Source organism: Citrobacter sp. XT1-2-2 (genome assembly GCF_023516235.1).
Classification (GTDB): domain Bacteria; phylum Pseudomonadota; class Gammaproteobacteria; order Enterobacterales; family Enterobacteriaceae; genus Citrobacter; species Citrobacter werkmanii.
The window spans coordinates 743,771-801,441 of sequence record NZ_CP097324.1 but is presented as its reverse complement, the minus strand read 5'-3'; the positions used below and the strand labels follow the sequence as shown (position 1 = coordinate 801,441).

Sequence of the window (57,671 nt, the reverse complement as noted above, 5' to 3'; positions counted from 1 at the left end):
AACATGGGTATCGCGGAAGTGTTACAGGCGACAGGCAATATGCTGCTGCCGGGGCTGTGGATGGCGCTATGAGTGCCGTTACACCCTGCGACGACGGTCTGGTTTTACGGCTCTACATTCAGCCTAAAGCCAGCCGTGACAGTATTGTGGGTTTGCATGGCGACGAAGTAAAAGTCGCCATTACCGCCCCGCCGGTGGATGGGCAAGCGAACAGCCATCTGGTGAAATTTCTCGGCAAACAGTTCCGTGTGGCAAAAAGCCAGGTCGTTATTGAGAAGGGCGAGCTTGGCCGTCACAAACAGGTTAAAATCATTCATCCGCAACAGATCCCGCCCGAAATTGCGGCGCTAACTGATTAGGTATCCCATGCAAAAAGTTGTCCTCGCGACCGGCAATGCCGGTAAAGTGCGTGAACTCGCCTCTCTTCTGAGTGATTTCGGACTTGATGTCGTTGCCCAAACGGATCTGGGTGTTGATTCTGCAGAAGAGACCGGGCTGACGTTTATTGAGAATGCCATTCTGAAGGCGCGTCATGCCGCGCAAATTACCGGACTGCCGGCCATTGCTGATGACTCTGGTCTGGCGGTGAACGCCCTTGGCGGCGCGCCGGGCATCTATTCGGCCCGTTATTCCGGCGAAGATGCGACCGACAGGCAGAACCTGGAAAAACTGCTTCACACCCTGCAGGATGTTCCTGATGACAAGCGCCAGGCACATTTCCACTGCGTGCTGGTCTATATGCGCCACGCAGACGATCCAACGCCGGTAGTGTGCCACGGAAGCTGGCCGGGTATTATTACCCGTGAACCTGCCGGAAACGGTGGCTTTGGCTACGACCCGATCTTCTTTGTGCCGACTGAAGGGAAAACGGCGGCTGAACTGACCCGGGAAGAGAAAAGTGCAATTTCTCACCGCGGACAGGCGTTGAAGCTGCTGCTGGATGCCCTGCGTAATGGTTAAGCTTCCGCCGCTAAGTCTTTATATTCACATCCCGTGGTGCGTGCAAAAATGTCCCTACTGCGACTTTAACTCGCATGCGCTGAAGGGCGACGTTCCTCATGACGACTATGTGCAGCATCTGCTGAGCGATCTGGATACTGAGGCGGCCCACGCCCAGGGACGTGAAGTAAAGACAATTTTTATCGGTGGCGGTACGCCGAGCCTGCTTTCTGGCCCGGCAATGCAAACACTGCTCGACGGCGTGCGCGCACGCCTGAAGCTGGCTGCGGATGCAGAAATCACGATGGAGGCGAATCCCGGTACGGTGGAAGCCGATCGCTTTGTTGATTATCAACGCGCTGGCGTAAACCGAATCTCCATTGGCGTACAGAGCTTTAGCGCCGCCAAACTTGAGCGCCTGGGGCGTATTCACGGACCGGAAGAAGCCAAACGTGCCGCGAATCTGGCGAGCGGTCTGGGGCTACGTAGCTTTAATCTCGATCTGATGCACGGCCTGCCGGATCAGACTCTGGAAGAGGCGTTGGGCGATTTGCAACAGGCCATCGCGCTCAACCCGCCGCATCTCTCCTGGTATCAGCTGACTATCGAACCCAACACGCTATTTGGTTCACGTCCGCCGGTATTACCGGACGATGACGCGCTGTGGGATATTTTTGAGCAAGGCCACCAGTTGCTGACTGCAGCGGGGTATCAACAGTACGAAACCTCAGCCTATGCGAAACCGGGCTATCAGTGTCAGCACAATCTCAATTACTGGCGTTTTGGCGACTATCTTGGCATTGGCTGCGGCGCGCACGGCAAAATCACTTTCCCGGACGGACGCATCCTGCGCACCACCAAAACGCGGCATCCACGCGGATACATGCAAGGACGTTACCTGGAAAGCCAGCGTGATGTTGCCGAAGCCGACAAGCCGTTCGAGTTCTTTATGAACCGTTTCCGGTTACTGGAGGCCGCGCCGCGTGCAGAATTCACGCAATACACCGGGCTTGCCGAAGACGTTATTCGTCGACAGATTGATGCAGCTATCGCCCAGGGTTACCTGAGTGAATGCGATGAATACTGGCAGATTACCCAACACGGTAAGCTGTTTTTGAATTCGCTGCTGGAATTGTTCCTGGCGGAGTAATACGGTAACGATGTAAGCCGGATAAGGCCTTGAGCCACCATCCGGCAAATTGCCTGATGGCGCTGCGCTTATCAGGCCTACAGGGTTAGGGCGATAAGCGCAGCCACCTGCATCGATTAATACTGATTAAACATTTCCTGGATCTGCTTAGGATCCTTGGTTTGCGTCAGCGCAAGCTGCAGCAGAACACGCGCTTTTTGCGGGTTCAGAGAACCTGAAGCCACAAAGCCGTATTTCGCATCATCAACTTCAGCATCCTGCGTGGTGGAGCCGGTTGGTACACGGGAGGAACGCACCACGACGGTACCTTTATGCGCAGCAGTGGCCAGCGTATCGAATACCGTTTTATACAAGTTGCCGTTACCTACACCCGCACTGACGATACCCGCATAACCCGCGTCGACCAGCGCTTTGGCTGGCAGATCCGAGGCGTTAGCGTAGTTGTAAACAATCCCCACTTTCGGCAGTTCGGTCAGCTTAGACACATCGAACGGAGTAGACGTGGTGTGCTTACGCGCAGGCGTACGCTGGTAGTCAATCTTGCCGTTATGGATGTAGCCCAGCGGGCCATAGTTAACGGATTTGAAGGTGGCTACATCGGTAGTGTTGGTTTTGGTCACGTCGCGACCATCCATCACGGTGTCGTTCATCACCACCAGCACGCCACGGTTGGCAGAGGCTTTGTCTGCAGCCGTCACCACTGCGTTATACAGGTTGAACGGGCCATCGGCGCTCATCCCTGTAGACGGACGCATTGCACCCACCAGCACTACCGGCTTGTTGCACTTGACGGTCAGGTCGAGGAAATAGGCGGTTTCTTCCATGGTATCCGTACCATGCGTCACGACAAAACCGTCGGTTTTATCACACTCGGTGTTAATCTTTTTCGCCAGCGTTAACCAGACGTCGTCATTCATATCCTGAGAGCCGATGTTCACCACCTGCTCGCCTTTAACAACCGCGATGTCTTTCAACTGAGGTACGGCTTCAACCAGATTCTCTACGCCTACCTTGCCTGCCGTGTAGTTAGATTTTGTCGCGGAATCACCACCGCCGGCAATGGTCCCGCCGGTTGCTAAAATAGTGATGTTTGGCAGTGCAAGCGCCGCGCCGCTGAAACCCATAACCAGTGCGGCAAGTGCCGTTTTCTTGAAAAACTCCATGTTATTTCTCCAGTTACTTGAATTTGCAGCATTATGTCTATCTTACAGATGAATAATGTGACGGCATCCAATTAACCAGATTTATATCTCCATCAAATTGCCATTCTTAGAGATGGATATCAAAAAAACAGAAAGATACAAAATAAAACGGCACAGAATGTTTCTGTGCCGTTAAAAAGAGGTGAAAATTATTTCAACGTGCTAACCAGCGTTTTACGATCGTTTTCCAGCGTCACGACGCGGGCGCAAACATCTTTGCCAAACTGCTGGAAGTCTTGTTCCTGATTCTTCCATTCGTTCTGAATTGACGTTTGCAAACCACCGAGGCTCCCGAGCACGCCCTGCAACGGGTTACCGCCGCCTTTGAGCACAGCTTTGGCACCCATCTCGTTGATGCTGTCCTGCAAAATGCCGCCCATCGCCTGATTCACTAATTGCTGCCCGTCGGCGCGGACCTGGTCAATCGCCTTATAGTGGAAGGTCAGCCCATCAGTACGATGTTCGATGATGCGGTTCATCTGCGCTTTCAATTGCGCATCCAGCTTGGTTAAGCGGCCACGCATGTTGCTGCTTTCACCGACCTCTTTGGCGATGATTTTGTCCAGCGCCACGCGACCTTTCTCTACGCGCGCTCTGGCACCTTCGTCAATCCACGGCAGGCTGCTACGCAACGCGGCCTGATAATCTTTAGCCTGCTCACGCTGTGCGGCGTTCAGGTTGTACTGCTTACCGTTAAAGGTGACATCGCCGGCCTGGGTAATAACCAGATCGCCGTTTTCGCCTTTCACCTGCACCGTTTGTGGGTTCAAAATCACATCGTCACGTGGGGTGACGCTGCACTGATAATCGGCATGTGCGGCCATCGCCGTGAACGTTAGGACTGCCGCCAGCAGCGTTTTGCGCATCATATCTTTCCCTCAATACAAATCGGGCCGGCATTTGCCGACCCTGTGCTACTTAGTCCCACCAAATATCGAAAAGTTCGCTGGTGCGCACTTCTTCAAGTTTATGCTCTTCCAGCCACTTACGGACGATTGCCTGATGTTCTTCGGTGCATTTGCCGATTTCCTGCAGACAGATCAGACCTTCCCAGGCCAGATAGCCGCTGCCGTCAAAGGCCAGTTTGTTCGGTTCGATAACCTCATCGATAAAGTCATCAACGATTTTATCGACCTGCTCTCCAGATGTACCTTCCGGGAAACGCCATGCAACCGAAAATCCTATTTCCTGGAATTCGTCGATGTGCATTTTTTTACGCAAACGACGGCTACGGTTCTTTGCCATTATTTCACCCTCTCGAACATTAAGTCCCATACGCCGTGGCCAAGACGATGACCACGTTGTTCAAATTTGGTTACCGGGCGCGATTGTGGGCGCGGTACATAATCGTTACTCTCTGACTGGTTTTTATACCCGTCGATAGAGGACATCACTTCCAGCATGTGCTCCGCATACGCTTCCCAGTCGGTTGCCATATGGAACACGCCGCCCAGCTTCAGCTTACTTAAGATATGCTCAGCAAACGGTACCTGAACGATACGGCGTTTATTATGACGTGCTTTATGCCACGGGTCAGGGAAAAACAGCTGAACCATAGATAAAGAATTGTCAGGAATCATTTTATGCAGGACTTCAACGGCATCATGGCACATGACACGCAAGTTCTCGACGCCCTCTTCATGGGCTGAAGCCAGACACGCGCCAACGCCCGGCGAGTGAACCTCGATGCCGAGGAAATTCTGTTCCGGACGCGCTTTCGCCATCGCCACCAGCGAAGCCCCCATCCCAAAACCAATTTCAAGCGTGACTGGCGCATCGCGACCAAACAGCGCAGCGAAATCTACAGGCTCTTCGCTGAACTCAACGCCCATCACCGGCCAGTAGTTTTCCAGCGCGTGTTCCTGCCCTTTCGTCAGTCGCCCCTGGCGACGAACAAAACTACGAATCCGGCGCAGAGGGCGGCCGTTTTCATCAAATTCCGGTGAAATGACGTCGTTCTTCATAAAAGTTTAGTCTGCTGTGTTTGAGTTCTGAAAACGGGCATTATCCAAAGTTAGTTGCCGGATGCAAGTAAAGGAAGAAAGTGAGCAGCGGAAAGTTCCGGTTTACACCCCGTTGCCGCTGTGCTGCAATCTTGCCCCCGGCAATAATGAAACGGTAATCATGCAAGCCTCTCAATTTTCAGCTCAGGTTTTGAGCTGGTACGACAAATACGGGCGCAAGACGCTGCCCTGGCAAATTGACAAGACGCCTTACAAAGTATGGCTCTCTGAGGTGATGCTGCAACAAACTCAGGTTGCCACCGTTATCCCCTATTTTGAGCGCTTTATGGCGCGCTTTCCGACGGTAACGGATTTGGCCCATGCGCCGCTGGATGAAGTTCTGCATTTATGGACCGGACTGGGCTATTACGCCCGTGCGCGCAATTTACATAAAGCCGCGCAGCAGGTTGTGGCGCTGCATGGCGGTACTTTTCCGCAAACCTTTGATGAAGTCGCCGCCCTGCCGGGCGTTGGACGCTCGACCGCAGGCGCGATCCTTTCACTCTCTCTGGGTCAGCATTTTCCGATTCTTGACGGTAACGTCAAACGCGTGCTGGCTCGCTGTTATGCTGTAAGCGGCTGGCCGGGGAAAAAAGAGGTCGAAAAGAAACTGTGGGAACTGAGCGAGCAGGTTACGCCTGCCCACGGCGTTGAGCGTTTTAACCAGGCGATGATGGATTTAGGCGCTATGGTTTGTACACGTTCAAAGCCTAAATGTTCGCTGTGTCCGCTAGAGAATGGCTGTGTAGCGGCCGCCAATGCAAGCTGGGCGCTGTATCCTGGTAAAAAACCCAAACAGACGTTACCGGAACGTACGGGCTATTTTTTACTGCTGCAGCATGATGACGAGGTGTTGCTATCGCAGCGTCCGCCCAGCGGCTTATGGGGTGGTTTATACTGTTTTCCTCAGTTTGACGACGAAGATGGGCTGCGTAAGTGGCTGGCGCAACGGCAAATTAACACAGATAATCTGATCCAACTTAATGCGTTTCGCCATACCTTTAGCCATTTCCACTTAGATATTGTGCCTATGTGGCTTCCCGTGTCTTCATGCACCTCATGCATGGATGAAGGCAACGCGCTCTGGTATAACTTAGCGCAACCGCCATCTGTTGGGCTGGCGGCTCCCGTGGAGCGTTTGTTACAGCAATTACGTGCCGGTACACAGGTTTAACGTAGCGGTCGAAAGAGAGGATTTTTTATGAGCAGAACGATTTTTTGCACTTTCCTGCAACGCGAAGCAGAAGGTCAGGATTTTCAGCTGTACCCAGGCGATCTGGGAAAACGCATTTATAACGAGATTTCTAAAGAAGCCTGGGCGCAATGGCAGCACAAGCAAACCATGCTGATTAACGAGAAGAAACTCAATATGATGAACGTCGAGCACCGTAAACTGCTGGAGCAGGAGATGATCAACTTCCTGTTCGAGGGTAAGGACGTGCATATTGAAGGCTATACACCAGAGTCATAAGAACCGTTGCCGGATGGCGCTGCGCTTATCCGGCCGACGATTTAATCTGGTCCTTGCATATAACAAACACAACACGCACTCCCGGAATGATGAAAAAATATCTCGCGCTTGCCGTTATTGCGCCGTTGCTCATCTCCTGTTCCAGTTCGACCAAAAAAGGCGATTCCTATAACGAAGCCTGGGTCAAGGATACCAACGGTTTTGATATTCTGATGGGGCAATTTGCCCATAACATTGAGAATCTGTGGGGATTTAAGGAAGTGCTGATTGCGGGTCCGAAGGACTACGTAAAGTATACCGATCAGTACCAAACCCGCAGCCACATCAACTTTGATGACGGTACGATAACTGTCGAGACCATTGCCGGAACAGACCCTGCCGGACACCTGCGTCGGGCGATTATCAAGACGTTGCTGATGGGCGATGATCCGGGTTCTATCGATCTCTATTCCGATGTCGACGACATTAAGATTTCCAAAGAGCCGTTCCTGTACGGACAGGTGGTCGATAATACCGGCCAGCCAATTCGTTGGGAGGGACGTGCCACCAACTTTGCCAACTACCTGCTGCAAACGCGACTTAAAAGCCGCAGCAATGGCCTGCGTATCATTTATAGCGTAACGATCAATCTGGTACCAAACCACCTTGATAAGCGCGCGCATAAATACATCGGCATGGTGCGTCAGGCATCGCGTAAGTATGGCGTTGACGAGTCGCTGATTCTGGCCATCATGCAAACCGAATCCTCGTTTAACCCGTATGCGGTCAGCCATGCCGATGCGCTGGGACTGATGCAGGTGGTACAACACAGCGCCGGGAAAGATGTTTTCCGCTCGCAAGGGCGCTCAGGCACGCCTAGCCGCAGCTTCCTGTTTGACCCGGCCAGCAACATTGATACCGGCACGGCTTATCTGGCCATGCTCAACAATGTCTATTTGGGCGGCATTGATAATCCAACCTCGCGTCGCTATGCGGTGATCACCGCGTATAACGGCGGTGCCGGCAGCGTGCTGCGCGTGTTCTCGAATGATAAAATTCAGGCCGCGAATATCATTAACAGCATGTCCCCTGGGGACGTTTATCAAATCCTGACCACCCGACACCCATCAGCTGAATCACGCCGATACCTTTACAAGGTCAATTCCGCACAAAAATCATATCGACGCCGCTAATGTATCCCTCTTCTGGCCGCTTAAACGAGGTTCAGAAGAGGGAAAAGTGTTAACTCCATCACCCTTTTGCCTTGCAATTAGAAATTGTTTGCAAATATTTGTCACAGGTAACAAAAAAAGAGTGCTGCTCGTTGATAGAATCACATCATATAGCCACGGCAAATGTGCCTTTTAAAACATTCATCCGCATTACGGTGTGAGGAAATTAACATGAATCTTAAGCTGCAGCTGAAAGTTCTCTCGTTTCTGCAGTTCTGCTTATGGGGTAGTTGGCTGACTACTCTCGGCTCCTATATGTTTGTCACCCTTAAATTCGATGGTGCATCCATTGGCGCGGTGTATAGCTCGTTGGGGATCGCCGCCGTGTTTATGCCGACGCTGTTAGGGATCGTGGCCGACAAATGGGTCAGTGCGAAATGGGTATACACCATTTGTCACCTGGTCGGTGCCGCAACGCTGTTCGCCGCAGCCGAAGTCACCACGCCAGGCGCCATGTTCTTTGTGATTTTGCTTAACTCACTGGCCTATATGCCAACGCTGGGGCTCATCAACACCATCTCCTACTATCGTCTGCAATCAGCCGGGATGGATATCGTTACCGATTTCCCACCAATTCGTATCTGGGGCACCATCGGCTTTATCATGGCGATGTGGGGCGTAAGCTTCTCCGGCTTTGAACTGAGCCATATGCAGCTGTATATCGGTGCGACGTTGTCTGTGGTACTGGCGCTGTTCACTCTGACGCTGCCGCATATTCCGGTCGCCAATCAGCAGAAAAACCAGAGCTGGTCGTCTATGCTGGGTCTGGATGCCTTTGCGCTGTTTAAAAACAAGCGCATGGCGATTTTCTTCATCTTCTCAATGATGCTGGGCGCGGAGCTGCAGATTACCAATATGTTTGGTAATACCTTCCTGCACAGCTTCGACAACAACCCGCTGTTCTCTGGTAGCTTTATCGTTGAACACGCATCGGTGATGATGTCGATTTCACAGATTTCTGAGACCCTGTTTATCCTGACCATCCCGTTCTTCTTAAGCCGTTACGGTATTAAGAACGTGATGCTGATCAGTATCGTCGCGTGGATGCTGCGCTTCGGCCTGTTTGCCTACGGCGATCCGACGCCGTTCGGTACCGTACTGCTGGTTCTGTCGATGATTGTTTACGGCTGCGCCTTCGACTTCTTCAACATCTCTGGCTCCGTGTTCGTGGAGAAAGAAGTTCGCCCTGAAATTCGTGCCAGCGCACAGGGTATGTTCCTGATGATGACCAACGGCTTCGGTTGTATTCTGGGCGGTCTGGTGAGCGGCAAAGTGGTTGAACACTACACGCTGAACGGTATTACCGACTGGCAGACCGTGTGGCTAATCTTCGCAGGTTACTCGCTGGTTCTGGCATTTGCCTTCGTTGCGCTGTTTAAATACAAACACGTGCGCGTTCCGGCAGGCACGCAGACCATCGCACACTAATCTTTATAATGAAAGAAGGTCACCATCAGGTGACCTTCTTTTTGGCCAGATGGCGCTTATTTCACAACATATCCATACAGACGCTTAATGCCGTCTGCATCCGTCTCACTGTAAACGCCTTGCAGCTCCGGCGAGAAGCCAGGCAGCAGGTTTACACCCTCTTCCAGCGCCAGGAAGTATTGTTGCACCGCCCCGCCCCAGACTTCGCCAGGCACCACGCACAGCACGCCCGGAGGATAAGGCAGCGCACCTTCCGCCGCAATGCGGCCAGCAGCATCACAAATACGCACCAGTTCAACATCACCACGAATAAAAGCGCTGTTGGCATCCTGCGGATTCATCGCCACGGCAGGTAGACTCTCCTGACGGAACATCGCTTTTTGCAGATCTTTCACATCAAAGCTGACGTACAGTGAGTGCATCTCCTGACACAGTTCACGCAGCGTGTAATCCCGGTAGCGCACCGGATACTTGTTGAAGATAGTGGGCAGCACTTCAGCCAGCGGCGTGTCGTTCTCAATGTGCTGTTCAAACTGCGCCAGCATCGCCACCAGTTGCGCCATTTTCTCTGCGCTTTCAGCCGGGGTCAGCAGGAACAGAATCGAGTTGAGGTCGCATTTCTCCGGCACAATGCCGTTTTCACGCAGGTAATGCGCCAGAATCGTCGCCGGAATACCAAACTCAGTATATTGCCCGGTTTGCGCATCAATGCCCGGGGTAGTTAACAACACCTTGCAGGGATCGACAAAATACTGGTCGCGCGCGTAACCGGAAAAACCATGCCACTTCGCGCCAGGCTCAAAGCTAAAGAAGCGACGCTCGCTGGCAATCACCGCCGTCGGATAGGTTTCCCACGGTTTGCCATCAACCACCGGGGGAATAAACGGCTGAATCATCTTACAGCGAGCAATAATCGCTTTACGGGCCTCGATTCCCAGCGCCACGCACTCTGCCCATAGCCGACGACCGCTCTCGCCTTCATGAATTTTGGCGTTAACGTCCAACGCCGCAAACAGCGGATAAAACGGACTGGTGGAAGCATGCAGCATAAACGCGTTGTTCAGCCGCTTATGCGGGCAGAACCGCGCCTGGCCGCGAATGTGGTTATCCTTTTTGTGGATCTGCGAGGTTTGCGAGAACCCAGCCTGTTGTTTGTGTACTGACTGCGTCACAAAGATCCCCGGATCGTTAGCATTAAGCTCCAACAGCAACGGTGAGCTATCGGCCATCATCGGGATAAATTGCTCGTAACCGACCCATGCGGAATCAAACAGGATGTAATCACACAGGCTACCGATCTTGTCGATCACCTGCCGGGCGTTGTAGATCGTGCCGTCATAAGTGCCGAGTTGAATGATCGCCAGACGGAACGGACGCGGCTGGTCAGCCTTTTGTGGCGCAACTTCACGGATCTGCTGACGCAGGTACTGCTCATCAAAGCAGTGCTCATCAATGCCGCCGATAAAGCCAAACGGATTACGCGCCGCTTCCAGATAAACCGGCGTGGCGCCCGCCTGGATCAGCGCGCCGTGGTGGTTCGACTTATGGTTGTTACGGTCAAAAAGCACCAGATCCCCACGCGTCAGCAGCGCATTGGTTACCACTTTATTGGCCGCAGAGGTTCCGTTCAGCACAAAGTAGGTTTTATCCGCGTGGAAAACTTTCGCGGCAAATTTCTGCGCATGTTTCGCTGACCCTTCATGAATCAGCAGATCGCCAAGCTTAACGTCAGCGTTGCACATGTCCGCACGAAACAGATTCTCACCAAAGAATTCGTAGAAATGCCGCCCCGCAGGATGCTTCTTAAAAAACTCACCGTGTTGGTGTCCCGGGCAGGCAAACGTGCTGTTCCCCATTTCGACATACTGGGTCAGCGTGTCGTAGAACGGTGGCAGTAGATCGTCTTCATACTGACAGGCAGCAGTCTCCAGCTCCAGCCACTCCTGAGCCTGACCACGAATGACCGCATTGACTCCCGCTGGCACCTCCACATCGGATTCCGCGAACAGAAACACGGGTAAATGAAAACCTGTGCGTTTAAGCAAAGCAAGGATCCCGCTGCGGCTGTCCGCAACGGTAATGACGACTGCCGCAACGTCAGTAAAATCGGTACTGTCCAACGAGACCACCTGACGATGGCTGGACAGACGAGAGACCAGTTCACCACTGGCGGCAATTTTCATTGATTTCATAAGCGCAATAACCCGTTTCGGGAAAATCAAAAGTCCCGGCAAAGCCGCACTGCTTTGCCCACGAAATGACAGGTCAAACTGGTTACCAGCCCCGACCGCCAGACATCAGTAAAAGCAGATAGCCTCTGATCTTACTGTTATCCTGCAGTGAGCGTGCGCTTACCTCACCGCATGGTGGAAGCGTGAAGATATGTTGCAGGAAGGGGCAAGCGTCGCGCAAAAAGGCGATATGGAAGGCGATGTAGGGGGAATAATTTCATCCCAGGCAGCCCCATTCAGACAGGAGAAAATTCGCGCAATCATGGCACCTTTCACTGACAGGCGCAAGATAAAATCCGGAGCTAAAACCTCACAGATAAACAAACATTTTGTCTGAAATTAGCGGCATAATAATGCAATCTGAAACATATTTTCACCCAGTCAATTGCCTTCAGGATCAAGACGATAATGGGTATGCAGGAGCAAACGTGGTAATCGGACCCTTTATTAATGGCGGCGCCATTTTATTTGGCGGCGTTTTCGGCGCACTACTTAGCCAGCATTTACCGGAGCGCATTCGGGTCTCGATGACCTCCATATTCGGCCTGTGCTCTTTGGGAATTGGTATCTTGCTGGTTATCAAATGCGCCAACCTGCCGGTAATGGTTCTGGCAACGCTGGTTGGCGCGTTAATTGGCGAATTCTGTCATCTGGAGAAAGGGATTAACGCCGCCGTAGCCAAAGCACAGCAGCTTTTCACCCGTTCGGACGCCAACGCAACGCATGAATCATTTATCCAAAGTTACGTGGCCATCATCGTGCTGTTTTGCGCCAGCGGAACCGGGATCTTCGGGGCGATACATGAAGGCATGACCGGCGATCCAAATATATTAATCGCGAAATCGTTTCTTGATTTCTTCACGGCCATCATTTTTGCCTGTTCGCTGGGGATCGCGGTCTCTGCCATTTGTGTGCCGATGCTGGCAATCCAGTTGACGCTGGCCGCCTGCGCGGCGCTGATTTTACCCCTGACCACGCCTGCAATGATGGCTGATTTCAGCGCTGTAGGCGGACTATTGCTGCTGGCAACCGGTTTACGTATTTGCGGCATCAAAATGTTTGCCGTCGTAAATATGCTTCCGGCCCTGCTGCTGGCAATGCCGCTTTCCGCCGCGTGGACGGCATTTTTTGCCTGAGAATGCGTGCAATAGCAGCAATGTGGTGATAGATTGTGCAGTCTGCATTGATTTGAAGAAATTTCGTTGACGAAGCGAAGCGAATCGGGTTTAATGCGCCTCGTTGCCCGGATAGCTCAGTCGGTAGAGCAGGGGATTGAAAATCCCCGTGTCCTTGGTTCGATTCCGAGTCCGGGCACCACTATTTAAAGAACCCGCCCAAAAGGCGGGTTTTTGCTTTTGGAGAAGCGGACTCTCCATCGAACTCCGTTCGATTATTCGCCGCCAGCGGCTCACCCCTTCGGGGCCAGCGCGACAAGCACGCTGTTCAACGCCTACGGCGTTAGTCCGAGTCCGGGCACCACTATTTAAAGAACCCGCCCAAAAGGCGGGTTTTTGCTTTTTGGGGAATAGAATCTAATCCCTTCCCGTAGCGCTTTCTTTCAATAGCATATAGCGATTAAGAAGCTGATTAATCCGCATATCGAGCTGCTGATACAAAGCGGGTGATACACTCCCCTGCTTTTTTAATTCGTCATCTATTTGACGCAATAACTCTTCTGTCGGCGGCGTTTGGTCAAGCTGGCGGCGGATAGTGAAAATGGCTGATTTCAGCTCCGACCCCGTCAGATATTTACCTTTGCGTTCATCAAGCATATTTAGCCGGGCGGTTAACGCGTCCAGACCCTGCTGGGCATCATGCCAGTTTTGCAGAGCGCTTTCCGGCAACGCTTCCGTGGTTAACGCTTTCTGTAACCCACTAACGAATGTCGTTGTCTGCGATTCCTCCGGCCACAGGGTGACTAACTGCTGCGCTAATGATGCGGCATATTCTCTCGACCACAAAGGTGACAGGTCATGTAAAACGTCCAATTGCCCTTGCGTTGCGGCAATTATTTCCTGCTTCTGTTCCTTCAAATCTGAAGATTGCCTCAACGTGGACAATTGCTCTGGCGTCAGCATCTGCGGCAATGGCTTCACCAGTTCATATCCGTCGGCGCGCATATGAGTGATACCAAGAAAAGCGCCTGTACTTACGACCGCAGTCACCATGACACCGATAGCAAACCCCAACCACATCCGTCGGGTTCCATGTGCGGTTTGAGTAGCAAAAACCGTTGCGCTCGATTGCTCTGATGACACAGGTTCATTAACCACAAAGACCAACTGTGGGACTGACGTTTCAACGTTAATGGTCGCACCTGAAGCCGGTATCATCACAGCGCCCGCTCCCGAATCCGCTTCAGCCTTCTCCAGACGCAAAGCAGCATTGTGCATCCAGGTAACCACTGCCTCCAGTTTACTCAGCGCTTTCAACTCAAGTCGCTGCAGCACTTCGCAGGCATGTTTTAAACTCTGTTCAACCCGATATACCATTGATAAATCAGCATATGACAGCGTCAGCGTACGCAATTCTTGCTGTAAACGGGCAGACAGCCATGCAAGAACCTCAACGCGGGCATGCGTCTGCTGCGGCCATATAGCACTCCAGTGATGCGTCAATAAGGCTTCCATAAGTTCCGCGCCTTCGGCAAGCCCTACCAGGCCCGCATTACGTATTCTGCCGACGGTATACCAGGCCAGGGTTTGCAGTTCGACGCCGTTATGACGAAACAATGTCAGGCTTAACTGTTCAACCTTGTGCCAGTCAACATCCGGGCGCGCGGGGTGAGTCAGTTTGCTGATTTCATCGCGTAACTGCCCGAACTCCGTAAAAGCACGCGGGTCGCCACCGGTGATGATGCGATTCTTTTCCATGTCAGTACACTCTCGTCTCAAGCCAGCCCTGCTTCTTAAGATGACGAATAAGCACCCGCCCCTCAGGGGTAAAGTCAGTGCCATAGCGAACAATGCCCAGGTCCTGCAGTTCAGCATCGATTGCATAACGCAAATGCCCCGGCGCTTCCTGCTCCTGCATCGTTACCTGAATACCTTTTAGTCGCGGTTCATATTTCAATAAAACCTGAGAAAGTATGCTGATAAGCTGATGCGCCGTTCCTGGCATCCCCTGGAGGATTTTGGTCATATCCGGCAGACCGTAGTCGGGCAAATGTTTGAGGCTACCGGCACGAGTATTCAAAATCCGCTGCATATTATCGAGGACGGACAAAATGACCTGCGTGTTTTCACTCACTGCGTGCAAAGGAAAACCACCGGAAAAATTACCCAGCAAGATGTCATAAAGAGAAGGCCGTTTAGTCATTACTCGTCCTCCTGCGTCAGGAGAATCAGAGCCTGAGAATTTAATTCAATCACTCGCGCCTTATCAGGATCGAGATCTTCACGACCTAACACAACACGCCATGAATCCTCAGACTGATCGGGAGAAATGAACATTCCCGCCACGCCAACATATTGCGCTTCCTTTTCGAGTGGAATATCGACTGTTACACTTTCACCAGGACGTACCCGAATATCTTTCTGAGCCAATAAATCTGCTTTCACCGCCGTGCTGTCTTGCGCAAATAAAGACTGATAGTTTGCCGAATCAAATGCTTTACGATCTCTGAGTTGGTAAATACGGACGACAGTTGAAAGCGCGATACCCTGCGCATTTTTATTAGCGGCTTCTCTGGCGGAAAGATCCAAATGCAATGTTTTAATTTCCTTATAAAAAATTGACTTCGTTAATGACACTGCGCCTTCAGATACTTTTTGTGTCAGACCACATCCGGTTACCAGACTGCTCATTGCGGTTATTACGGCAAAATTAATAGCGATAATCGCCAGTCTCATCGGCTTCCCTCCGCTGATCGTGTTGACTAAGGCTCTGCCAAAGCCCAAGTGTAATCGTTATGAGTTGATTCTTCGTTTCGGGATTATCCAGACGCATTACAGCCGTTCGGCCGAGCTGTACTGCGCGTTCGCTTTTATTACTGGTAAGTTGAGCATCCGGAAGCGCCGAGCGAGGAATCCGTAATTGCAGCCTCGCACTCACTCTGGCACCTAAATAAACGTGCATCAGCGCGAGAAAATCATGGTAAAGCTGACCACCGGGTAACCAGCCACGAACCTCATCGGGAGCATCCGTTGTCAGAGTAATTAGCACCTGGCTGTTAATATCTACGGCGCTATGCCCCATCACCGGACGAGAATGAAGGCTAACGGGTTGCCGTGTACTCATTTTTAACGCCTTATCCAGCAGGATTAAGCGTTTATCATGAGGGGTCACGGTGATATTTGTTGTTGGCGATAATAAAGAAACCAGCGCGGATATTCCTTCCGCCGTGCGAGTTGGCATTCTCATTATTCCTAACAGCGCCAAAAAACGCGATAACGGGGTCTCGGTTTGTTTACCACATCCCGGAATCCCCAACCCGGTTAGCCCCAGTAAATATTGCGATGTTTCATCTGTACCGCCCGGGCGAAAGGTCGCTGGATAGCTATATTTACGCCAGATTCGATAAAACTGCGTAATTAAGCGGTGATTAAAAATATCCAGAAACTCAGCGGCAACGTCTGAGCCTTCCTGACGCTGGGCGATATCATCCTGATAGGTTGTCGGCAGCGGCGATTCCACACCATACAACCCCATAAAAGTGACCCGAACCGTTGGCGGCAGTGTGGGTTGTTGCGGATCATATGCTGCACTTTTTAGCTCCCCCGCCGGGAAGCCCATTCCCGGATGAGGGCGAAAACGAATGGCATCGAAGCGCGGGCTTTGTTGGCTTCCGGGACAGGGTGCTTGTGGACCCCACTGTTCCAGCAACTGGCAGAAACGATAAAAATTGGTACGGGGCAGGTTTTCACCAAGGCTATTTAGCAGCCGGGTAGCCGCTGATTGTGATTCTCTTTCCATCGCAAGCTTTTCCCTGCCGGCTGTATGATTAAAGTAAGCTGATTAAACAAATGAATATCCGCATACAATGCAAAAAAGCGGTTAAGCATTTCTCCAAACAGATGGATATCGCCCTCACCGGTAAATCCGTTCTCATCAAGCGTTATTTCGATGTCCACCCCTCGTAGTAGAAATCCTTTTTCAAAGCGCTGTATTTCATGTTGTTGAACATCCATGATCGCATCCAGACGACGATAATTAAGCTCATCATCCTGCCAGTTATAGAGAGACAACGTTCCTTTCAGCACTTCAGCGCTGGCCATCATATTCAGAAAGCTGGATCCCAAGTGACTCAACACTCGCCAGTGAAAACGATCCTCAGCGGGAGGGTAAGCGGGGAGAGTCGGTTTACACAGATTACGCACGGCAAGCGGCGTCTGGAGGATCTGCTCGCAACGATTAAGCAATGAACTCTGCAACGCTCGTCTGGGTAGCTGACCGTTTGTGCCGGTCACTTTCAAAGACACGGTTTCATACTCAGCCAGACGATCCCGCTCCCAGGCATCTCCTCCGAGTATAAGCCAGGTATCATACAATCCGGATACGCCGCGTCTGACGCGAGTATGGTAGTAACGTTCAGGCGCATTACGGCGCATCATGCCTCCCTTGTGGCGAAAGCTGGTAAAGGGGACATAGACGGCATTACGCGTTCGCTGCGAACCTGAAACCGCATCCACCGAATAAATTTCCGTGTGGCCATCCTGCAATCTGCGCGGACGCAGCAAATATTCGCTTTCAAGCCCATTAACCACCAGCGGATCGGCTTCCAGAGTGAAGAGATTAATAACCGGAACGCAATGAAGACGGATGTTATCACTCCCCAGAGGAAGCTCAGAACTCCACTGTTGAGTCAGTACAGCTTCTATTTCAAAACACGTTATACCGGCAGGAAACGTTACCTTTTCCAGGCCGTTAAGATGGACAAACATAAATTTTTCGCGGAACGTAAAATACTCAAGCAATAATTGCCAACCGCCAAACGCCGTATCGCCTTTTGCCCATAAACTGTCTTCACTGGCAAATCCGCCCGGGGAAAAATACCCCTCCAGTCGAATACGTTCTACGCTATTGGGAAGTCTCAAATAAAGAGAGGCCAGACGCTTTGTCAAAGCAAGGTGCAGCGCGTGGGTCACCGGTGCGTCGCCGCTCAGATAAAGACTGAGGCGCGTCAGATCGGTTTGCGACCAGTCCATCTGTGGATTGCACTTTATTCGCATACGGATGGCCGAGCGTCCGTCAGGTTCGGCATCAATATTCACCACCGTGACAGACAGTGGATTGAGCGTGACGGGCTGAGTAGTACGATACTGACATACCGTTTTTTTAGGGCCAACTGGCTGGGACAATACACCAAACCCCGCATTGATCCGTTCGCTCATTTTCAGTACATCAATATCAGGTAAAAGCTCGACAATACTTAAGGAGGGAATGGTACGTAAATAATGTGGCCACAGCAGGCTCATTAAGCCTTCGGTAAATTCAGGGAGATGATCATCGATTTTGGCGCGCAAGCGTCCCATCGAAAATGCAAAACCTTCAAATAATCGCTCCACATACGGATCGGGAATGCCGACTTTATCCAGATCCAGCATCGCTGCACGATCCGGATGCGCCTGCGCAAACTCTTTTGCCGCTTCCCTTAAATAACGCATTTCCGCGTCATAATAACGCAGAGTTAAATCTTCCATTTTACAGTTCGCTTTTTTAGTTTTAGCCACACAAGACGGCGGCTCTGGCGGGATCAATGGCGACCAAACCGGACAACAGAGAGTCCATCTCTGGCGCCAGACGCGCTTTGTCACTTTCACTGCGGTTGGCTTTTAAACGCAGAAGTTTCAGCCGTCGCGCTTTGATTTCAAACAGCAGTTCAGGCTCCCATTGTTTGAGGGTGAGAGCGTGTGCTGTCGTATTCAATTCGCCAAGCAAATGCAGCGCGAGATCGTTGCGCCCACATTGTTCGGTCAGACGGGCCATCAACAACTGGCGTAACCAACGCTGTCGAGGTGAAATAATGCCGGGGCGAGTCTGAAGCCAGGCAAGCGCTGCTTCAATGCCTTCGCTATCCGCCAGCGCCAGCGCCTCGCTTTCAAGGAGCAGAATATCGTCATCCACCCCAGCGGTAGTCGCAGCGACTTTTTCCGTCCGCCAGTCGCTTTCCTGCAGCACGTCACGGGCTATCCACTCGCGGGTGACATCGTCAGCAAACGGAGTTCCATCGTTAAAAGCCAGTGTTTCCAGACCCGGCATCCGATGTAGTAGCATTTTCAGATCGCTGATGATAATCGTGGCATTTTTATCCCATGGCGAACCCGCCCTGGTTAGCGCCTGATGAAGGTACCACTGCACGTCCAGCCAGAAATGATTCACTCCCTCGACAAATAAGCTGTCAGTTAACTCAATCAGTTCAGTCCAGTTTTGCTGCAAATACAGACGTTTGAGCTGCGCGCGGTAATCACTCTTGGGCGGTACCAAGCGTGTACGTCCGGCGCCATCTGGCGGAGGAAGCTGGCTGACCGTATCGAGGCGCACGCTTTTCATCAAATGATGCGCCGCCAGCCAGCCTTCTGGCTGATCGCTTAAGTATTTTGCCAACACCCGTGCCTGTTCCAGCAGCTCACGGCCAGAAGCAATACTTTTGAGGACGGGGGTTTCTGCGCTGTGTCGGCTGGGTTGAGCGCTGATATTTTGCGGTACCAATGCCTGAGCGCCGCCAGACTGCGCCAGCCGATTTTCCAGCGCGCTATACAACGCCCCAAGCCCTGGACGAATACTCTCTTCTCGCTGACTAAACTGCTGCTCCAGCAGCATCAGCGCACCGGCGATCCGTTGCGTGTCAGGTCGTGAAACCTCGGGAAAACGCGCCAGACTATCCAGCATCCGCCCGCCTGCCAGCCATTCAAGGGCGGCCTTATGGCTGTTGGCTCTTAAGGGATGGAGAGAATCGCCATATTGCTGCATCAGGCCAGCCAGCAAAATCAGACCATCCGCCAGGCCGGACTCACCATCCTGATGCAAACGCGCCCATGTGTAGTAGGTGACAACACGGACATCTTTACTGGTATGGGTCAGAATTTTTTCCGCAAGCTCAATGATGAGATCCGTTTGCGCGCCAGACAGTTTATTCACCTCCTCTCGCATACGCTGAAAATCATCGTCATAGCCAGGATCTTCACCACCAGGGTTGGCTGCCGAAATGGGCAATAGCCAGTTTTGCCATAGCGCAGTCTGCGTTTGCGCCTGTTCCATGAGTTGCTGTTGTTCATCTGGCGAAGCCGTACTGGCAGCCAGTAGACGTTTCAGAGCGCTCATTCTTCTTCCTCTGAGGAAATCTTGCTGTTAACAACAAAAATTGCTTCTGGTAGTTCAAAGTCGCGGAGTTTGAGTAATGCGAGCGGACCTTCACCTGCTTCCGTTCGTAGGGTGTAGTTCAGCGGCAAACCATCCTGCGCTGTCCAGCGCAGGTTAAAACCGCTGTTCACGCCAGCGTTATCGGTTATCTCCGCTTTCTCAAGCAGTCGTATCCACCCCCAGGTACCGGGGTTATCTGAGTAGATTCGGGTTCCCGTATTGGTGCTCACCCAGCTTAGGGTTGCCCCTGACGCTTGCGTATCGGCAGGCCAGACAACGTTTTTCCACGCTGGCATCTGATTAACGTAGGTGAGTTTCTGCCCATCCAGTACGAGGTCGGTCTGCATTACATCCCGCGCCGTTCCAGGACGCAGCTCAAAACGCATCCCGGCTTCTCCACGAATAAATGCGACATCCGCAATTTGACTGAGCTGGTCCATCGCCTCGAGGAACGCCGGATTAAACACCAGTCCCTGAGCATTCACCGTGTCGGCAACCCAGTGACGTCCCTGTTTATGCAGCACACCGCTTAAATGGCTTTCGAGAAAATGCGGGATCCGACCATTATCGCTTCGCAGATATTGCGCCAGCAGCGGCAGAGAAGCCTCGCTGCCAACATCGCGAAACGGATATCGTCCGCCGAATGCGCTGTTCCAGTCATTCACAATCAGCGCCTTCCATTGCGCATTCAGGCCCGCCGCGGTCGGTTGCAATACCTGCTGCCATGACTGCTCCAGCGGCTGAACAAACATAGTTTGACCAAATCCACTCCATGCTTGCCCCAGACTGGCCGCCACCAGATTGCCATAGTCACGCGTGGTGGTGAGATCGATGGTTTTGCCCTGAAACACCGTTTGCGCCAGGGCCTGACTCATTCCCTGCGGATCGGCAGCGTTAGTAATCTGCTGGAGTTTCAGCCTGACCTGCGTTACCCGGGTCAGGTAGGTTTGCAGACTCAGGTGGCTGATATCCTGCCCGGCAGATTGTTCATCCATCAAGGCCAGGATTGGCGAGAAGGTACTCGCCATAGGGCCTTCTTCCCGTGCATGCTGGTCAATGGTTTGATTTTCTTTAGTGTTAAATAGCTCCTTTGCCGACTTCACCAATGAGTCCGACAGCGCTTCACCGGTTAACCCTGTGCGTCCCTGAACGACGAGCGTATTCATTAACGCAATCAGAGGAGACTGACGGATATCGGCAATCAGCGTGAGTTGATCGATAGCATCGCTTAGCGTCTGGGTGCGCTTCCAGCGAATACTGTTGAGAAAATCGAGCCAGTTGTCGGCAAAATCCGTGAAGTAACGCTCGCTAAGACGCGTCTTTAATGCCTGGGGAGAAAGAGGATCGCTTGCAGAATGCGTATCATCCCCCAGCACCTGATCCATTTCTTCCCGGCGGTTGTTTACAATTTTCTCTATGGCGGGCAAAACCTCCTCTTCCCAGGCTTTGCGGGTATACACGCCAGCAACCGAACTGCGGGTATAAAATACGTGCTCTGCCCGGGTATCGCCGGTCATGTCTTCCAGACGAAGATCGGTGTAATGCGGAGTTACCTGTTCAATGATTTTCTGATACAAGGCAGCTTCGCCATTGCGGATCCCCATCTGACGAATTAACAGCGTTCGCACCTGGCTAATAAGATTTTTATCGGCTGCTATTTTCCATTCAGGATGCGCCTGAAGGTGTTCTCCCCAGAATTGCCAGAGGCCAGGCCCAACGCCCTGCCATGATGCACGCGAAATACCCGCTCGCTCCGGCCAGTCTTGCATCAACGCCTGACTAAAAAATGACGCCTCCATCTGTTCAGGCCGGGAGAGCATCAGATACATTTTCAACTGGTTGTAGGCGATCTTTGCCTGGGCAGCAAACTGCGGGCTGTCTGGAGCCAGCCGGGTTAAAGCCGTTAATTCCTGAGTAAGATGTTGAGCGGCTTCATCACGCAGGAGCGGAATAGCGATACGCGTATAACGCGGCCATAGCGCATCCAGCAGAGCATCATTTTGACTTAAACCGAAGCGGTAGTACCACGGCACTCCATTCTGCTGACGCCAGCGAAGCATGCCTGGCGTTTGCTGAAGAGCGGAAAGCGCCGTAAGACGCTCGGCGAGCGGTTTATCCGGGCCGCCTGCCAGTCTCGCCTGATCCAGACTTTCGCCGATCAGATTGCGATTCGCCAGGAAAGACACCACCATTCCCGCCCCCCATAGCAGTATCAAACCGGCTGTACAGACTGCCAACACCCCCAAAGGGGTCGCAAGCCAGGTGGTATAACCGCTATCCTGCCGATTGCGGTTCAACACGCTTTCATCCAGTAACGCACATTGCGTGTAGAGCATGTGCTCAACGCTGTGTTCGCTGTACCCCATCTCACGCAATGCCTCACGCGCAGAATCAACCCATTGACAGGCCTGGCGATAAAAAGCTGCCCCATCATCGACTTCCGCCCCGCCACGTAACTGGCTGACAGCAAGCCAGGTTGGCCAAAACACCTGATCAATATCCTTATTCATTTATTTCAATCCCTTAAGACTGCGAAAAGCTCAAGTTGAATCTCTCCCAGCGTTCCCGGCACATAGAAAGCGCAATTACCGGCATCCAGCATGGCCTGGGCTGCTGGATGATTAATCTCAAGAGCAAAGTATTGATTTTCCAGTCGTAACGGGATGGCTGCGGGTACATGCGTTAGCGGTTTTAACGGAATACCGCTCAGTGCCACATTGACGACATCAGAGACATCTGCCCGGCTCCCTGCTTTACAGAGCTGTGGGAATTGCGTAAGGAGGACATGCGCAGGAAGATCCGAGCGAACGGAAAGGTAAAAATCAGCGCCTTCACGCAGTCGGGCATCCGACAAAGCGCCATACCAGAACTGTCGCTCTTGCGTCAGTTCAATAGCGACAACGCGAGATGGCAGGCTGGCTTCCAGCAGTTCCACCAAAAGTGCAAACAGCGGAGGGAATACCTGCTGCGGATTTGCGTGCTGGTATGGAGGTACAACGCTGACATCATGGTCTAATGAAAAAGTCAGCAGGCTGCCTGCTAACCGCGCCAGCTCACGCCACAAAAGTTCGGGGTGACGGCCTGGGTTTTGCAGCATTTCTTTCAGAACAGGCTCTGAGCTATTAAGCGCATTCAGCAGCCAAAACAACGAAACATCAGCTACCGCAAAATCCGCCATTCGTTCATTACTTTCTCGGCGCAAGGCCATCAGGCGGCGACAACGAGCCTGGATACGATGCACCAAATCACTAAGCGAATTGATTAATGAGGGGCTGGCTGAGAGTGAAAGCGCTGGGGGTAAAAAATCACGTCCCAGCTCCCATTGCCCCTGAGCATTACGAATAAGGCAAGCTACCGGACAAGTCAGGTAAGCGCTGTTATCGTCATGGCTATACCGGAGGGTGATAGCATGCCGCAGCACTGCCATATCAGTTCTTTCCTGACCTGAGAGATCCTGTACTGGCAGCCATTCCTGCTGCCAGCGACACGGACGGCTAACGCCGTTGCCTGATGAAAGATTGCCGCCATTAGCCGAAAGCAGCGGCAACGCCAGCACGATCTCAACACTGCTGTAACCAGTAAGATGCGATAAATCACACGCCGGAGGCAGGTTATCTGAAATACCTGTATCCACTAACGTGCCGTCAGGAAAGCGCACAACCAGATTAACGGGATTCAAACGGGAAACCGTTAGCGCACTTTCATCAAACTCCGCGCTGATGACACCCCACGGTGATGAAAGTGACATGTGAGCAACAACGTCAGCGACATAGGCATCCCAACGTGTCTGTTGCTGAAACTGCTGGGGAGCCAGAAAGGCCCCCTCGCTCCATAACGGACGATAGATCTTCATCGCACCTCCTGTGCGCTGCGTCGTTAAGATTTCGACTTAGGCATTTGTGAAACTAACGACAAGCTGACGTCCATACCTTCAACCTGGAAATGCGGAATGGCATACAGGCGTACACGGAAGAAACCGGGATTATCCTCAATATCCTCCACCACGACACGCCCATCACGCAGCGGGTGTGATGCCTGCAAATCATCGCCAGGATCGGTCATTTCGGTTACCAGACTGCGCAACCAATTATTAAGCTCAAGCTCAAGCAGGCGGCGATCTTTGGTCGTACCAATATTTTCTCGCTGCAGTATTTTCAGGTAATGTGCAATACGAGAAAGCAGGAAGATATACGGCAAACGAGAGTTAATCCGACTGTTAGCCGTCGCTTCCGGCGTATCATACTGCGCAGGTTTCTGAGCCGAGTTAGCGGAGAAGAAGCAGGCGTAATCACGATTCTTGTAATAAGAAAGCGGAATAAAACCAAGGTTGGCGAATTCAAACTCCCGGGTTTCCGGAATCATCACCTCAGATGGAATCTTCACCTGATTACCCGTACCCAGATCGTACAAATGGATAGGCAAGTCTTTAACTGCGCCGCCCGCCTGCGGCCCACGGATCTGGACGCACCAGCCATTCTTGATAAAACTTTTCACCATGTTCACAGCGAAAGAGAAAGATGCGCTGGTCCACAGATATTTTTCGTGATCCGGCCCCTTCACCTCTTCAACATAGTTAAAGCTACGTACCGGCACGGTATCAGGACCATACGGCAGACGACCCAATACACGCGGCATAGTCAGCCCGATGTAGCGTGAATCGTCGCTATCACGAAATGCTTTCCACTTGATGTATTCAGCACGTTCGAAATAATCATTGATGTCTTTTATGGCCGCGACTTCTTCCATATTTTCTTTCAGGAAAAATTTCGGCCCAACGGAACCGATAAACGGCATATGACAGGCTGCCGACACGCCAGAAATATTGCGCAGCAGTGCAATATCCTGCGGGCTGTTATCAAATTCGTACGCTGAAATCATTGCCGCAATGGGTTCGCCGCCAGGCTGATCATATTCTTCAATATAAACATGGCGGTATAACCCACTCTGGATAAGCTCCGGCGCATCGTCAAAATCATCACGTAACGCATCCTTGCTGATATCCATCATTTCTACCCGGACATTGCGACGAAAATCGATGCCGGTGATCATCGAATGTAAACCGCGCCAGAGCGATTCTTGCTTCTGAAACTCAGCATGATGCATAACTTCATTAACCTGATCGCTAATCTGCTTATCAAGACGAGCAATTTGTTCATCAAGCAGCGTTTTATCCAGGCGCTCTACTGGCTGTGCAGCGTCCGCCAGACATGAGACCAGAACCTGAATAGCGGCGGTCACGCGTTCAGCCGGAGCGGCATCAGAAAGCGCTTCATCGCTCTGCCACGCATCTACATTTTTTAATGCCGAAACAGGGGAAAGATTAATTTTGTCAAAGAGGGATTGATAAACGCTGCGTTCACTGGTCGTAGTGGCCGCGACTGAAGAGGTATGTTCCTGAACAGACATCAACATATTCCTTTTATGGTCCTTTACTATTCCTGCCAATTAAGCGGAGGAAACCCTGTATAGCGTTAAATCTCTTCTGGCATCATGGTTGCCAGTTCATTACGCAGTTCCTGACTCAGGGCTGGATCCTTTAGGATGGTTTCCAGCTCGCGGCGAAAAGCAGCGTTATCAAGTAAGTTAGATTTCAGGTCACGAAGTAAGTTACGCATAGCCAACAGAACGCGTAATTGTGGGATATTTCTGGCTACCTGCTCAGGCTCAAAATCGCGGATATTTTTAAAGGTAAGATTAATATCGTCATTTCTATCATCGCCAGCTAACGTATTTTTAACACTCAGATTAACTACTGGTGAGAACTTAGCTAACACATCATTGAAATTATTTTTATTAATATCAACCTTTTCGCGTTCCGATAGTGGTCGTTGTTCTCTACCATTACTGAAATCACCCACGGTTAAAAGTTTTAACGGCAATTCAACTTTTTTCTGAACGCCTCCGGTATGTAAATCTAACTTGATATTAACGCGTGCCGTTGGCACTTCATTCTGAAAACTGTCACCCATACGTCCCTCTCAGACCGGCGATTCCTGCCGATGTTTTGCGTTTCCTAACAGAGCATTTTCCAATCGCTCAACGAGTCTCATACAACGTCATTTTTGTGGGCAGCCAACAACGACTGTTAATGACAATTAATGATTATAATTAGTATAGCGACGTAATCCGATATATTATCCAAGTGAAAACATGATCAATATCACCAATCAACCAAATAACACATTATAATTATTTATTTAAAAAAGAGATCAAGAAGCTCTTTATCTAATACAAACCACAGGAATTAATTAATGTTAAATGCATTCACTGAATAAATGTATTCTTATTAAGAAACATTACCAAAATAAATAATTATCATTATAAATATATGCCACGGTGTTTATTAAAATATAATCAAAATCAATTTAACTATAAATAAAAAAAGCCGAAGATATACTCCGGCTTTTCGCACCTCATTTCTGGACATGAAGAAAGATTACGCTTCCTTCACCACAATCAGCGGCTCTATATCGCTCTCTTTTTTAATTACCAGCGACTCGTCGCCGCGCAGACAGGTTCCGCCGTAGTTACCGCCTACGGTGAAGGTACAAACCTGAATATATTTATCGGCAACCTTCGGCAGACACCAAAGCTGCTGATAAATGTTCTTCTGTTCAGCAAACTTACCGCTGGTTTTATCCAGGAGCTCTTCCTGGTGGCTCACCAGATCGATGTTGCTGCCACAACGTCCTGCAATAGGTTTCACTGCATAACCGGTTCGCGCCAGCTCTTCATTAACAGTGAAATCAGTATCAAGCAGATAGCGATGGTGCGGGAACAATTGCCACAGGATCGGCAGAATCGCTTTGTTGCCAGGGATCACCGTCCACAGAGGCTCGAAGACCAGCACTTCCGGGCGTAGTAGCACGTCTATCAAACGCACTTCCTGATTGGTATGCCCGGTACGGATGGGCACTGCGGCATACTCCGTTTCGCTGACCTCTCGCACCTGCTCTATCGCGGTTTCCCACGCCCAGGTTTTCCAGACGCAGTTCACCAGGCGACCATCACCGTCAATCAACTGACCGGCGTCATCCCAACGTAGCTCATCGAGGCCACGCAGAATTTTGCTGTCAAACCCGGCCTGACGCAGCGCCTGCTGCATAAACTGCGCGTGATAGTTTTCCTCAATATCCTTATCCTGCATGATGTGGACAAAAGGACGCGCGCGGCTGTGTTTCCAGGCGCCAGCCAGTTCGTTGATCAATCCTTCAGCCGGATTATGTCCCTGTCCTGTGTAGCCCCGCTCGGCCCATCTTTCGAGGATCAAACCGGCTTCGGTATGACAGGATGCGGAATCGGCGTTGTACTCATACACCTTCAGTCCGCGTTCATCCATACAGAAATCCATACGCCCGGTGATCATGTGATGCCGACGACGCTGCCAGGAAAGACGCAGACGCGGCCAGAGGATTTTCGGGATGTCGAAAAGCGCGAGCAGGTTGTCGTCTTTGAGCACTTTGTCGGTCGCGTGTAGATACATCAGGTGCAGTTCGTTGGTGGCTTTAATCAGCTCCTGCTCCGCGCTCTCGGTAATGGTGAAGTACTGATGCGGATCCTGATTAATGACGTGACCGTTCGCCAGCACGTAGGCTTTTTGCAGCGGATCCTGCTCATCCAGCCATTTACCGTCAAACTGGCCACTATTTTCCAGTCGCGCGCCGCTAATTTTCAGTGAGTCATTGGCGATCTCCGGCTGCGGCAGGCTGTCACGGGTATCATCGGTCTGGATCATCCAACCAAGAATGGTGGTGTCGTCAAAGGTATCACGCAGGGTATAACAACCGTTTTCAACCACCATTTCCAGTTCGCGGGTCCACTGCTGTCCGGGAGGCAGCGGCGTGTGGATCACGTTCTGTTCGGCAATGCGGATTTTGTTTTCCAGCAATTGGGTGACTACCGCCACATGGCCGGTGTCTTTAAATTCGCCGCCTTTCTGCCAGATAAGCAGAGCACCTGCAACCGGCGCACGGGGCGAACCATTCGGAAATGCCTGTAACGGCAGGATATTGTCATTCACCACTTCACGCAGGAAGCGTAAGGAGAAGATCTCCCATGCCATGCCCACATCGGTGAAAACCATGCCATAGTTCAGGAAGAGAAAACGGCGGGCAAACTCTACGCACTGCCATTTGTGGCCCATATATTCGTCGTCGATATAGCTGCGAAATGCCGCGTCATCGTCGTAGTCCCGTGGGTCGAGGGAGCTGTAATCTGAAGAGTAGATTGCTACGCCGCCTGGGGCGTAGCCCAATAATGTCCCGAATGGGGCATCCTGACTGGTCGTTCCTTTGCTCATGCACCTTACCTCAAAACAATACAGCCTGAGCAGGTTGGCGTGAATTTATCGCTCTGATTGCCTGCTCTGCGACACTAACCGGACAGAGGTCGACATCATCATACACCTCAACGCAGCGGCTGGCGCTCAGAGGCGAAAAATTCACAGCAGGAACTACGCTTTTTTCAGGGTGACCGGTACGCTTTTGTACGCCGGAGTCAAACTCTGTGTGTCTACCGCATCCAGCGAAAGCAGGACATTCGCTTCAGGCAGATAAGCGCCAACAGAGCCTGCCGCCATATTGTAAATCACCACCGTTAAACCGTGCATAACACGTTCCGCACAGGGCTGGCCGTTGTCGTCCAGCGCCTGAACGTTGACCACATCGCCCTGGCTCAAACCGCGAGCCGCCGCTTCTTCGGCGCTTAAAAACACCACATCACGCCGACCGGTAATGCCACGATAGCGATCGTTCATGCCATAGATAGTGGTGTTGTACTGATCGTGACTACGCAGCGTCGCCAGAACTAACGCATCGGCAGGTTGATTTTCCCGCTCCACCGCTTGCTGATGGCTGACGATAAAGTTGGCTTTGCCATTCGGCGTTCGCCATTCACGTCGCGAGGCGGGCGTATCCATGCGAAATCCGCCCGGCTCGGCAATACGTGCGTTATAATCACGGAACGCCGGGATCACGGCGGCAATGGCGTCACGGATCAACGCATAGTCTCCGATTAACGCTTCCCAGTTGATTGGTGAAAGAGGCAGCGTGGCGCGAGCGATACCAGCGACAATAGCAGGTTCCGATTTTAGCCAGCGGGAAGCCGGTTTCAGCGCGCCGCAGGAGGCGTGAACCATCGACATCGAGTCTTCGACGGTCACCGACTGGATCCCCGTCGCCTGAATGTCACGTTCCGTTCGCCCTAACGCGGGCAGCAGGTAGTTATGTTTTGCCAGCAGCAAATGCGATCTGTTCAGCTTGGTCGCAACATGGACCTGCAGATCCAGATTTTTCATCGCCGCAAAAGTACGCTGCGGCTGCGGCATCGCCACCGCCAGATTACCCCCCATGCAAATGAGCGCTTTTGCCTCTCCCCGTTCGATGGCCCGGATACTCTCCACGCTGGAGCGGCCATGCTTGCGCGGCACGCTGATAGCAAAATGCGCCTCAAGGCGTTGAAGGAACTCTTCGGACGCCGCTTCATTGATACCCACGGAACGATCGCCCTGCACGTTAGAATGGCCCCGCAACGGGCAGATCCCCGCGCCCGGTTTCCCCATATTGCCTTTCAGCAGCAGCAGGTTTACCAGTTGCTGAACGTTCCCAGTGCCGTTTTTATGCTGAGTAATCCCCAACCCGTAACAAATAATGGTGGCGCGGGATTTGTTATAGCTGTGTGCCAGATCCTCCATCTGACTGCGCGTCAGTCCGGAGTCCTGTTCCAGTTCTGCCCAGCTACACTGGCGTAAATCGTCATACAGCGCCGAATAACCCTCGGTATGCTGATGAATAAAAGCATGATCGAGGCAGGGCTGTCGATCCAGTAAGATCCTCGCTTCATCCATTTCGATCAGCGCTTTCATTATGCCTTTGAGCAGCGAGGCGTCACCGCCTATTTTAACCTGATAGTAATCGCTGCTTAGCTCCGTGGCCTGGCCGCCAAACATTTCTTTTGGGCTTTGCGGGAAGCTAAAGCGCTCAAGCCCCCTTTCGTTCAGCGGATTGATGGAGATAATTTTGGCTCCGCGTTTGGCAACCTCGCGTAAAGTGGTCAGCATGCGCGGATGGTTAGTGCCGGGGTTATGTCCGATACAAATGACCAGATCGCAGTGGTCAAAGTCGTCCAGTTCAACGGTCCCTTTCCCAAGGCCAATGGCCTGCGTTAATCCAGTGCTGGTAGGACCGTGGCACATGTTTGAGCAATCAGGGAAATTGTTGCTGCCATACTCGCGGGCAAACAGCTGATACAGAAATGCCGCCTCATTTGAGGTTCTGCCGGAGGTGTAAAACTCAACCTGTTCCGCTGAGTCATAGCTGCGCAGACGCTCACCGATCTCGTGGAAGGCGATATCCCAATCCACCGCCTGCCAGGTGTCTGACGCTGCATCGTATTTCATTGGATGCGTCAAACGACCAATGTTTTCCAGTTCATAATCGCTGTAGTGCCAGAGCGTGGAAACCGGATGACGGCTGAAAAATTCCGGGGACGCTTTCTTGCTGGTTGTCTCCCAGGAGACCGCCTTCACGCCATTTTCGCACAGCTCGATTGGCGCACGATGTCCAGGGTCCGGCCACGCACAACCCGGACAATCGAACCCTTTCACCTGGTTCATTTTGAACATTGCGATAATGTCGCGGGCGATAGCCTTTTGCGAAAATACCGAAGCAGTGACGGCTTTTACCGCGCCCCACCCACCCGCCGGGCCCTGATAATCGCTTACTCCTGGAACACCATTTTTCATTATTACTGCTTATTCACCGCCAATTTTTGATGGTGAATACGGTAGCAATTTCCGTCCAACATTGATTTCCTCTTCATGGAGTACGGCCCGGCTACAATGAACGGGTTAGATTTATCTTCCCCTTTCAGCACAAAGCGACATAAAGTCCCAATCTGTTAAATTGAGTTTTCCCTAACTGCTACACTGCATCAACACAACCACTCAGAAGGCAGGTCAACATGTCAGACAATACCTATCAGCCCGCGAAAGTCTGGACGTGGGAAAAATCGAACGGCGGCGCATTCGCCAATATCAACCGCCCGGTTTCCGGCGCCACCCATGAGAAAACGCTGCCGGTCGGCAAACATCCGCTGCAGCTCTATTCGCTGGGTACACCAAACGGGCAGAAAGTGACGATTATGCTGGAGGAACTGCTGGCGCAGGGCGTCAAGGGCGCGGAATACGATGCATGGATCATCCGTATTGGCGATGGCGATCAGTTTTCCAGCGGCTTTGTTGAGGTGAATCCGAACTCGAAGATCCCTGCGCTGCGCGATCACTCGCAAAATCCGCCGGTTCGCGTTTTCGAGTCTGGCGCAATCCTGCTCTATCTGGCGGAAAAATATGGTTACTTCCTGCCGCAGGATTTGGCTAAACGTACTGAAACGCTGAACTGGTTGTTCTGGCTACAGGGTGCGGCCCCCTTCCTCGGCGGTGGTTTTGGTCACTTCTATAACTATGCGCCGGTAAAAATTGAGTACGCTATTAATCGCTTCACAATGGAAGCCAAGCGCCTGCTCGACGTGCTGGATAAGCAATTAGCGCAGCATCAGTTTGTGGCCGGAGATGAATACACTATTGCCGATATGGCGGTCTGGCCGTGGTTTGGCAATGTGGTTCTGGGCAACGTGTACGACGCGGCAGAGTTCCTTGACGCAGGAAGCTACAAGCACGTGCAGCGCTGGGCAAAAGAGATTGCAGCGCGTCCGGCGGTTAAGCGTGGCCGTATTGTAAACCGTACCAACGGGCCGCTGAACGAACAGCTTCATGAACGCCATGACGCCAGCGACTTCGATACCAATACCGAAGATAAGCGCCAGGCTTAAAATGCCTGATGGCGACGCCGGGGCGTCGCCATCAGGCCTACAAAGATGTCATGCCGTAGGCCGGATAAGGCGTTTGCGCCGCCATCCGGCAAAAAATCACGCACTGGTGACGTCGTATTCCATACGGCGAAGTGCGTCTAACGTGGCTTTAGCTTCATCTTCATCAATGATGCTCATGGCGAACCCTACGTGCACCAGCACCCATTGCCCGACCAGCTCAGCTGTATCACCTTCACAAATCAGGGCAATATTGACATCACGTTTGATGCCGCACACTTCAACCTGCGCAAGCTGGTGAATATCTTCACCAACGGCCAGAACCTGACCAGGGACTCCAATACACATATCTGACTCCGCCCCATAGCAACCTATGGGTTATTCGACTTCAATACTTTTCACTTTCAGTGAATCGCCAGCATCAACCCGCAGACGATCGCCCTGACATAGTGGACACTGCGCATCATGCTGGGTGATTTCCACAACCTGACTGCAATCCCAGCACCACGCCTGGGCTGGTTTGTAATCAATATGCAGCTCACAACCCTGTGCCAGCGTCCCCTGACAGACGATGTCGAAACTGAAACGGACGGCACTCTCCTCAACGCAGGAGAGTGCGCCAATTTCCAGCCAAACGCCGGTTACGCGTTTGACACCGTGCTGCTCTGCCTGCTGTTGAACAATCTCAACCGCGCTCTGACAAAGGGACAGCTCATGCATTTTCGCAGTTCCGACGACCCAGCAGCAGCGCGCGGCGATTTAGCTGCGGTGCATTCGGATCGCTCACCGGCAGCGATAACAGCATGCGCGCGCAATCATCAGCCAGACGAACACCTTCTTGTGCCGACATGCTGTGCGAAAGCGGCGACATCAGCGAACAAGAGAGGTATTGCGATACGCCCTCCAGTTCACCCACGGTAAAGGTCATTTCGCCATACGGCAGACGCAACCCGATTTTTTCGCTGACTTTACGCACCGGCCAGATCTGGTCCGGTCCGGGGAAAATCAGTGCGCTGAGCATCCAGGGTGTGATAACACACCCCGTCCACTGACCTTCAAACAGCGTAAAATCAGAGACATACACCGGCATATTCGGATGCAGGAAGGAAAGATCGTGCATTGAACGCCGGGCAATCTCTTCAAACGCCGCCTGAATTTGCGTCTTCGGGGCCGTCTGAAAACCGACAAACTCCTCAGACATGAGCCGCCTCCCGAGGGATCGCTTCAACGCCTGATTCGCGAAGCGCGGCAAGAACCTGCTCAAGCGCAGGTTCAATCATGGCTTCAACCGTCGGCGTTAGCCCAATATGCGGTTCCAGCGATTCCGGAATAACACCGACTAACGTCAGCTTTTTCGGAAACTCGCCGGTGAAACGCAGGGCCGACAATACGTCGGCCAGGCCAAGCTGGTGCGGTGAGATTTTGTTCGTAAACAGCGCCGGAATCTCTTCATCCCGCAGGACCATCATCGTTCCCGGCGTGTTTTTCTTCGACACTATGGCGTCAGCAATGATCAGATGATCCCTGTTCGCCATATCGCCGAGAAGCTCCATCCCAGCCGTACCACCGTCCAGAACATCAACAAAGTCTGGCAGGATGTACCGTTGCTCTAACGCCTCAACGATACGCACCCCGATGGCTTCGTCGGTCAGCAAAATATTGCCGACCCCTAAGACTAATATCCGCATTACAGAACCTTAACTGAGACCACTTCGTTCCCGTCAACGTCCACCACATGCACCGCACATGACATACAAGGATCGAAGGAGTGAATGGTACGAACCACTTCCAGCGGTTTGTTTGGATCGGCGATTGGCGTGCCTACCAACGAGCGCTCATACGGTCCGACTTCATCGTTGAAGTTACGTGGGCCTGAGTTCCAGGTTGACGGAACAACCGCCTGGTAGTTGCTGATAATACCGTCTTTAATCACCATCCAGTGAGACAGCATACCGCGCGGCGCTTCGAGGAAACCAACGCCTTTAAATTCGCCCGTTGCCGGAATATCCGGTTTCACGAAGGTGGTGTGGTCGCCTTTACCAATGTTCACAATCAGCGCGTTGTACTGATCCTGCAGAACGTTCTGCAGTTCACAGCAGTGAACGGTACGGCCAATGATACGGCCCAGCGTTGAGTGCAGTTGCGACACTTCGATGGTTTTGCCGGTCAGCTTGGTGTAAATCGCGATGATTTCATTCAGCTTGGCATGGGTAGACTCGCGTTTGGCCGCCAGTTTACACAGCATGTTGGCCAGCGGACCCACTTCAACCGTTTTACCGTAGAAGGTCGGCGCTTTAACCCAGGAGTATTTGCCGTCATCAGACCAGCCGGTGTAATCCGGAACCGTTGTACCTTCCCACGGAGCTTGCGGCGCTTCGTCTTTGTACCACGCGTGTTTCGCACTCTCCTGAATCCCTTTGATCAGGTATTCATCGGAGTGAGAAGTGATCGGACGATAGGTCGACAGATCTTCATTGGTGATGTAACCACCCGGGAACAGGAAGCTGCCGTTTTTACCGTCAGTCGGGAATTCCGGCGCGCTCAGGTAGTTAACCGCACCCTGACCGCGTTCCAGCCACTCAGGGTAGAACGCAGCGATAACCGCGGTATCAACTTTGTAAACCTGCTCAACGAAGTCGCTCAGCTTATCGATGAAGGACTTGATGTACATCAGGCGCTCAAGGTTCAGCACGCCGAGGCCGTCGAGGTTAATTGGGTTAGCAACACCACCTACCGCCAGGTTCTGGATATGCGGCGTTTTACCGCCCAACAGCGCGACAACGCGGTTAGCATCACGCTGGCATTCCAGCGCCTGCAGATAGTGAGCAACCGCAATCAGGTTCACTTCCGGCGGCAACTGCATTGCCGGATGACCCCAGCAACCGTTGGCAAAAATGCCTAACTGACCGCTGGCGACAAGATCTTTGATCTTATTCTGAACCTTGGTGAACTCTTCCGTGCTGTTCAGGTGCCAGGAGGACACACCGTTCAGCATCGCGGACGCTTTCGCTGGATCGGCTTTCAGCGCCGAGGTGATGTCCACCCAGTCCAGCGCCGAGAGCTGATAGAAGTGAACAATGTGGTCATGCGTGGTGTGCGCGGCGAGAATGATGTTACGGATGTACTGTGCGTTCACCGGAACATCAATATTCAGCGCGCTTTCTGCTGCACGAACGGAAGAGATAGCGTGAGTGGTAGTACAAACGCCACAGATACGCTGAACAATCATCCAGGCATCGCGCGGATCGCGGTTTTTCACGATCTCTTCCATGCCGCGCCACATGGTACCGGAAGCCCATGCTTTAGATACCACGCCATTTTCAATTTCGCAGTCGATGCGTAAATGACCCTCAATACGGGTTACCGGATCAATAGTAATTCTCTGGCTCATGCTTTGCTCGCCTCATGACGATTTTGATCGTTTTGTTTTAAAGGAGGAAGTATCGGCAGTAGACGAATGAGTACGATGTATGCACAAATCTCAATAGCCACAAAACCAATAGAAATCAACAGTTCTTCCCAGGTTGGGAAGTAGTGGTAGCCACCACCAGGATTGAACGCCACCAGCGAATAGGACAGACGCCATGTTGCACAACCCAGCAATGCGCTCAGCGCGGACAGATACAGCATGCGTGAGTCATTACGCAGCTTAGTGACGCGCAGCACCACCAGCGGGAAGACCATCAGTACGACTTCAATCCAGAACATTACGGAGTAAAGATCGCCTGCAAACGCATAGGACAGTTTGTCGCGATAGATCAACTCGCCAAAGCGCAGAACCACGAAAATCGCCAGCAATATGCTGATGGTATTCGTCAGCTTGATGAACAAGCTTTTCTCGTCCGGACCGTTACCTTTCAGACCGGCTTGGACCAGTGAGCCTTCAAAGATGACGATCGAGAAACCCATAATAAAGGCGGTTAATACGGAGAAAAGCGGCAACATTTCATAAGCTTGCCATAGCGGATGCACCTTATAACCCGCAGAAATCATCAATGAACCCATTGAAGACTGGTGCATGGTTGGCAGCAGCGCGCCGAGAGCGATAATAAAGAACATCACTTTATTCAAACGCTTGAGAGAGACTTTCCACCCCAAACGTTCAAACAGAGCCGGAGCAAATTCCAGCGCCATGACGCCGATATAGATGGTCATACAGACCGCCGTTTCGAACAATACCGAGTTCACGTTGAAGTGACCTGGAATGTAGAAATACGGCAGGTTCCAGTAACGACCGACGTCAATGGTGATCGACAGACCACCCAGCGAGTAGCCAAACAGGCTTGCCAGCAGCGCCGGACGCACCAACGGATGGTATTGCCCTCTGTTGAAAACATACACCGCCCACGCCAGCGCCCAACCGCCACACGCGAAGCCAGTACCAATCAACAGGTCAAACGCGATCCATACACCCCATGGGAAACCGCCGTTCAGATCGGAGACTGAACCCAATCCGAAGACCAGACGTTTCACGATCAGGAGCATACACAGGACGATTAACGGCCCAAAAATAATGACCGGTTTGCTGATTATTTTTCCGCCCAGCGGTTTAGGATCATGACTCATGATCGTCTCCTCCGTCGTGATGGTCGTTTTTCGTGTTACGACGAACCAGCACGGTTAAGCCCGCCAGCGCAGCCAGGGGTAATATCATGCCCTTATACAGGGAATGTTGAACATGTTCAGAACGCGCACCGGTTGAAAGATCATCCAGTTTTGGCAGATCCAAATCCTCGTAAGGAACACCCGTCAGCACCATCACCTGCGTACCACCACCTTCCTTCTCACCGTACAGATGTGGGTAGTACTTCGGTACCGTATGCAGATAGGTATCGCCCGCTTTCACCGTCTGACGCGGATAGTGGTATTCGCTGCCAGGCTTCAGCGCGAGACGTTTTTTCGCCTCAGCCATCAGCTCTTCACGCGTACCAAAAATCACCGCCCCGGCAGGACACACTTCAACACAACCCGGTAAACCGCCTTTATCCAGACGCTCAACGCCTTTCTGGTTACACAGTTCACATTTGTGAAGCGCGCCAAACGGGTTGTTGTAGTCGTACTTAGGCACGTTGTACGGACAGGCGACCATGCAATAGCGGCAACCTGTGCAGACATCTTTGTCATAGTGGACGATGCCGGTTTTCGGATCTTTCTTCAGTGCGGAGACCGGGCAAACGGAGACGCAGTTCGGATCGACACAGTGCATGCACTGTTTCTTAATGTATGCGTAGCCATTTTCTTCCTGGTCTTTGTTAACGCCTGTTCCGCTACGCCACACCTGGATGATGTTATTGGTATACGGCGACAGCTTGTCGTTGTTTGACCAGGTCTGCTCGCCTTCCGGGTTACGCGCCGGAAAGTTGATGTCCTGACACTTGGTGACACAGGCCTGGCAGCCCACGCATAGCGTCGAGTCATAGAGCATCCCAAGAGAACCCGGGATCGGCGGACGGTTTTCTGCAGCCGCATGGCTGATGGACGGCGCAGCGCCCAACAGCAATGCCCCGCTGGAGGCTGCTTTAATAAAGTTACGTCTGTTCACGGTTATTCTCCCCGTGAGTCAGCGTTATCTTTCTTCTGCTGACGACCCAGTTCACGAACCGCCATCACGCTGACGCCGGCGACCAGCCCTACCACGCCACCAAGCAGCCCAATCGCGCCGGCAGAGACATTGCCACCTTCTTTCATGTTGACATCAGGTTTCTCGGAGCGCGGGGTTTGGTTTTCCACATGAGCAAGCTGGTGAATACCTTTATGGAAACCAACGCCTTCTTCGTTACAGCCGTAGCAAGGGTGACCGATAGCCACCGGCCACACGCCGCCAACATCACAGAATTGCAGCGTTGAGCAGTTGCCGTAGGTTTCGGGTCCTTTACAGCCCAGATGGTAGAGACACCAGCCTTCACGGTGGCCTTCATCGCCAAACTCTTTCGCAAAGCGGCCAGCATCGAAGTGCGGGCGACGCTCGCAATGTTCGTGAATCAAACGGCCATAGGCGAATGTTGGACGGTTTTTGGTATCCAGCTTCGGCGGCTTACCGTAAGTGATGATATGTGCGACCGTTGCCAGGAAGTTATGCGGGTTCGGCGGACAGCCGGGAATGTTGATGATGGTTTTGCCTGGCAGAACTTCCTGCAAGCCGACTGCACCCGTTGGGTTAACGCCAGCGGCAGCAACACCACCCCACGCGGCGCAAGAGCCAATGGCAATGATAGCGGCTGCGCCTTCAGCGGCCCGGCGGATATGATCCACGATCGGCTCACCGGCAACCATGCAGTAAATACCATTATCTTTCAGTGGGATAGAACCATCTACAACCAAAACATATTGCCCTTTGTACTTCTCCAGAGCGTTATGTTTATTCTCTTCAACCTGATGGCCGAAGGCGGCAGAGAGTACCTCGTGGTATTCCAGAGAGATTGTCTCCAGGACGAGGTTTTCCACTGTAGGGTGTGTCGCGCGAAGCAGCGATTCAGTACAACCCGTACACTCCTGAGCACCAATCCAGATAACCGGTGGGCGCTGAGGGCGGGAAACTGATTCGGCCATTTCTGCGGCGGCTTTGCTACTGAGCCCCATGGTGGCGGCCAGTGCTGCACAAAGCTTCATGAAATCGCGGCGATTGATGCCGCTCGAATTGATGAGAGAGTTATCTCCAGTCATTTTATAGTTATTCCGTTGCGAAGACCTGGCTTTTTATTTTGCACCATTCGCATGTTGCATATTGCGATCGGCGCGCCATTTACCACACTTTTTATATGGTTATGTGCGATATAATACTTCGACGGAGCAACAAAACGAAGGCGTAGGTCAATAGTGTAATTAATTAAAGCAAGATAATACCCCTTTCGGATCAAGCTTCGAGCCGATAGCCGGCCATGAAAAAGCGAATTGTTGTACTGGACTGGTTCTCTTTAAAGAAATCCATCACCATCTCCTTATCCAGTCCATAGCGACGCGTCAGGATGCCCGCTTCCCACGCGCTGAGCTGTCGATCGCCTGTTTTTTCAAACATTCGATGTGAAAACCCCAGTACAAAACCGCGTTTATAATCCGCGCAAAAATGCGCCACCGAGCGTGCGCTATCCGCATTTTCCGCGTTTAATCCGGCCATCAGGCCTTTACCAAAATGGTTGTCCATGCATAACCCCCAATCGCTATATAATAAATTATATAGCGATTTTTTAAGCAAAGACCAGAGGTATCAGGGACTTTTTTGTGCCAGCTTAAAACGACACCCAGTCATCCGTTTTAGCTGTTGCAGAGGTTTTGCGTTCTGCTGAAGGGGAAGCGGTCGCAGTGGCAGTGTATTGCACGTCGTTAGCTGATAGACGGAACTGTTGCACCGAACGTTGCAGATCTTCCGTTTGCCGTTCCAGCGCGACTGCCGCGGCGGAAACCTGTTCGACAAGCGCGGCGTTCTGTTGCGTAACGCTGTCCATCTGCGTGATCGCCACGCTTACCTGTGAGATGCCTTTGTTCTGTTCTTCCGAAGCAGAGGCGATTTGTTTCATGATGGTGGTGACTTCTGTCGCGCCGCGCAGAATCGCCTCCATCGTTAATCCGGTCTCTTTAACCAGACGAGCACCCTGATCGACACGACGCGACGATTCGCCGATCAGCGTCTCAATCTCTTTTGCCGCTCCGGCGCTACGGCTGGCAAGGTTACGCACCTCACCGGCAACCACGGCAAAACCGCGCCCCTGCTCGCCCGCTCTGGCCGCTTCAACCGCCGCGTTAAGCGCCAGAATATTGGTCTGGAAAGCAATGCTGTTAATCACAGAGGTAATTTCCGCGATCTGTTTAGAACTGGCGGCAATGCCGTCCATGGTCTCAACCACTTCTGAAACCAACGAGCTGCCTTTACCTGCCGTTTCTGTCGCCGTATCGGCCAGTTGGCTGGCCTCACGCGCATTTTCGGCGTTCAGTTTTACCGTTGCGGTCAGCTGCTCCATGCTGGCGGCGGTCTCTTCCAGCGCCGCAGCCTGCTCTTCAGTACGTGAGGAGAGGTCGTTATTACCGGTGGAAATTTCCGTCGCTCCTCGCCAGATATTGTCACTACCAGAACGAATGGTACTCACGGCTTCGCGCAGGCTGTCCTGCATCGCGCACAGTAACGGCACCAGTTGGCCCACGCAGTTACGGCCAAAATCTTCAATAGAATGGCTGAGATCGCCCTGCGCAATTTGTTGAAATTGTTGGCGAATACGTCCCAGAGGTTTCACCATCATGGCGACGAGGTAGCGGTCGGTAAAGAACAGGAGCGCAATACCGAGGATTACGGCGGTGATAATTAGCGTCCGGATGATAGACGTTTTGCCATCGACCATAACGCGGGTGGTATCGAGCCTTTCACCCGCAGTGGTGTTAAAACGCTCAGCACTGGCGCCAAATTCACGGCTCAAGGCTGGCGTAACGGTGCTGGCATGCTCCGCAAAGGCCGTGAGCGTGCCCTGCTGAGCCAGTTGCATTTGTGGGATAACGCCGTTATCCAGCAACGCCTGCCACTTGGTCAGCACCGCCGCGGCGACTTCCGGATCCATGGGGCCGGGAGACAATGTTTTCATCTCCTGGAGTTTTTTACTCATATTGTCCAGGGACTGTTGCGCTGGCGCAAAATCCGGCGTTCCGCCGCTCATTTTGACATCCATTGCGCGACTTAACCGCGTCACAAAACGAAAATACTGATCGTTACCCTGGCTGAGAACAGTCATCTGATGGACGAGATGACGGTCAATATCATTCCCTTCTGATATTTTTGATAAAGAATGAAGACTGAATAAACCCACGCCCGACCACAGCAGGCAAAAAAGTCCCAGTATTGCCAACATGACAATACGAATAGTGAAGTTTTTCAGCAAACCCATAATAATTTCCTTGCCGTTGATGAGGAATTCGCCATCAGGCGATACTTATCCTTGTTATCGGCAGGCGGTAGAGAAGATATAATGCGTTCTTTATTTTTTTACTTTCTTAAGTCCAGGCCATATCTCTCCAGATGATATCAACATGAATGCTAATGAAATTAGCTAGCATTATTATTCAGATAACTCACCTAAATTATTTAATAATGCTTTGTTTTTTATCGTAAATATTTATTAAACCCTGCAAGAGTGCGCTCCCAAGAGAAATCAGAGTCAGTATTATCATAATGAGAGGTCGGATCATTATGAAAGCCGTGATTAACGCAGGGAGATATATAGCCTTCACACGCGGGTCTCCTTCAATAACTCGCATAACGAATTCTGCCCAGTTTTTCATCCCAGTGTGACTTGTGAACGGAATATTCACCGAGAACCCGCTAGAATAGAAACGCTGTTTCGAAATTCACCTGCACTAAGGAGATCTCATGGCCTGGTTTGCCAATCCTGAACGTTACGAGCAGATGCTCTATCGCTACTGTGGACGCAGCGGTTTACGCTTACCCGCGCTGTCGCTGGGTTTGTGGCACAGTTTTGGGCACGTTCAGGCGCTGGAGTCACAGCGCGCCCTGCTGCGTAAAGCCTTTGATTTAGGCATCACCCATTTTGATTTGGCCAATAACTATGGGCCGCCTCCAGGCAGCGCAGAAGAGAATTTTGGCCGTTTACTGCGCGAGGATTTTGCACAATACCGAGATGAGTTGATCATCTCCACCAAGGCGGGCTACGACATGTGGCCAGGGCCGTACGGTTCTGGCGGTTCGCGTAAATACCTGCTTGCCAGCCTCGACCAGAGCCTGCAACGCATGGGTCTCGACTATGTCGATATCTTCTACTCGCACCGCGTGGACGAAAATACGCCAATGGAAGAGACCGCCTCAGCGCTGGCCCATGCGGTGCAAAGCGGTAAAGCACTGTATGTCGGCATTTCATCCTATTCCCCGGAACGAACGCAAAAGATGGCCGAACTGCTGCGGGAATGGAAAATTCCACTTCTTATCCACCAACCCTCTTACAACCTGCTTAATCGCTGGGTAGACAGCAGTGGCTTGCTGGATACGCTGGAAGCTAACGGCATGGGCTGCATTGCCTTTACGCCGCTGGCCCAGGGACTGCTGACAGGGAAATACCTCAACGGCATCCCGGAAGGTTCACGTATGCAGCGTGAAGGGAAAAAAGTCCGTGGGCTAACAGAAAATATGCTGACGGAAGAAAACCTTAGCAGCCTACGTTTGCTCAATGAGATGGCGCAACAGCGCGGACAGTCGATGGCGCAAATGGCTTTAAGCTGGCTGCTAAAAGACAACCGGGTCACTTCGGTATTAATTGGCGCCAGCCGACCGGAGCAACTGGAAGAAAACGTTGAGGCATTGGCTAATCTGACGTTCAGCGCCGAAGAACTGGCGCAGATCGATAAACACGTCGCTGATGGCGAGCTGAACCTGTGGCAAGCCTCATCTGACAAATAGCCGTTCGTCACTCCGTGCCGGGTAGCCATGTAGATCTACCCGGCCATGGTAACGCGCCATGACCTTATACTTCTTCTGCTTTGAGCTGTGGACGCTGGTATTCCGGCCACACCAGCGCGACGAGCGCAGGGTAAGCCTCCAGGCTGAACTCCCTGAAGCACTGACGTAAGTTGAGCACATCCAGATCGGCATGCGGGACCTTCTCCCCGCTGAGACAGCGTTTTTTTATATTGTCGTAATATTTATACACTGCAGAGTTAAGGTCGCTACAGCGCCGCTGCGCATCAAATAAGCCAGGCGTCTCATTCAGCTCCGCCATTGTCATCCGTTTGATCGTCGAGTGGATAAAATCGATATATTCGTGATTAACCCGCCAATACCATACCGGGGTAATCGAATTCATCAATACAGAAAAATGATCTTCACCCTCTTCTTTACTCAAGATTTCCGGCTGGTGTCCAGCGTTACCATTTTCTGCATAGCGGTTTTTATTTGCGCTGCGCATCAACAAAAGCACCCCGCAGGTAAGCAATAGCAGGGTAATAACAGAATAAAATATACTGTTCATATACTGGCTCCATTTTTTTTGATTTTAAAATTACGCCATGCTATTGTCAACGCAGCCTGACATATTAAAAACAATACAGTATTGGCATCAAAGGATATTTCAACATGCTTCCCGAGCATCTTGTTCCCGCGCATTATCATTTATCTCAAACATCGACTAATACCTTCCCCACAGAAAACAGTGAAAATTTGACTCAGGGAAAGAGAACATTAAGCGATTATGAAGCAGATATTTTGATCAGCGCTACAGCGACCGGCCAGGCGCGCAATATGTTGTTTGAAGAGAGCGACCGTCATTTAAAAGAGCGTTTGTTTTGCGCGGCAAAGATTGAGTCATTCACGCGCTTGCTCAATTCATTGCAAGCAGAAGGCGACATTAACGCACAAGAATTAAGTGAAATTTTGACCGAAAAAACAGCCATCATTAATGAGCAAGGCAATAAAATTTGGCTTAATTTAATTACCCGCGAATCCAGCGATCCTATTTTTTATTCTCTGGAAGAGAAATAAAATGAAAGATGTTGAGGATAATAATGTTTATTTGGCTTTAGATGACCATAAAAGTGATGAGTTTGTCTTAAAGCAGAATTTAGCCATCCTGATTGCCAATAAAAACGCAACACTGGAAAGCGTTGCCCAGGAAATGGTTTCTATACCCGCCGCGCTGGTGCGGATGAAATGGCAAAATCGCCGTGAAATTTATGCGCTACAGGCGAAAGAAGAGATCTATGGCGCCGCGATTGAGGCCATCATAGCCCAACAACCCGAACTGCGGGATAAAATCATGGCCCGGCTGGAGAGCACCTACCAGCATATACTCGCGCGAGAAACGGCCACCTTACGCCTGACGCGCAAGCTGTCCGAAGGCAGCTACGAACCGACCAGGATAACCACGGTCGCGTTAGATGAAAACAGATAAGAACAGGTTTGTGGGGCGTGGAATCAGGATAAGCAGGCCGGGTAGGTGAAAACCACTACCCGGCGAGAAAGTTACTTCGCTTTCACGGTCTCTTCACCGACCAGACCAATCTTCAGGAAACCCGCCTGATGCAGCGAGTCCATTACCTTCATCATGGTTTCATAATCGACGGTCTTATCCGCGCGGAAGAAAATTGTGGTGTCTTTCTTCCCTTCTGTCAGCGTATTGAGCTCGTTAATCATGGTTTCATCCGTCACCTGATTGTTGCCGATAAACATACTCTTATCGGCTTTGACTGACAGATAAACCGGTTTTTCGGGACGCGGCTGCGGCGTACTGGTGGAGGCAGGGAGATTCACCTTCACATCCACTGTTGCCAGCGGCGCGGCCACCATAAAGATGATCAATAAAACCAACATAACGTCGATAAACGGCGTCACGTTGATTTCATGCATTTCACCGTTATCGTCCAGGTTTTCATTAAAGCTCATTGCCATGGAACATTACCCTACACGTAATTTCTGCGCAGCACGTACCGGATGCGCGGAGGCGCTGGCGTTCAGGTCCAGATCGCGGCTTTGCAGCAACAGCACCTGCGCCGCGACATCGCCCAGCATCGCTTTATAGCTGCCAATCTGACGTGCGAAAATATTGTAGATGACGACCGCAGGAATCGCCGCAACCAGACCAATCGCGGTCGCTAACAGCGCTTCTGCAATACCCGGCGCAACAACGGCCAGGTTGGTGGTTTGGGTTTGTGCGATCCCGATGAAGCTGTTCATGATGCCCCATACCGTACCGAACAGACCCACGAAAGGCGAGATTGCCCCGATGGTGGCCAGGTATCCGTTACCGCGTCCCATATGACGACCTACTGCCGCTACACGACGCTCCAGACGGAAACCGGTGCGCTCTTTAATACCTTCGTTGTCGTCACTGCCTTCCGACAGTTCCAGCTCGTTCTGCGCTTCATAAATCAACTGTGCGCCAAGGCTTTTAGCATCGAATCCTGCGGCAATCTCGTTTGCCTGGTCTAAAGAGCGGGCATCCGCCAGCAGTTGCTGTTCACGCTTAAGACGGCGTTTCTGAGTAAAGAACTCAAGGCTCTTACTAAAGAAGATAGCCCAGGTGACCACTGACGCTAAAATCAGCCCAATCATCACGCACTTAACCACGATATCGGCGTGCTGATACATACCCCAGACGGAAAGGTCCGTCTGCATCAAATTATTACCCACTCTGTATCTCCAGGACGCAAATCACAAAATCTAAGCGTAATCATATCAAAACAACGTCGAATTGATAGTCGTTCTCATTACTATTTACATATTGCCGCACCTTTGGTTTCTTTTCCTTGCGCTTACGCAGTAAAAAAGTCACCAGAAGCATTTTGAGATTATTTTCTACTGTATGACCTTTCTGCAGGATGCGTCATCTTTGATTCATGGTAGTTTAGACATCCAGACGTATAAAAACAGGTAATACACCATGGCAGATAAACAACTTGAAACCAAACTCGTGCACGCAGGACGGAGTAAAAAGTACACGCTGGGCTCGGTAAATAGCGTGATCCAGCGCGCTTCTTCGCTGGTGTTTGACAGCGTTGAGGCAAAAAAGCAGGCCACGCGCAACCGTGCTAACGGTGCGCTTTTCTACGGACGTCGTGGAACCCTGACGCATTTTTCGCTGCAGGAAGCCATGTGCGAACTGGAAGGCGGCGCGGGCTGCGCGTTGTTCCCTTGCGGCGCGGCAGCCGTTGCCAACACCATCCTTGCCTTTGTTGAACAAGGCGATCATGTGTTGATGACCAATACCGCCTATGAACCCAGCCAGGACTTCTGCACCAAAATTCTCGGCAAACTAGGCGTCTCAACGGGCTGGTTTGATCCGCTGGTGGGTGCCGATATTGTGAAGCACATTCAGCCGAACACCAAAGTTGTCTTTCTGGAATCACCCGGCTCCGTCACCATGGAGGTACATGATGTGCCGGCAATTGTTGCCGCCGTCAGAAGCGTTGCGCCTGATGCAGTCATCATGATTGATAACACCTGGGCTGCCGGCGTGCTGTTCAAGGCGCTGGATTTCGGTATCGATATCTCGATTCAGGCGGGTACGAAATACCTGATTGGTCATTCCGACGGCATGGTCGGCACAGCGGTATCCAATGCCCGTTGCTGGGATCAACTGCGCGAAAATGCCTATCTGATGGGACAAATGCTCGACGCCGATACCGCCTATATGACCAGCCGTGGATTACGCACGCTGAGCGTACGCTTACGTCAGCATCATGAAAGCAGCTTAAAGGTCGCCGAGTGGCTGTCCAACCACCCACAGGTCGCCCGCGTTAATCACCCGGCGCTGCCCGGCAGTAAAGGCCATGAATTCTGGAAACGTGATTTTACCGGCAGCAGCGGGCTATTCTCCTTTGTATTGAATAAGAAGCTAAATAATGAAGAGTTAGCCGCGTATCTGGATCACTTCAGCCTGTTCAGCATGGCCTACTCCTGGGGCGGTTTTGAGTCGCTGATTCTCGCCAACCAGCCGGAGCACATTGCGGCAATCCGTCCGCAAGGCGAGGTGGACTTCAGCGGAACGCTTATCCGTTTGCATATCGGTTTAGAGAATGTTGACGATCTGATTGCCGATTTAGCCGCAGGATTTGCCCGAATCGAGTAACATTGCCATAGATGGACATATATGCAGACACTTCTGGTGGAAAAGTCTGCAATTGTTGCGTCCGGGATCAAGGCATCCCGGACAATTCAGGAGTACAATCCACACATAAACGCTGTTCCACAGGAAAGTCCATGGTAGTTATTCAAGATATTGTCTCCGCGCTCTGGCAACACGACTTTGCCGCGCTGGCGGATCCACACGTTGTGAGCGTGGTGTACTTCGTCATGTTCGCCACACTGTTTTTAGAAAATGGCCTGCTGCCCGCCTCCTTTTTACCCGGAGACAGCCTGTTATTGCTGGCTGGGGCGCTGATCGCCCAGGACGTGATGAGTTTTTTACCTACCATAGCTATTCTGACCGCCGCCGCCAGCCTGGGCTGCTGGCTCAGTTACATTCAGGGACGCTGGCTGGGCAACACGCGAACGGTAAAAGGCTGGCTGGCGCAATTACCTGAAAAATATCATCAGCGCGCCACCTGCATGTTTGACCAACACGGCCTGATGGCGCTGCTGGCCGGGCGCTTCCTGGCGTTCGTACGCACCTTGCTGCCGACCATGGCGGGAATTTCAGGATTGCCCAACCGTCGATTCCAGTTTTTTAACTGGCTGAGCGGCCTGCTGTGGGTCACCGTCGTCACCAGCTTTGGCTACGCGCTGAGCATGATCCCGTTCGTTAAACGCCATGAAGATCAGGTGATGACCTTTTTAATGATCCTACCGATTGCCCTGTTAACCGCAGGTCTGTTGGGAACCTTGTTCGTGGTGATTAAAAAAAAATACTGTAACGCCTGAGTCGCATCCGTAGGCCGGATAATCTCCGGCATTTTGCCTTATGGCGCGCAGCTTTGAGGCCTACGGTGTACCTTTCAGACGGACAAGAAATCAACTCCCCTGCATCATCCGAATTCTGGCCGCATCTTCCCCCGGCGTCACGCCAAAGAAACGTTTGAACTCCCGACTAAACTGCGATGCGCTCTCATAGCCGACGCGCATGGCTGCCGCACTGGCCTTCATCCCGTCATGAATCATCATCATCCGCGCTTTATGCAGACGATAGCTTTTAAGATATTGCAGCGGCGACGTGCTGGTCACCGCTTTAAAATTATGATGAAACGCCGACACGCTCATGTTCGCCTCTGCCGCCAGCTGTTCTACATTGAGATTTTCGGTGTATTTGGTTTCAATCCGCTTCAGCACCCGGCTTATCAAGCTGAAATGCGTCTGACGACTGACCAGCGCAAGTAACGCGCCGCCGCGCGGCCCGGTCAGCACATGGTAGAGGATCTCGCGAATGATCTGTTTGCCGAGAATACGCGCATCCAGCGGGCGTTCCATCACATCCAACAGGCGCTCAGCGGCGCAGAGAATTTCGTCTGAAAGCGTCGCGGAGTTAATTCCACTGGCCGCCATGGCAGGCTGAAACAGCTCATCTTCTCCAATGTCCATCAACAGCTCCTGCAATTGCAGGATATCGACATTCAGATAAATTCCGGCCAACGGAACCTCCGGTGTCGCATACGTTTCACATTCAAAGGGTAAAGGTACGGTTAGCAGCAAGTATTCATTGGCGTCATAACGAAATACACGTTCATTGATATAACCAATTTTATGTCCAGAGAAGAGAAATATGATGCCTGGCTGATACATGACCGGTGTGCGCGCCGCTGGCACCGTTCCGTGCAGCAGGCGGACATCTGGCAGCAATGCACTGAGTTTATTTTCATTGTTTTTCAGCTGCTTAATTTTATCTGTCAGCAGAAGGCAGATCTCTTCACGGTTCATAAAGCACCATTTCATCATCGGTTTGCGACCCTGACATAATGCGCAGATTTATCCGTTTTCTCCAGTAATCTGTAGAAATGGGCAAGACATCGGCAGAAATGAGCATTGAGAGCAGCGCGGCTGGCGACCACAATGTTCATCATCCGGCAGACACTCTCCTGCCCTCTTTTTTACCCACACAAGGGAACGAGCAATGAACAATTTTAATCTCCATACCCCAACCCGAATTCTGTTCGGTAAAGGCGCTATTGCAGAGCTGCGCGACCAAATCCCTCAGGATGCCCGCGTACTGATTACCTACGGCGGCGGCAGTGTGAAAAAAACCGGTGTCCTGGCACAGGTTCAGGATGCACTGAAAGGCCTGGACGTGCTGGAGTTTGGCGGTATTGAGCCAAACCCGTCTTATGAAACGCTAATGAATGCGGTAAAGCTCGTGCGTGATGAAAAAGTAACGTTCCTGCTGGCAGTGGGCGGCGGTTCGGTACTGGACGGCACCAAATTCATCGCGGCAGCAGCACAGTACGCTGACGGCATCGACCCATGGCGTATTCTGGAAACTCACGGCAACGACGTAAAAAGCGCCATCCCGATGGGCTCCGTATTAACCCTGCCCGCCACCGGTTCTGAATCTAACTCCGGCGCGGTCATCTCGCGGAAAACCACCGGCGACAAACTGGCCTTTATGACCCCGTTTGTACAACCGGTATTTGCCGTTCTGGATCCGGTTTACACCTATACCCTGCCGCCACGTCAGGTTGCGAACGGCGTTGTAGATGCCTTCGTGCATACCGTTGAGCAGTATGTAACTTATCCGGTCGACGGGAAAATTCAGGATCGCTTTGCCGAAGGCATTCTGCTTACGCTGATCGAAGAAGGTCCGAAAGCCTTGCAGGAGCCGGAAAACTACAACGTGCGTGCGAACGTGATGTGGGCGGCAACCCAGGCGCTGAACGGCCTGATTGGCGCAGGCGTACCGCAGGACTGGGCAACCCATATGCTGGGCCACGAACTGACCGCGATGCATGGTCTGGATCATGCGCAAACGCTGGCCATCGTTCTGCCTGCGCTGTGGAATGAAAAACGCGATACCAAGCGTGCCAAACTACTGCAATACGCAGAGCGTATCTGGAATATCACCGAAGGTTCCGAAGACCAGCGTATCGATGCCGCCATTGCCGCTACCCGTGCTTTCTTCGAACAAATGGGCGTACCAACACGCTTGTCTGACTACGGTCTGGACGGTAGCTCCATCCCGGCGCTGCTGGAAAAACTGCAAGCGCACGGCGGTACGAAACTGGGTGAACATCAGGACATTACGCTCGACGTCAGCCGTCGGATTTACGAAGCTGCCCGCTAAGGTTTTTTAACCTCCGCCTTTCGTTTTTGGGTATTTATACCAGACTTAAGTCACACCTAACTCACCGGAGCTTGCTCCGGTGACTGTAATCCAGGGGGGAATTATGACCGGTCCAACCATTATCAAGCTACAGGATGGTAACGTCATGCCGCAACTGGGCCTGGGGGTCTGGAAGGCAAGCAACGAAGAAGTCATTACCGCTATCCATAAAGCACTGGAAGTGGGTTATCGTTCGATTGATACCGCCGCCGCATACAAAAACGAAGAAGGTGTCGGCAAAGCGATACGTAATGCCGGCGTGCCGCGGGAAGAGTTATTCATCACCACCAAGCTGTGGAATGATGATCAGAAACGCGCCCGGGAAGCCTTACTCGAAAGCATGGAGAAACTCCAGCTCGATTACCTCGATCTTTACCTGATGCACTGGCCTGTTCCGGCGATCGATCACTACGTTGAAGCGTGGGAAAACATGATCGATCTGCAAAAAGAAGGGCTGATTAAGAGCATCGGCGTGTGCAACTTTCAGATCAATCATCTCCAGCGCCTGATCGATGAAACTGGCGTTCATCCCGTGATCAACCAGATAGAACTGCACCCACTTATGCAGCAGCGCCAGCTTCATGCCTGGAACGCCACGCATAAGATCCAGACCGAATCCTGGAGTCCATTGGCGCAGGGCGGGAAAGACGTCTTCGACCAAAAGATCATCCGTGACCTCGCAGAGAAATATGGTAAATCACCAGCGCAGATTGTCATCCGCTGGCATCTGGATAACGGTCTGGTGGTTATTCCGAAATCGGTGACGCCTGCCCGTATCGCTGAAAACTTTAACGTCTGGGACTTCCGCCTGGATAAAGAAGAATTAGGCGAAATCGCGAAACTCGATCAGGGCAAACGGCTGGGACCAGACCCGGACCAGTTCGGCGGTTAATCTCTTCTCTCCGGCCCGACACTCCCGTCGGGCCTTGCTGGCAATGAAATATCAGGAAACAATTAACATACATATATTGATGTATTTCTTGCAGTCGCTGGAGCAGCATTACGCAACATAACCTGTTAATTATTCAATAAATATATTCATCTAATGAATATATTTACCACACCTATAGGTGCGTAATCGTGGCTGATAAAAAAAGTAATGGCGTCAAATGGCTCCCATTAATTCTTATAGTACTCATTTCTGCCGGTCTCTGGCAGCTTACTCCCCCCACTGGGTTAAGTGCGCCAGCCTGGCATTCGGCAATTATCTTCGTTGCCACCATCGCCTCTATTGTGGCGAAAGTCTTACCCATCGGCGCGGTCGGCATTATTGGTATTACGGTGTTCGCACTCGCCTATGCTGCCGGGGATAAAACCGCCAGCGGCGCCATCACCACGGCACTCAGCGAACTGAACAGCTCACTTATCTGGCTTATCGTCGTGGCCTTTATGATTGCCCGTGGGTTTATCAAAACCGGCCTCGGACGACGCATTGCATTGCAGATGATCCGCCTGCTCGGCAAGCGCACGCTGGGACTCGCCTACGGTCTGGCTTTTGCCGATCTGATCCTCTCTCCCGCTATGCCGAGTAATACGGCGCGCTGCGGCGGCGTCATCTATCCGATTGCCGACTCTCTGGCGCGTAGTTTCCATTCGAACCCGGAAGATGAGTCCCGCAGTAAAATCGGCACCTTTCTTATCACCTGTATTGGCAACGTCAACGACGTGACGGCAGCACTGTTTATGACCGGCTATACCGGCAACCTGCTGGCAGTAAAACTGGCGGCCAACGCCGGGGTTACGCTGACCTGGGGCGGCTGGTTTATGGCGGCGCTGCTACCTTGTCTGGTCTCTTTGCTGCTCGTTCCGCTACTGGTCTATTGGCTGGTGCACCCGGAAATCAAACACACGCCGGATGCCCCTAACCTCGCCCGCAAAGAGCTGGCGGAAATGGGCCGCATGTCACGCGGTGAATGGCTGATGCTGGCAACCGTCGGCGTACTGCTGGTGCTGTGGATTTTTGGCGATACGCTGGGCGTTGACGCCACCACCGCCTCGTTTGTAGGGCTGTCGATTTTATTGCTGAGCGGCGTACTGAGCTGGGAGGACGTCAAAAGTGAGAAAGGGGCATGGGATACGCTGATTTGGTTTGCCGCGCTACTGATGATGGCGAATCAGTTGAAAAAACTGGGCTTCACCAGCTGGTTTGGCAATCTGATTGGCGATAGCCTGAGCAGTACTATGCACGGGACCAGTTGGGTGATCGTCCTGCTACTGCTGAACGCCGCCTATTTCTATACCCACTACTTTTTTGCCAGCGGAAATGCGCAGATTGCCGCGCTGTATGCCGTTTTCCTCGGCGTCGGGCTGCATCTGAATATTCCCGCGGCCCCCACGGCGCTAATGCTGGCCTTCACCAGCAGTTTGTACTGCTCGCTCACCCAGTACACTCATGCTCGCGGTCCAATTCTGTTTGGCGCAGGGTACGTTCCAACGGGCGTCTGGTGGCGCACAGGATTTATCATCAGCCTGTTTAACCAGGCGGTCTTTATTACCGTGGGTCTGATGTGGTGGAAGGTGTTGGGTCTGTACTAAACTGACTGCGTTCTGAGGAATACCTTACCTGCGGAGAAAAGGAATGACCTGTATTTTCTGTCAAATTGTTGAAGGCAAAGCGCCCTGCCATAAGGTATGGGAAGACGAGCACCACCTGGCTTTTCTGTCGATTTTCCCGAACACCGACGGTTTTACCGTGGTGATCCCGAAAAAACATTACCCGAGCTATGCCTTCGATATGCCGCCGCAGGCGTTAGCGGACCTGATGCTGGCGACCCAAAAAGTGGCTAAGAAACTGGATAAGGCTTTCCCGGATGTTAGTCGTACGGGAATGTTCTTCGAAGGTTTCGGCGTAGACCATGTGCACAGTAAATTAAGTCCCATGCACGGTACTGGCGATTTAACCCACTGGAAACCGATTGAATCGCGGCAGAACAAATTTTTCGAGCAGTATGAAGGATATCTGTCGTCACACGATCATGAACGGGCTGATGACGAAAAACTGGCCGCATTAGCGGCCAGAATTCGTGAGGCATAAATACTGATCTCTTCTGCCCGATAGCGGTGCAAGCACCTTATCCGGGCAAGACAGATTAACGTCCCGCCACTTTCCCGCGTTTTTTGTTCGCGGCAGGCGTCTGACGCTGGTGCGCCACTGGCGTGTGTTTGGTCAGCGCCGGACGAGTATGACGGTTCTGGCGACGCGCTTCGCGCATCTCTTCCAGCGTAGGCGCCGGAACCAGACATTCGCGACGCCCACCGATCAGATGCTTTTTACCCATATCTTCCAGCGCCTGGCGGATTAACGGCCAGTTGGCCGGATCGTGGTAGCGCAACAGGGCTTTATGCAGACGACGCTGCTTATCACCTTTCGGCACCACCACGTCTTCGCTCTTATAACCAATTTTACCCAACGGGTTTTTCCCGGTGTAATACATGGTTGTGGAGTTCGCCAACGGCGATGGATAGAAGTTCTGCACCTGATCCAGACGGAAACGACGTTGTTTCAGCCACAGCGCCAGATTCACCATATCCTCATCACGCGTACCCGGGTGTGCGGAGATAAAATACGGGATCAGGTACTGCTCTTTACCGGCCTGTTTAGAGTAGGTATCGAACAATTCCTTGAAGCGATCGTAGCTGCCCATCCCCGGCTTCATCATCTTCGACAGCGGGCCTTCTTCAGTATGCTCTGGCGCAATCTTCAGATAGCCGCCCACGTGATGGGTAGCCAGTTCTTTGATGTAGCGTGGGTCTTCCACCGCGATGTCATAGCGCACACCGGATGCGATAAGGATCTTTTTAATGCCTTTGAGATCACGCGCCCGGCGATAGAGGTTAATTGTCGGCTCATGATTGGTATCCATGTGCGGACAAATATCCGGATAGACGCATGACAGACGACGGCAGGTTTGCTCCGCACGCGGTGACTTACAGCGCAGCATATACATGTTCGCCGTTGGGCCGCCGAGATCGGAAATCACGCCGGTAAAGCCCGGGACGGTGTCGCGAATGGCTTCGATTTCATTGATGATCGAATCTTCAGAGCGACTCTGGATGATACGGCCTTCGTGCTCTGTTATCGAACAGAACGAGCAGCCGCCAAAGCAGCCACGCATAATGTTGATCGAGAAACGGATCATCTCATAGGCCGGTATACGGCTGTCGCCATACGCCGGATGCGGTACACGCTTGTACGGTAACGCAAAGACGCTGTCCATCTCTTCGGTAGACAGCGGAATAGCTGGCGGGTTGATCCAGATGTAGCGATCGCCATGCTTTTGCATCAGCGCACGCGCGCAGCCTGGGTTAGTTTCGTGGTGCAGGATACGCGACGCATGCGCATACAGCACTTTATCGCCCTTCACTTTTTCGAAGGACGGTAGCAGCACGTAGGTTTTTTCCCACGGTTTCGGACGCGGTGGCTGCACGGTGACCGCTTTCGCTTCCTGCTTTTTCGGTGCGACAGGTTTGTTATCAGCACACGGCAGATCTTCACCGTAAGGATGCGGGATCGGGTCAATCTTGCCTGGCGTGTCGAGACGCGTAGAATCCACCCCACTCCAGCCCGGCAACGCTTCTTTAACCATAATAGCGGTGTTACGCACATCGCGGATCTGATCGATAGTCTCCCCCATCGCCAGACGATGCGCCACTTCCACCAGCGGACGTTCGCCGTTGCCGAACATCAGCATATCGGCTTTCGAATCCACCAAAACGGAGCGGCGAACGGTATCAGACCAGTAATCGTAGTGCGCGGTGCGGCGCAGGCTGGCCTCAATGCCGCCAAGAATAACCGGCACATCTTTCCATGCTTCTTTACAGCGCTGGGTATAGACCAGCGTGGCGCGGTCCGGACGTTTACCCGCCACGTTGTCCGGCGTGTAGGCATCATCATGGCGCAGTCGGCGATCGGCGGTATAACGGTTGATCATCGAGTCCATGTTGCCAGCGGTCACACCAAAGAACAGGTTCGGTTTACCCAAACGCATAAAATCGTCTTTGTTGTTCCACTCCGGCTGGGCGATAATTCCGACGCGAAAGCCCTGAGCTTCCAGCATACGGCCACAAATCGCCATACCAAAGCTTGGGTGGTCGACGTAGGCATCGCCGGTCACCAGAATGATGTCGCAGCTATCCCAGCCAAGTTGGTCCATTTCGTCACGTGACATCGGCAAAAACGGTGCCGGGCCAAAACAGGCAGCCCAGTACTGCGGCCAGGAGAAAAGGTCTCTGTCCGGTTGGATCAGGGATATTGCGCTCATAGTGCTTCCAAAAATGGTAAAAAAATAATCAAAGGCCGGGGATTATACGCTGTATGTCGGCAAGAAATGAAGTGGAGTCTGAACCAGACCAGTAGAAAGTTGTATAAATTGTTAAATTTTACGACAGCCATTTTTATCAATCATAATTAACACCATGCCGGCCAACTGAGATCACTCTTTTCGGCGGGGGATTTTTCATTGCGACTCAACGATTCACTGCATATTTCCCAGTTACGGGTTGTTGTTCACCTGTGCGGATTTCTGGTTCTTCTCTACAGCTTCTCCATGCTGCCGCCGATGACCATCGCTCTGTTAAATAAAGAGCGGAGCTTTTTCGCATTTTTCAGCACATTTATGACTTTCTTTACCCTCGGCGGCGGGGCGTGGCTGGCAACCAAACATGCGGGAATTCAACTGAGAACCCGAGATGGATTCGTCATTATCGTTTTGTTCTGGCTACTGTTCTCGTTAATTAGCGCAATGCCGATGTGGATGGACGATGGCTTAAATCTCTCCTTTGCCGATGCCCTGTTCGAAGGGGTTTCCGGGATTACCACCACTGGCGCAACGGTGATTGACGACGTCAGCGCCTTGCCGAAATCGTATCTTTACTATCGTGCTCAGCTCAATTTTATTGGCGGCCTGGGCGTTATTGTCCTCGCCGTGGCGGTATTACCGCTGCTGGGTATTGGCGGCATGAAACTGTATCAGTCTGAAATGCCAGGCCCCTTCAAAGAAGAACGCCTCACGCCAAGGCTTGCCGATACCGCACGTACGCTGTGGTTGACCTACGTCATTCTGGGTCTTATTTGTACTCTGGCCTACTGGGCTGCCGGGATGTCGTTTTTCGACGCCTTATGCCACGGGCTGTCGACGGTCTCTCTTGGCGGATTTTCCACTCGCAGCGAGAGCATCGGCTTTTATAACAGCCACGCTATAGAACTCGTCGCCGGGCTGTTCTCACTGTTATCCGCGTTTAACTTCACCCTCTGGTACGTTGCTATTGTAAAACGTACCTTCAAGCCCTTTCGTCGTAATGCCGAGCTGCGTTTCTTTCTGCTAATTGCGCTGGTGGTCACGCTGATCGCCACCTGGCAGGTCTGGCGGGCAGGTATGTACGGGCTAACGGACAGCCTGGTGCATGCCTTTTTTCTGGCCAGCTCCATGCTGACGGATAATGGCCTGTCAACGGCGGATTACGCGCAGTGGCCCTCGCACACGATCTTCATGCTGCTTAGCGCCAGCTTCTTCGGCGGTTGTGTGGGATCGACGTGCGGGGGAATTAAAGTGCTGCGCTTTTTGATTATGTTCAAGCAGTGCCGCCAGGAATTACACCAGCTCGCGCATCCTCGCGCCCTGCTGAACATCAAAGTGGGTAACAGCGTGGTAAGCGACAGGGTGGTGCGTTCGGTATGGAGCTTTTTCTTTCTCTACGTTTTGTTCACCAGCTTTTTTATCTGGGCGCTCAATCTGATGGGCTACGATCTCTTCTCCTCTTTCGCCACCGTCGCCTCCTGCATCAACAATATGGGGCTGGGATTTGGCGTTACCGCCACGACGTTTGGCACGTTAAATGAGGAGGCAAAGCTGCTGATGTGCGCGGCCATGATCATGGGGCGTCTGGAGATTTACCCCATACTGATCCTGTTTTCGCGCATGTTCTGGCGGGCGTAACGCAAACCCCGGCGCGTTACGGCGCCGGGTTCACCAGGATCTGACCGATCGAGCCACGATCCGCCATTTCCAGCGTCTGGCTGTTAAAGTAGAACGGGAAATGCGCCCAGGAAGGTTGACCGTAATAAACCAGTAGCTCGACCTGACCATCTACCCAAACGGTATCTTTCCAGCCTCTGTCTTCCGGGAACGGCATCGCGCCGTTCACATTACGGATCAGGAACGAGACGCCCTCAATATGGAAAGACTGCGGCATATCCGCCCGCACCGTCCAGCGCTCCCAGGTACCCTGCTGCGCGGTAATATCCATGCGGTTGACGTCCCACAACTGACCGTTGATCCCCGGATCGTCATCCAGGCTGATATCACGGCTGCGAATCGGCGAACCGCTGAGGATCTCGGTTGGCAGCAGGCGCATTGGCAGGCTGTCAGTCACCAGCGGCAAGAGGCCGGTTGGTCGCAGAGTCAGCACCAGCGTTGAGATAAGAATACTTGATGGTTCAAAGAATCCCCGGATCCTGTCGACAATGCTGGCCGCCTCGCCACAGGTAATAGAGACCTCATTACCGTTAGTCATATCCACCAGGATCTCACGACGTTCGCCTGGCGCCAGCGAGAGCTGTTTCAATGAAACAGGCGCGGGTAAAAAGCCCTGATCGCTGGAAATCACATGCAGCGCACGGCCATCACTCATTTGCAGTTGGTAACGACGCGAGTTTGACGCGTTCAGCAAACGCAAGCGTACCCAACCGCGGGAGACTTCGACATACGGACTTTGCGCCCCATTAACCAGAAGCGTATCCCCAACAAAACCGCCGCTGCCGGGTTCGCTGTATTCCGGCGTCCCAAAGTTGTCCAGACGCTTGTCCTGGATAATGATCGGAAAATCATCCACGCCGTAATGGTTGGGAATAGACAGGGATTTACTGACCTCATCTTCAACCAGCCACATCCCGGCAAGACCGTTATAGACCTGCTGAGCAGTACGATTTGGCGTATTGGCGTGATACCACAGCGTGGCGGCATTCTGGCGGATCGGCAGCACTGGCGCCCAATCCGCATTAGGGGACATCATGCGCGCCGGGCCCCCCATCAGCGGACCAGGCACCTGTAATCCGGCGACGGTCATCGAGACATTTTCTGTCAGACGATTGCTGTAAATAAGCTTGACGTCATCCCCTTTCCAGACGCGAATTGTCGGTCCCAGGTAGCGGCCGTTAATCCCCCAGACAGGCGCGCGCGTACCTT

General features: G+C 52.2%; 52 protein-coding genes, 1 tRNA gene and 2 pseudogenes (2 of these 55 running past the window's edge). 21 read left to right on the top strand and 34 right to left on the bottom strand.

The features are described from left to right. The 4 genes in view from M4I31_RS03925 to hemW are tightly spaced (at most 7 nt apart) and all read left to right on the top strand, a layout consistent with a single transcriptional unit that may run on beyond the window. Positions 1–72: the final stretch of a YggT family protein gene (locus M4I31_RS03925; RefSeq protein ID WP_038633609.1), read on the top strand. The gene continues 495 nt to the left of window position 1, outside the view; 72 of the gene's 567 nt are visible here — the last part of the coding sequence; its start codon lies beyond the left edge, outside the window; the stop codon is at positions 70–72. Continuing rightward, entirely contained in the window at positions 69–359 is a 291-nt protein-coding gene (gene yggU, locus M4I31_RS03920; protein ID WP_003027101.1) for a DUF167 family protein YggU, read from the top strand. Before M4I31_RS03925 ends, yggU begins: the two co-directional genes overlap by 4 nt. A 7-nt stretch (positions 360–366) precedes the next feature. Next, positions 367–960 carry an XTP/dITP diphosphatase gene (locus tag M4I31_RS03915; protein ID WP_085048749.1) on the top strand — a complete coding sequence of 198 codons (594 nt, stop codon included), beginning with the start codon at positions 367–369 and terminating at the stop codon, positions 958–960. After that, positions 953–2,089 carry a radical SAM family heme chaperone HemW gene (gene hemW, locus M4I31_RS03910; RefSeq protein WP_085048748.1) on the top strand — a complete coding sequence of 379 codons (1,137 nt, stop codon included), beginning with the start codon at positions 953–955 and terminating at the stop codon, positions 2,087–2,089. The genes M4I31_RS03915 and hemW overlap by 8 nt, the downstream gene beginning before the upstream one ends. A 116-nt stretch (positions 2,090–2,205) precedes the next feature. Here hemW and ansB read toward each other — a convergent pair whose 3' ends face one another. From ansB to trmB, 4 genes are all read right to left on the bottom strand, one after another. Beyond that, a complete protein-coding gene (gene ansB, locus M4I31_RS03905) occupies positions 2,206–3,252 on the bottom strand; it encodes an L-asparaginase 2 (protein WP_038633619.1) in 1,047 nt (348 codons plus the stop codon). 188 nt (positions 3,253–3,440) lie between these two features. Continuing rightward, on the bottom strand, positions 3,441–4,160 hold the full coding sequence (locus M4I31_RS03900) for a DUF2884 domain-containing protein (protein WP_038633622.1): 720 nt from the start codon (positions 4,158–4,160) through the stop codon (positions 3,441–3,443). A 49-nt stretch (positions 4,161–4,209) separates the two neighbouring features. Then, entirely contained in the window at positions 4,210–4,536 is a 327-nt protein-coding gene (locus tag M4I31_RS03895) for a YggL family protein (protein ID WP_038633626.1), read from the bottom strand. Further along, positions 4,536–5,255 carry a tRNA (guanosine(46)-N7)-methyltransferase TrmB gene (gene trmB / locus M4I31_RS03890; protein ID WP_038633629.1) on the bottom strand — a complete coding sequence of 240 codons (720 nt, stop codon included), beginning with the start codon at positions 5,253–5,255 and terminating at the stop codon, positions 4,536–4,538. The genes M4I31_RS03895 and trmB overlap by 1 nt, the downstream gene beginning before the upstream one ends. A gap of 160 nt (positions 5,256–5,415) precedes the next feature. Between trmB and mutY the strand changes: the two genes are divergently transcribed. The 4 genes from mutY (at position 5,416) to M4I31_RS03870 (ending at position 9,404) form a co-directional block, all read left to right on the top strand. After that, entirely contained in the window at positions 5,416–6,468 is a 1,053-nt protein-coding gene (gene mutY, locus M4I31_RS03885; protein WP_085048925.1) for an A/G-specific adenine glycosylase, read from the top strand. Positions 6,469–6,495: 27 nt separating this feature from the next. Continuing rightward, on the top strand, positions 6,496–6,765 hold the full coding sequence (locus tag M4I31_RS03880; RefSeq protein WP_003027126.1) for an oxidative damage protection protein: 270 nt from the start codon (positions 6,496–6,498) through the stop codon (positions 6,763–6,765). A gap of 86 nt (positions 6,766–6,851) precedes the next feature. Next, on the top strand, positions 6,852–7,937 hold the full coding sequence (gene mltC, locus M4I31_RS03875) for a membrane-bound lytic murein transglycosylase MltC (protein WP_129694833.1): 1,086 nt from the start codon (positions 6,852–6,854) through the stop codon (positions 7,935–7,937). A gap of 210 nt (positions 7,938–8,147) precedes the next feature. After that, positions 8,148–9,404, top strand: coding sequence for a nucleoside permease (locus tag M4I31_RS03870; protein ID WP_069324795.1), 1,257 nt, complete (start codon positions 8,148–8,150; stop codon positions 9,402–9,404). A gap of 56 nt (positions 9,405–9,460) precedes the next feature. On the opposite strand, the gene M4I31_RS03865 is transcribed toward M4I31_RS03870, so the two are convergent. After that, positions 9,461–11,596 (bottom strand): ornithine decarboxylase, encoded by a 2,136-nt coding sequence (locus tag M4I31_RS03865; RefSeq protein WP_085048747.1) that lies wholly within the window; start codon positions 11,594–11,596, stop codon positions 9,461–9,463. Positions 11,597–12,063: 467 nt separating this feature from the next. On the opposite strand from M4I31_RS03865, the gene M4I31_RS03860 reads away from it, so the two are divergent. Both M4I31_RS03860 and M4I31_RS03855 read left to right on the top strand, forming a co-directional pair. Next, the gene (locus M4I31_RS03860) at positions 12,064–12,771 is read left to right on the top strand and encodes a DUF554 domain-containing protein (RefSeq protein WP_038633642.1); all 708 of its coding nucleotides are present in this window, start codon (positions 12,064–12,066) and stop codon (positions 12,769–12,771) included. Between the two features lie 105 nt (positions 12,772–12,876). Next, a tRNA-Phe gene (locus M4I31_RS03855) sits at positions 12,877–12,952 on the top strand. 215 nt (positions 12,953–13,167) lie between these two features. Here M4I31_RS03855 and M4I31_RS03850 read toward each other — a convergent pair. The 13 genes and pseudogenes from M4I31_RS03850 to M4I31_RS03790 form a co-directional block, all read right to left on the bottom strand. Next, positions 13,168–14,508 (bottom strand): VasL domain-containing protein, encoded by a 1,341-nt coding sequence (locus tag M4I31_RS03850; RefSeq protein ID WP_085048746.1) that lies wholly within the window; start codon positions 14,506–14,508, stop codon positions 13,168–13,170. A gap of 1 nt (position 14,509) precedes the next feature. Continuing rightward, entirely contained in the window at positions 14,510–14,953 is a 444-nt protein-coding gene (gene tssE / locus M4I31_RS03845) for a type VI secretion system baseplate subunit TssE (protein ID WP_085048745.1), read from the bottom strand. Beyond that, on the bottom strand, positions 14,953–15,486 hold the full coding sequence (gene tssJ / locus M4I31_RS03840) for a type VI secretion system lipoprotein TssJ (RefSeq protein WP_085048744.1): 534 nt from the start codon (positions 15,484–15,486) through the stop codon (positions 14,953–14,955). Before tssJ ends, tssE begins: the two co-directional genes overlap by 1 nt. Beyond that, a complete protein-coding gene (tssG, locus tag M4I31_RS03835; RefSeq protein ID WP_161668221.1) occupies positions 15,461–16,549 on the bottom strand; it encodes a type VI secretion system baseplate subunit TssG in 1,089 nt (362 codons plus the stop codon). The genes tssJ and tssG overlap by 26 nt, the downstream gene beginning before the upstream one ends. Then, positions 16,510–18,276, bottom strand: coding sequence for a type VI secretion system baseplate subunit TssF (tssF, locus tag M4I31_RS03830; protein WP_085048924.1), 1,767 nt, complete (start codon positions 18,274–18,276; stop codon positions 16,510–16,512). The genes tssG and tssF overlap by 40 nt, the downstream gene beginning before the upstream one ends. 22 nt (positions 18,277–18,298) lie before the next feature. Further along, a complete protein-coding gene (gene tssA, locus M4I31_RS03825; protein WP_085048742.1) occupies positions 18,299–19,897 on the bottom strand; it encodes a type VI secretion system protein TssA in 1,599 nt (532 codons plus the stop codon). After that, positions 19,894–22,176 (bottom strand): annotated as a pseudogene (locus M4I31_RS03820) (ImcF-related family protein); the annotation flags it as partial. The gene tssA and the pseudogene M4I31_RS03820, both read right to left, overlap by 4 nt. A 15-nt stretch (positions 22,177–22,191) precedes the next feature. Beyond that, positions 22,192–22,446: pseudogene (locus tag M4I31_RS03815) on the bottom strand (DotU family type IV/VI secretion system protein); the annotation flags it as partial. Positions 22,447–22,451: 5 nt separating this feature from the next. Next, positions 22,452–23,789, bottom strand: a complete 1,338-nt coding sequence (gene tssK, locus M4I31_RS03810; protein WP_085048741.1) for a type VI secretion system baseplate subunit TssK — start codon at positions 23,787–23,789, stop codon at positions 22,452–22,454. Between the two features lie 23 nt (positions 23,790–23,812). After that, positions 23,813–25,342 (bottom strand): type VI secretion system contractile sheath large subunit, encoded by a 1,530-nt coding sequence (tssC, locus tag M4I31_RS03805; RefSeq protein WP_069324335.1) that lies wholly within the window; start codon positions 25,340–25,342, stop codon positions 23,813–23,815. Between the two features lie 65 nt (positions 25,343–25,407). Then, positions 25,408–25,905, bottom strand: coding sequence for a type VI secretion system contractile sheath small subunit (gene tssB / locus M4I31_RS03800; RefSeq protein ID WP_085048740.1), 498 nt, complete (start codon positions 25,903–25,905; stop codon positions 25,408–25,410). 467 nt (positions 25,906–26,372) lie between these two features. Beyond that, positions 26,373–28,235, bottom strand: a complete 1,863-nt coding sequence (gene gss / locus M4I31_RS03795; RefSeq protein WP_085048739.1) for a bifunctional glutathionylspermidine amidase/synthase — start codon at positions 28,233–28,235, stop codon at positions 26,373–26,375. Between the two features lie 153 nt (positions 28,236–28,388). After that, positions 28,389–30,677 (bottom strand): FdhF/YdeP family oxidoreductase, encoded by a 2,289-nt coding sequence (locus M4I31_RS03790; RefSeq protein WP_085048738.1) that lies wholly within the window; start codon positions 30,675–30,677, stop codon positions 28,389–28,391. Between the two features lie 218 nt (positions 30,678–30,895). On the opposite strand from M4I31_RS03790, the gene yghU reads away from it, so the two are divergent. After that, complete coding sequence (yghU, locus tag M4I31_RS03785; RefSeq protein ID WP_003846344.1) at positions 30,896–31,762, top strand: glutathione-dependent disulfide-bond oxidoreductase; 867 nt, start codon at positions 30,896–30,898, stop codon at positions 31,760–31,762. 96 nt (positions 31,763–31,858) lie between these two features. On the opposite strand, the gene hybG is transcribed toward yghU, so the two are convergent. From hybG to M4I31_RS03735, 10 genes are all read right to left on the bottom strand, one after another. Then, the gene (hybG, locus tag M4I31_RS03780) at positions 31,859–32,107 is read right to left on the bottom strand and encodes a hydrogenase maturation factor HybG (RefSeq protein WP_003024459.1); all 249 of its coding nucleotides are present in this window, start codon (positions 32,105–32,107) and stop codon (positions 31,859–31,861) included. A gap of 30 nt (positions 32,108–32,137) precedes the next feature. Continuing rightward, positions 32,138–32,479, bottom strand: coding sequence for a hydrogenase maturation nickel metallochaperone HypA (gene hypA / locus M4I31_RS03775; RefSeq protein ID WP_003828349.1), 342 nt, complete (start codon positions 32,477–32,479; stop codon positions 32,138–32,140). Next, complete coding sequence (gene hybE / locus M4I31_RS03770) at positions 32,472–32,960, bottom strand: hydrogenase-2 assembly chaperone (protein WP_038633834.1); 489 nt, start codon at positions 32,958–32,960, stop codon at positions 32,472–32,474. The genes hypA and hybE overlap by 8 nt, the downstream gene beginning before the upstream one ends. After that, the gene (locus M4I31_RS03765; RefSeq protein ID WP_032944999.1) at positions 32,953–33,447 is read right to left on the bottom strand and encodes a HyaD/HybD family hydrogenase maturation endopeptidase; all 495 of its coding nucleotides are present in this window, start codon (positions 33,445–33,447) and stop codon (positions 32,953–32,955) included. The genes hybE and M4I31_RS03765 overlap by 8 nt, the downstream gene beginning before the upstream one ends. Further along, a complete protein-coding gene (gene hybC / locus M4I31_RS03760) occupies positions 33,447–35,150 on the bottom strand; it encodes a hydrogenase 2 large subunit (RefSeq protein WP_038633838.1) in 1,704 nt (567 codons plus the stop codon). Before hybC ends, M4I31_RS03765 begins: the two co-directional genes overlap by 1 nt. After that, positions 35,147–36,325, bottom strand: a complete 1,179-nt coding sequence (gene hybB / locus M4I31_RS03755; RefSeq protein ID WP_038633842.1) for a Ni/Fe-hydrogenase cytochrome b subunit — start codon at positions 36,323–36,325, stop codon at positions 35,147–35,149. Before hybB ends, hybC begins: the two co-directional genes overlap by 4 nt. Further along, a complete protein-coding gene (hybA, locus tag M4I31_RS03750) occupies positions 36,315–37,301 on the bottom strand; it encodes a hydrogenase 2 operon protein HybA (protein ID WP_003828357.1) in 987 nt (328 codons plus the stop codon). The genes hybB and hybA overlap by 11 nt, the downstream gene beginning before the upstream one ends. A gap of 2 nt (positions 37,302–37,303) precedes the next feature. After that, positions 37,304–38,422 carry a hydrogenase 2 small subunit gene (gene hybO / locus M4I31_RS03745; protein ID WP_003024486.1) on the bottom strand — a complete coding sequence of 373 codons (1,119 nt, stop codon included), beginning with the start codon at positions 38,420–38,422 and terminating at the stop codon, positions 37,304–37,306. Between the two features lie 190 nt (positions 38,423–38,612). Further along, positions 38,613–38,900, bottom strand: a complete 288-nt coding sequence (locus tag M4I31_RS03740) for a DUF2623 family protein (protein WP_038633845.1) — start codon at positions 38,898–38,900, stop codon at positions 38,613–38,615. Between the two features lie 85 nt (positions 38,901–38,985). Beyond that, entirely contained in the window at positions 38,986–40,626 is a 1,641-nt protein-coding gene (locus tag M4I31_RS03735) for a methyl-accepting chemotaxis protein (RefSeq protein WP_038633848.1), read from the bottom strand. A 482-nt stretch (positions 40,627–41,108) separates the two neighbouring features. On the opposite strand from M4I31_RS03735, the gene M4I31_RS03725 reads away from it, so the two are divergent. After that, a complete protein-coding gene (locus M4I31_RS03725) occupies positions 41,109–42,149 on the top strand; it encodes an aldo/keto reductase (protein ID WP_085048737.1) in 1,041 nt (346 codons plus the stop codon). Positions 42,150–42,213: 64 nt separating this feature from the next. Here the strand turns inward: M4I31_RS03725 and M4I31_RS03720 are convergent, their stop codons facing one another. Further along, complete coding sequence (locus M4I31_RS03720; protein WP_038633854.1) at positions 42,214–42,717, bottom strand: ESA_00282 family adhesion-associated protein; 504 nt, start codon at positions 42,715–42,717, stop codon at positions 42,214–42,216. 104 nt (positions 42,718–42,821) lie between these two features. On the opposite strand from M4I31_RS03720, the gene M4I31_RS03715 reads away from it, so the two are divergent. Together M4I31_RS03715 and M4I31_RS03710 are read left to right on the top strand one after the other, a co-directional pair. Next, a complete protein-coding gene (locus tag M4I31_RS03715; RefSeq protein ID WP_085048736.1) occupies positions 42,822–43,226 on the top strand; it encodes a hypothetical protein in 405 nt (134 codons plus the stop codon). 1 nt (position 43,227) lies between these two features. Then, positions 43,228–43,635, top strand: a complete 408-nt coding sequence (locus tag M4I31_RS03710; protein ID WP_038633861.1) for a hypothetical protein — start codon at positions 43,228–43,230, stop codon at positions 43,633–43,635. A gap of 71 nt (positions 43,636–43,706) precedes the next feature. Here M4I31_RS03710 and exbD read toward each other — a convergent pair whose 3' ends face one another. Next, positions 43,707–44,132, bottom strand: a complete 426-nt coding sequence (gene exbD / locus M4I31_RS03705; RefSeq protein ID WP_085048735.1) for a TonB system transport protein ExbD — start codon at positions 44,130–44,132, stop codon at positions 43,707–43,709. Positions 44,133–44,138: 6 nt separating this feature from the next. Continuing rightward, on the bottom strand, positions 44,139–44,873 hold the full coding sequence (gene exbB / locus M4I31_RS03700; RefSeq protein ID WP_061382446.1) for a tol-pal system-associated acyl-CoA thioesterase: 735 nt from the start codon (positions 44,871–44,873) through the stop codon (positions 44,139–44,141). Between the two features lie 250 nt (positions 44,874–45,123). On the opposite strand from exbB, the gene metC reads away from it, so the two are divergent. Continuing rightward, positions 45,124–46,311, top strand: a complete 1,188-nt coding sequence (gene metC / locus M4I31_RS03695; RefSeq protein ID WP_085048734.1) for a cystathionine beta-lyase — start codon at positions 45,124–45,126, stop codon at positions 46,309–46,311. Between the two features lie 131 nt (positions 46,312–46,442). Continuing rightward, complete coding sequence (gene yghB / locus M4I31_RS03690) at positions 46,443–47,102, top strand: DedA family general envelope maintenance protein YghB (RefSeq protein ID WP_085048733.1); 660 nt, start codon at positions 46,443–46,445, stop codon at positions 47,100–47,102. A gap of 90 nt (positions 47,103–47,192) precedes the next feature. Here the strand turns inward: yghB and M4I31_RS03685 are convergent, their stop codons facing one another. After that, positions 47,193–48,092 (bottom strand): AraC family transcriptional regulator, encoded by a 900-nt coding sequence (locus tag M4I31_RS03685; protein WP_139815576.1) that lies wholly within the window; start codon positions 48,090–48,092, stop codon positions 47,193–47,195. A 193-nt stretch (positions 48,093–48,285) separates the two neighbouring features. Here M4I31_RS03685 and yqhD point away from each other — a divergent pair, with 193 nt between their 5' ends. The 4 genes from yqhD (at position 48,286) to M4I31_RS03665 (ending at position 52,522) form a co-directional block, all read left to right on the top strand. Then, complete coding sequence (gene yqhD, locus M4I31_RS03680) at positions 48,286–49,449, top strand: alcohol dehydrogenase (protein ID WP_038633876.1); 1,164 nt, start codon at positions 48,286–48,288, stop codon at positions 49,447–49,449. Positions 49,450–49,552: 103 nt separating this feature from the next. Then, complete coding sequence (gene dkgA, locus M4I31_RS03675) at positions 49,553–50,380, top strand: 2,5-didehydrogluconate reductase DkgA (protein WP_085048732.1); 828 nt, start codon at positions 49,553–49,555, stop codon at positions 50,378–50,380. Positions 50,381–50,568: 188 nt separating this feature from the next. Continuing rightward, complete coding sequence (locus tag M4I31_RS03670; RefSeq protein ID WP_085048731.1) at positions 50,569–52,023, top strand: DASS family sodium-coupled anion symporter; 1,455 nt, start codon at positions 50,569–50,571, stop codon at positions 52,021–52,023. Between the two features lie 43 nt (positions 52,024–52,066). Then, positions 52,067–52,522, top strand: a complete 456-nt coding sequence (locus M4I31_RS03665; RefSeq protein WP_042310999.1) for an HIT family protein — start codon at positions 52,067–52,069, stop codon at positions 52,520–52,522. A 55-nt stretch (positions 52,523–52,577) separates the two neighbouring features. Here the strand turns inward: M4I31_RS03665 and M4I31_RS03660 are convergent, their stop codons facing one another. Beyond that, positions 52,578–54,749 carry a YgiQ family radical SAM protein gene (locus M4I31_RS03660; RefSeq protein ID WP_003024532.1) on the bottom strand — a complete coding sequence of 724 codons (2,172 nt, stop codon included), beginning with the start codon at positions 54,747–54,749 and terminating at the stop codon, positions 52,578–52,580. A 198-nt stretch (positions 54,750–54,947) separates the two neighbouring features. Between M4I31_RS03660 and M4I31_RS03655 the strand changes: the two genes are divergently transcribed. Beyond that, positions 54,948–56,423, top strand: coding sequence for a TrkH family potassium uptake protein (locus M4I31_RS03655; protein WP_085048730.1), 1,476 nt, complete (start codon positions 54,948–54,950; stop codon positions 56,421–56,423). A 16-nt stretch (positions 56,424–56,439) separates the two neighbouring features. Here the strand turns inward: M4I31_RS03655 and ftsP are convergent, their stop codons facing one another. Continuing rightward, a protein-coding gene (gene ftsP / locus M4I31_RS03650) for a cell division protein FtsP (RefSeq protein ID WP_038633892.1) crosses the window boundary here: on the bottom strand, positions 56,440–57,671 show its 3' portion. It continues 181 nt past the right edge of the window; 1,232 of the gene's 1,413 nt are visible here — the last part of the coding sequence; its start codon lies off the right edge, out of view; its stop codon occupies positions 56,440–56,442.

What these genes read in the sequence shown, in the direction of transcription:
- yggU (WP_003027101.1), top strand. Translation starts at nt 69, where the DNA reads ATGAGTGCCGTTACACCCTGCGACGACGGTCTGGTTTTACGGCTCTAC.
- M4I31_RS03915 (WP_085048749.1), top strand. Translation starts at nt 367, where the DNA reads ATGCAAAAAGTTGTCCTCGCGACCGGCAATGCCGGTAAAGTGCGTGAA.
- hemW (WP_085048748.1), top strand. Translation starts at nt 953, where the DNA reads ATGGTTAAGCTTCCGCCGCTAAGTCTTTATATTCACATCCCGTGGTGC.
- ansB (WP_038633619.1), bottom strand. Translation starts at nt 3,252, where the DNA reads ATGGAGTTTTTCAAGAAAACGGCACTTGCCGCACTGGTTATGGGTTTC.
- M4I31_RS03900 (WP_038633622.1), bottom strand. Translation starts at nt 4,160, where the DNA reads ATGATGCGCAAAACGCTGCTGGCGGCAGTCCTAACGTTCACGGCGATG.
- M4I31_RS03895 (WP_038633626.1), bottom strand. Translation starts at nt 4,536, where the DNA reads ATGGCAAAGAACCGTAGCCGTCGTTTGCGTAAAAAAATGCACATCGAC.
- trmB (WP_038633629.1), bottom strand. Translation starts at nt 5,255, where the DNA reads ATGAAGAACGACGTCATTTCACCGGAATTTGATGAAAACGGCCGCCCT.
- mutY (WP_085048925.1), top strand. Translation starts at nt 5,416, where the DNA reads ATGCAAGCCTCTCAATTTTCAGCTCAGGTTTTGAGCTGGTACGACAAA.
- M4I31_RS03880 (WP_003027126.1), top strand. Translation starts at nt 6,496, where the DNA reads ATGAGCAGAACGATTTTTTGCACTTTCCTGCAACGCGAAGCAGAAGGT.
- mltC (WP_129694833.1), top strand. Translation starts at nt 6,852, where the DNA reads ATGATGAAAAAATATCTCGCGCTTGCCGTTATTGCGCCGTTGCTCATC.
- M4I31_RS03870 (WP_069324795.1), top strand. Translation starts at nt 8,148, where the DNA reads ATGAATCTTAAGCTGCAGCTGAAAGTTCTCTCGTTTCTGCAGTTCTGC.
- M4I31_RS03865 (WP_085048747.1), bottom strand. Translation starts at nt 11,596, where the DNA reads ATGAAATCAATGAAAATTGCCGCCAGTGGTGAACTGGTCTCTCGTCTG.
- M4I31_RS03850 (WP_085048746.1), bottom strand. Translation starts at nt 14,508, where the DNA reads ATGGAAAAGAATCGCATCATCACCGGTGGCGACCCGCGTGCTTTTACG.
- tssE (WP_085048745.1), bottom strand. Translation starts at nt 14,953, where the DNA reads ATGACTAAACGGCCTTCTCTTTATGACATCTTGCTGGGTAATTTTTCC.
- tssJ (WP_085048744.1), bottom strand. Translation starts at nt 15,486, where the DNA reads ATGAGACTGGCGATTATCGCTATTAATTTTGCCGTAATAACCGCAATG.
- tssG (WP_161668221.1), bottom strand. Translation starts at nt 16,549, where the DNA reads ATGGAAAGAGAATCACAATCAGCGGCTACCCGGCTGCTAAATAGCCTT.
- tssF (WP_085048924.1), bottom strand. Translation starts at nt 18,276, where the DNA reads ATGGAAGATTTAACTCTGCGTTATTATGACGCGGAAATGCGTTATTTA.
- tssA (WP_085048742.1), bottom strand. Translation starts at nt 19,897, where the DNA reads ATGAGCGCTCTGAAACGTCTACTGGCTGCCAGTACGGCTTCGCCAGAT.
- tssK (WP_085048741.1), bottom strand. Translation starts at nt 23,789, where the DNA reads ATGAAGATCTATCGTCCGTTATGGAGCGAGGGGGCCTTTCTGGCTCCC.
- tssC (WP_069324335.1), bottom strand. Translation starts at nt 25,342, where the DNA reads ATGTCTGTTCAGGAACATACCTCTTCAGTCGCGGCCACTACGACCAGT.
- tssB (WP_085048740.1), bottom strand. Translation starts at nt 25,905, where the DNA reads ATGGGTGACAGTTTTCAGAATGAAGTGCCAACGGCACGCGTTAATATC.
- gss (WP_085048739.1), bottom strand. Translation starts at nt 28,235, where the DNA reads ATGAGCAAAGGAACGACCAGTCAGGATGCCCCATTCGGGACATTATTG.
- M4I31_RS03790 (WP_085048738.1), bottom strand. Translation starts at nt 30,677, where the DNA reads ATGAAAAATGGTGTTCCAGGAGTAAGCGATTATCAGGGCCCGGCGGGT.
- yghU (WP_003846344.1), top strand. Translation starts at nt 30,896, where the DNA reads ATGTCAGACAATACCTATCAGCCCGCGAAAGTCTGGACGTGGGAAAAA.
- hybG (WP_003024459.1), bottom strand. Translation starts at nt 32,107, where the DNA reads ATGTGTATTGGAGTCCCTGGTCAGGTTCTGGCCGTTGGTGAAGATATT.
- hypA (WP_003828349.1), bottom strand. Translation starts at nt 32,479, where the DNA reads ATGCATGAGCTGTCCCTTTGTCAGAGCGCGGTTGAGATTGTTCAACAG.
- hybE (WP_038633834.1), bottom strand. Translation starts at nt 32,960, where the DNA reads ATGTCTGAGGAGTTTGTCGGTTTTCAGACGGCCCCGAAGACGCAAATT.
- M4I31_RS03765 (WP_032944999.1), bottom strand. Translation starts at nt 33,447, where the DNA reads ATGCGGATATTAGTCTTAGGGGTCGGCAATATTTTGCTGACCGACGAA.
- hybC (WP_038633838.1), bottom strand. Translation starts at nt 35,150, where the DNA reads ATGAGCCAGAGAATTACTATTGATCCGGTAACCCGTATTGAGGGTCAT.
- hybB (WP_038633842.1), bottom strand. Translation starts at nt 36,325, where the DNA reads ATGAGTCATGATCCTAAACCGCTGGGCGGAAAAATAATCAGCAAACCG.
- hybO (WP_003024486.1), bottom strand. Translation starts at nt 38,422, where the DNA reads ATGACTGGAGATAACTCTCTCATCAATTCGAGCGGCATCAATCGCCGC.
- M4I31_RS03740 (WP_038633845.1), bottom strand. Translation starts at nt 38,900, where the DNA reads ATGGACAACCATTTTGGTAAAGGCCTGATGGCCGGATTAAACGCGGAA.
- M4I31_RS03735 (WP_038633848.1), bottom strand. Translation starts at nt 40,626, where the DNA reads ATGGGTTTGCTGAAAAACTTCACTATTCGTATTGTCATGTTGGCAATA.
- M4I31_RS03725 (WP_085048737.1), top strand. Translation starts at nt 41,109, where the DNA reads ATGGCCTGGTTTGCCAATCCTGAACGTTACGAGCAGATGCTCTATCGC.
- M4I31_RS03720 (WP_038633854.1), bottom strand. Translation starts at nt 42,717, where the DNA reads ATGAACAGTATATTTTATTCTGTTATTACCCTGCTATTGCTTACCTGC.
- M4I31_RS03715 (WP_085048736.1), top strand. Translation starts at nt 42,822, where the DNA reads ATGCTTCCCGAGCATCTTGTTCCCGCGCATTATCATTTATCTCAAACA.
- M4I31_RS03710 (WP_038633861.1), top strand. Translation starts at nt 43,228, where the DNA reads ATGAAAGATGTTGAGGATAATAATGTTTATTTGGCTTTAGATGACCAT.
- exbD (WP_085048735.1), bottom strand. Translation starts at nt 44,132, where the DNA reads ATGGCAATGAGCTTTAATGAAAACCTGGACGATAACGGTGAAATGCAT.
- metC (WP_085048734.1), top strand. Translation starts at nt 45,124, where the DNA reads ATGGCAGATAAACAACTTGAAACCAAACTCGTGCACGCAGGACGGAGT.
- yghB (WP_085048733.1), top strand. Translation starts at nt 46,443, where the DNA reads ATGGTAGTTATTCAAGATATTGTCTCCGCGCTCTGGCAACACGACTTT.
- M4I31_RS03685 (WP_139815576.1), bottom strand. Translation starts at nt 48,092, where the DNA reads ATGAACCGTGAAGAGATCTGCCTTCTGCTGACAGATAAAATTAAGCAG.
- yqhD (WP_038633876.1), top strand. Translation starts at nt 48,286, where the DNA reads ATGAACAATTTTAATCTCCATACCCCAACCCGAATTCTGTTCGGTAAA.
- dkgA (WP_085048732.1), top strand. Translation starts at nt 49,553, where the DNA reads ATGACCGGTCCAACCATTATCAAGCTACAGGATGGTAACGTCATGCCG.
- M4I31_RS03665 (WP_042310999.1), top strand. Translation starts at nt 52,067, where the DNA reads ATGACCTGTATTTTCTGTCAAATTGTTGAAGGCAAAGCGCCCTGCCAT.
- M4I31_RS03660 (WP_003024532.1), bottom strand. Translation starts at nt 54,749, where the DNA reads ATGAGCGCAATATCCCTGATCCAACCGGACAGAGACCTTTTCTCCTGG.